57 protein-coding genes (1 of these 57 cut by a window edge) are annotated in these 55156 nt (G+C 75.6%); 26 read left to right on the forward strand and 31 right to left on the reverse strand.

What is annotated here, in order from left to right:
• Positions 1 to 699: 699 nt before the first annotated feature.
• Together EJA20_RS06085 and EJA20_RS06090 are read right to left on the reverse strand one after the other, a co-directional pair.
• Positions 700 to 900: a hypothetical protein gene (locus EJA20_RS06085; RefSeq protein ID WP_129337276.1), complete on the reverse strand. Its 201-nt coding sequence runs from the start codon at positions 898 to 900 to the stop codon at positions 700 to 702.
• A gap of 239 nt (positions 901 to 1139) precedes the next feature.
• Positions 1140 to 1502, reverse strand: a complete 363-nt coding sequence (locus tag EJA20_RS06090; protein WP_129337277.1) for a hypothetical protein — start codon at positions 1500 to 1502, stop codon at positions 1140 to 1142.
• Between the two features lie 247 nt (positions 1503 to 1749).
• On the opposite strand from EJA20_RS06090, the gene EJA20_RS06095 reads away from it, so the two are divergent.
• Positions 1750 to 1944, forward strand: coding sequence for a hypothetical protein (locus EJA20_RS06095; RefSeq protein ID WP_129337278.1), 195 nt, complete (start codon positions 1750 to 1752; stop codon positions 1942 to 1944).
• A 117-nt stretch (positions 1945 to 2061) separates the two neighbouring features.
• Here the strand turns inward: EJA20_RS06095 and EJA20_RS06100 are convergent, their stop codons facing one another.
• The 5 genes from EJA20_RS06100 to EJA20_RS06120 form a co-directional block, all read right to left on the reverse strand.
• On the reverse strand, positions 2062 to 3066 hold the full coding sequence (locus tag EJA20_RS06100) for a sugar phosphate isomerase/epimerase family protein (RefSeq protein ID WP_129337279.1): 1005 nt from the start codon (positions 3064 to 3066) through the stop codon (positions 2062 to 2064).
• Position 3067: 1 nt separating this feature from the next.
• The gene (locus EJA20_RS06105; protein WP_129337280.1) at positions 3068 to 4354 is read right to left on the reverse strand and encodes a Gfo/Idh/MocA family protein; all 1287 of its coding nucleotides are present in this window, start codon (positions 4352 to 4354) and stop codon (positions 3068 to 3070) included.
• A gap of 26 nt (positions 4355 to 4380) precedes the next feature.
• A complete protein-coding gene (locus EJA20_RS06110) occupies positions 4381 to 5478 on the reverse strand; it encodes a substrate-binding domain-containing protein (protein ID WP_129337281.1) in 1098 nt (365 codons plus the stop codon).
• A 143-nt stretch (positions 5479 to 5621) separates the two neighbouring features.
• Positions 5622 to 6710 carry an ABC transporter permease gene (locus EJA20_RS06115; protein WP_129337282.1) on the reverse strand — a complete coding sequence of 363 codons (1089 nt, stop codon included), beginning with the start codon at positions 6708 to 6710 and terminating at the stop codon, positions 5622 to 5624.
• Entirely contained in the window at positions 6707 to 8191 is a 1485-nt protein-coding gene (locus tag EJA20_RS06120) for a sugar ABC transporter ATP-binding protein (protein ID WP_240675118.1), read from the reverse strand. Before EJA20_RS06120 ends, EJA20_RS06115 begins: the two co-directional genes overlap by 4 nt.
• Positions 8192 to 8366: 175 nt before the next feature.
• Here EJA20_RS06120 and EJA20_RS06125 point away from each other — a divergent pair, with 175 nt between their 5' ends.
• The 6 genes from EJA20_RS06125 to EJA20_RS06150 all read left to right on the forward strand — a co-directional run bounded on the left by EJA20_RS06125 (position 8367) and on the right by EJA20_RS06150 (position 16092).
• The gene (locus EJA20_RS06125) at positions 8367 to 9548 is read left to right on the forward strand and encodes an ROK family transcriptional regulator (RefSeq protein ID WP_129337283.1); all 1182 of its coding nucleotides are present in this window, start codon (positions 8367 to 8369) and stop codon (positions 9546 to 9548) included.
• A 112-nt stretch (positions 9549 to 9660) separates the two neighbouring features.
• Positions 9661 to 10323, forward strand: a complete 663-nt coding sequence (locus tag EJA20_RS06130; protein WP_205687391.1) for a ThuA domain-containing protein — start codon at positions 9661 to 9663, stop codon at positions 10321 to 10323.
• A gap of 35 nt (positions 10324 to 10358) precedes the next feature.
• A complete protein-coding gene (locus EJA20_RS06135) occupies positions 10359 to 11795 on the forward strand; it encodes an outer membrane protein assembly factor BamB family protein (protein ID WP_164983851.1) in 1437 nt (478 codons plus the stop codon).
• An 80-nt stretch (positions 11796 to 11875) separates the two neighbouring features.
• A complete protein-coding gene (locus EJA20_RS06140) occupies positions 11876 to 13030 on the forward strand; it encodes an SDR family NAD(P)-dependent oxidoreductase (protein ID WP_205687392.1) in 1155 nt (384 codons plus the stop codon).
• A gap of 118 nt (positions 13031 to 13148) precedes the next feature.
• Complete coding sequence (locus EJA20_RS06145; RefSeq protein ID WP_129337286.1) at positions 13149 to 14636, forward strand: outer membrane protein assembly factor BamB family protein; 1488 nt, start codon at positions 13149 to 13151, stop codon at positions 14634 to 14636.
• On the forward strand, positions 14629 to 16092 hold the full coding sequence (locus EJA20_RS06150; protein ID WP_164983852.1) for an outer membrane protein assembly factor BamB family protein: 1464 nt from the start codon (positions 14629 to 14631) through the stop codon (positions 16090 to 16092). Before EJA20_RS06145 ends, EJA20_RS06150 begins: the two co-directional genes overlap by 8 nt.
• A gap of 75 nt (positions 16093 to 16167) precedes the next feature.
• Here EJA20_RS06150 and EJA20_RS06155 read toward each other — a convergent pair whose 3' ends face one another.
• Positions 16168 to 16866 (reverse strand): aspartate/glutamate racemase family protein, encoded by a 699-nt coding sequence (locus tag EJA20_RS06155; RefSeq protein ID WP_129337288.1) that lies wholly within the window; start codon positions 16864 to 16866, stop codon positions 16168 to 16170.
• Between the two features lie 291 nt (positions 16867 to 17157).
• On the opposite strand from EJA20_RS06155, the gene EJA20_RS06160 reads away from it, so the two are divergent.
• The 5 genes from EJA20_RS06160 to EJA20_RS06180 all read left to right on the forward strand — a co-directional run bounded on the left by EJA20_RS06160 (position 17158) and on the right by EJA20_RS06180 (position 19749).
• Entirely contained in the window at positions 17158 to 17763 is a 606-nt protein-coding gene (locus EJA20_RS06160) for a hypothetical protein (protein WP_129337289.1), read from the forward strand.
• Positions 17764 to 17808: 45 nt separating this feature from the next.
• Positions 17809 to 18204, forward strand: coding sequence for a VOC family protein (locus EJA20_RS06165; protein WP_129337290.1), 396 nt, complete (start codon positions 17809 to 17811; stop codon positions 18202 to 18204).
• A complete protein-coding gene (locus EJA20_RS06170; protein WP_129337291.1) occupies positions 18201 to 18605 on the forward strand; it encodes a PIN domain-containing protein in 405 nt (134 codons plus the stop codon). The genes EJA20_RS06165 and EJA20_RS06170 overlap by 4 nt, the downstream gene beginning before the upstream one ends.
• A gap of 69 nt (positions 18606 to 18674) precedes the next feature.
• Complete coding sequence (locus EJA20_RS06175; RefSeq protein WP_129337292.1) at positions 18675 to 19043, forward strand: DUF2200 domain-containing protein; 369 nt, start codon at positions 18675 to 18677, stop codon at positions 19041 to 19043.
• A 157-nt stretch (positions 19044 to 19200) separates the two neighbouring features.
• Positions 19201 to 19749 (forward strand): DUF4262 domain-containing protein, encoded by a 549-nt coding sequence (locus tag EJA20_RS06180; RefSeq protein WP_205687393.1) that lies wholly within the window; start codon positions 19201 to 19203, stop codon positions 19747 to 19749.
• A gap of 15 nt (positions 19750 to 19764) precedes the next feature.
• Here EJA20_RS06180 and EJA20_RS06185 read toward each other — a convergent pair whose 3' ends face one another.
• The gene (locus tag EJA20_RS06185) at positions 19765 to 20196 is read right to left on the reverse strand and encodes a hypothetical protein (RefSeq protein WP_129337293.1); all 432 of its coding nucleotides are present in this window, start codon (positions 20194 to 20196) and stop codon (positions 19765 to 19767) included.
• A 135-nt stretch (positions 20197 to 20331) separates the two neighbouring features.
• On the opposite strand from EJA20_RS06185, the gene EJA20_RS06190 reads away from it, so the two are divergent.
• The 3 genes from EJA20_RS06190 to EJA20_RS06200 are packed head-to-tail and all read left to right on the forward strand — an operon-like array spanning position 20332 to position 24517.
• Complete coding sequence (locus EJA20_RS06190) at positions 20332 to 22410, forward strand: APC family permease (RefSeq protein ID WP_129337294.1); 2079 nt, start codon at positions 20332 to 20334, stop codon at positions 22408 to 22410.
• On the forward strand, positions 22407 to 23801 hold the full coding sequence (locus EJA20_RS06195) for a sensor histidine kinase (protein WP_129337295.1): 1395 nt from the start codon (positions 22407 to 22409) through the stop codon (positions 23799 to 23801). The genes EJA20_RS06190 and EJA20_RS06195 overlap by 4 nt, the downstream gene beginning before the upstream one ends.
• On the forward strand, positions 23798 to 24517 hold the full coding sequence (locus tag EJA20_RS06200) for a response regulator (protein WP_129337296.1): 720 nt from the start codon (positions 23798 to 23800) through the stop codon (positions 24515 to 24517). The genes EJA20_RS06195 and EJA20_RS06200 overlap by 4 nt, the downstream gene beginning before the upstream one ends.
• On the opposite strand, the gene EJA20_RS06205 is transcribed toward EJA20_RS06200, so the two are convergent.
• The 5 genes from EJA20_RS06205 to EJA20_RS19725 form a co-directional block, all read right to left on the reverse strand.
• Positions 24454 to 25284: a MerR family transcriptional regulator gene (locus EJA20_RS06205; protein ID WP_129337297.1), complete on the reverse strand. Its 831-nt coding sequence runs from the start codon at positions 25282 to 25284 to the stop codon at positions 24454 to 24456. The genes EJA20_RS06200 and EJA20_RS06205 overlap by 64 nt on opposite strands.
• Before the next feature lie 55 nt (positions 25285 to 25339).
• Positions 25340 to 26113 carry an ABC transporter permease gene (locus EJA20_RS06210; protein ID WP_129337298.1) on the reverse strand — a complete coding sequence of 258 codons (774 nt, stop codon included), beginning with the start codon at positions 26111 to 26113 and terminating at the stop codon, positions 25340 to 25342.
• On the reverse strand, positions 26113 to 27015 hold the full coding sequence (locus EJA20_RS06215) for an ABC transporter ATP-binding protein (protein ID WP_129337299.1): 903 nt from the start codon (positions 27013 to 27015) through the stop codon (positions 26113 to 26115). The genes EJA20_RS06210 and EJA20_RS06215 overlap by 1 nt, the downstream gene beginning before the upstream one ends.
• 157 nt (positions 27016 to 27172) lie before the next feature.
• Positions 27173 to 28186, reverse strand: a complete 1014-nt coding sequence (locus tag EJA20_RS19720; protein ID WP_129337300.1) for a cold-shock protein — start codon at positions 28184 to 28186, stop codon at positions 27173 to 27175.
• 211 nt (positions 28187 to 28397) lie between these two features.
• A complete protein-coding gene (locus EJA20_RS19725) occupies positions 28398 to 28529 on the reverse strand; it encodes a hypothetical protein (protein ID WP_276319524.1) in 132 nt (43 codons plus the stop codon).
• A 146-nt stretch (positions 28530 to 28675) separates the two neighbouring features.
• Here EJA20_RS19725 and EJA20_RS06225 point away from each other — a divergent pair, with 146 nt between their 5' ends.
• Positions 28676 to 29080 (forward strand): hypothetical protein, encoded by a 405-nt coding sequence (locus EJA20_RS06225; protein ID WP_129337301.1) that lies wholly within the window; start codon positions 28676 to 28678, stop codon positions 29078 to 29080.
• Between the two features lie 224 nt (positions 29081 to 29304).
• Here the strand turns inward: EJA20_RS06225 and EJA20_RS06230 are convergent, their stop codons facing one another.
• From EJA20_RS06230 to EJA20_RS06245, 3 genes are all read right to left on the reverse strand, one after another.
• Entirely contained in the window at positions 29305 to 29529 is a 225-nt protein-coding gene (locus EJA20_RS06230) for a hypothetical protein (RefSeq protein ID WP_129337302.1), read from the reverse strand.
• A 128-nt stretch (positions 29530 to 29657) separates the two neighbouring features.
• Entirely contained in the window at positions 29658 to 30311 is a 654-nt protein-coding gene (locus tag EJA20_RS18620) for a TetR/AcrR family transcriptional regulator (protein WP_164983853.1), read from the reverse strand.
• A 1-nt stretch (position 30312) separates the two neighbouring features.
• Positions 30313 to 30636: a DMT family transporter gene (locus EJA20_RS06245; protein ID WP_129337303.1), complete on the reverse strand. Its 324-nt coding sequence runs from the start codon at positions 30634 to 30636 to the stop codon at positions 30313 to 30315.
• Positions 30637 to 30931: 295 nt separating this feature from the next.
• Here EJA20_RS06245 and EJA20_RS06250 point away from each other — a divergent pair, with 295 nt between their 5' ends.
• Positions 30932 to 31186 (forward strand): hypothetical protein, encoded by a 255-nt coding sequence (locus EJA20_RS06250; protein ID WP_129337304.1) that lies wholly within the window; start codon positions 30932 to 30934, stop codon positions 31184 to 31186.
• A gap of 313 nt (positions 31187 to 31499) precedes the next feature.
• Here EJA20_RS06250 and EJA20_RS06255 read toward each other — a convergent pair whose 3' ends face one another.
• The 7 genes from EJA20_RS06255 to EJA20_RS06285 all read right to left on the reverse strand — a co-directional run bounded on the left by EJA20_RS06255 (position 31500) and on the right by EJA20_RS06285 (position 36613).
• Positions 31500 to 31682, reverse strand: coding sequence for a hypothetical protein (locus EJA20_RS06255; RefSeq protein WP_164983854.1), 183 nt, complete (start codon positions 31680 to 31682; stop codon positions 31500 to 31502).
• Positions 31683 to 32333: 651 nt separating this feature from the next.
• Positions 32334 to 32810, reverse strand: a complete 477-nt coding sequence (locus EJA20_RS06260; protein WP_129337306.1) for a hypothetical protein — start codon at positions 32808 to 32810, stop codon at positions 32334 to 32336.
• Positions 32811 to 33083: 273 nt separating this feature from the next.
• On the reverse strand, positions 33084 to 33812 hold the full coding sequence (locus tag EJA20_RS06265; RefSeq protein ID WP_129337307.1) for an SDR family oxidoreductase: 729 nt from the start codon (positions 33810 to 33812) through the stop codon (positions 33084 to 33086).
• A 48-nt stretch (positions 33813 to 33860) separates the two neighbouring features.
• Positions 33861 to 34247 carry a DUF2255 family protein gene (locus EJA20_RS06270; RefSeq protein WP_129337308.1) on the reverse strand — a complete coding sequence of 129 codons (387 nt, stop codon included), beginning with the start codon at positions 34245 to 34247 and terminating at the stop codon, positions 33861 to 33863.
• Entirely contained in the window at positions 34240 to 34440 is a 201-nt protein-coding gene (locus tag EJA20_RS06275; RefSeq protein ID WP_129337342.1) for a carboxymuconolactone decarboxylase family protein, read from the reverse strand. Before EJA20_RS06275 ends, EJA20_RS06270 begins: the two co-directional genes overlap by 8 nt.
• Positions 34356 to 35621, reverse strand: a complete 1266-nt coding sequence (locus EJA20_RS06280; RefSeq protein WP_129337309.1) for an MFS transporter — start codon at positions 35619 to 35621, stop codon at positions 34356 to 34358. The genes EJA20_RS06275 and EJA20_RS06280 overlap by 85 nt, the downstream gene beginning before the upstream one ends.
• Before the next feature lie 113 nt (positions 35622 to 35734).
• Positions 35735 to 36613, reverse strand: a complete 879-nt coding sequence (locus EJA20_RS06285) for an aldo/keto reductase (protein WP_129337310.1) — start codon at positions 36611 to 36613, stop codon at positions 35735 to 35737.
• A gap of 143 nt (positions 36614 to 36756) precedes the next feature.
• Here EJA20_RS06285 and EJA20_RS06290 point away from each other — a divergent pair, with 143 nt between their 5' ends.
• From EJA20_RS06290 to EJA20_RS06300, 3 genes are read left to right on the forward strand one after another with little or no spacing between them, the layout of a single operon-like run.
• Entirely contained in the window at positions 36757 to 37656 is a 900-nt protein-coding gene (locus EJA20_RS06290; protein WP_129337311.1) for a helix-turn-helix domain-containing protein, read from the forward strand.
• The gene (locus EJA20_RS06295; RefSeq protein ID WP_205687395.1) at positions 37653 to 38390 is read left to right on the forward strand and encodes a flavodoxin; all 738 of its coding nucleotides are present in this window, start codon (positions 37653 to 37655) and stop codon (positions 38388 to 38390) included. Before EJA20_RS06290 ends, EJA20_RS06295 begins: the two co-directional genes overlap by 4 nt.
• Positions 38391 to 38431: 41 nt before the next feature.
• Entirely contained in the window at positions 38432 to 39427 is a 996-nt protein-coding gene (locus tag EJA20_RS06300) for an aldo/keto reductase (protein WP_129337312.1), read from the forward strand.
• Between the two features lie 448 nt (positions 39428 to 39875).
• Here EJA20_RS06300 and EJA20_RS06305 read toward each other — a convergent pair whose 3' ends face one another.
• Positions 39876 to 40721: an alpha/beta fold hydrolase gene (locus EJA20_RS06305; protein WP_129337313.1), complete on the reverse strand. Its 846-nt coding sequence runs from the start codon at positions 40719 to 40721 to the stop codon at positions 39876 to 39878.
• 257 nt (positions 40722 to 40978) lie between these two features.
• A complete protein-coding gene (locus EJA20_RS06310) occupies positions 40979 to 43417 on the reverse strand; it encodes a glycoside hydrolase family 2 TIM barrel-domain containing protein (protein ID WP_129337314.1) in 2439 nt (812 codons plus the stop codon).
• A gap of 238 nt (positions 43418 to 43655) precedes the next feature.
• Here EJA20_RS06310 and EJA20_RS06315 point away from each other — a divergent pair, with 238 nt between their 5' ends.
• Positions 43656 to 44612 (forward strand): LacI family DNA-binding transcriptional regulator, encoded by a 957-nt coding sequence (locus tag EJA20_RS06315; RefSeq protein ID WP_164983855.1) that lies wholly within the window; start codon positions 43656 to 43658, stop codon positions 44610 to 44612.
• 84 nt (positions 44613 to 44696) lie between these two features.
• On the opposite strand, the gene EJA20_RS06320 is transcribed toward EJA20_RS06315, so the two are convergent.
• Both EJA20_RS06320 and EJA20_RS06325 read right to left on the reverse strand, forming a co-directional pair.
• Positions 44697 to 45383: a 4a-hydroxytetrahydrobiopterin dehydratase gene (locus tag EJA20_RS06320; RefSeq protein ID WP_129337316.1), complete on the reverse strand. Its 687-nt coding sequence runs from the start codon at positions 45381 to 45383 to the stop codon at positions 44697 to 44699.
• Between the two features lie 154 nt (positions 45384 to 45537).
• Entirely contained in the window at positions 45538 to 45975 is a 438-nt protein-coding gene (locus tag EJA20_RS06325) for a hypothetical protein (protein ID WP_205687396.1), read from the reverse strand.
• Positions 45976 to 46180: 205 nt separating this feature from the next.
• Between EJA20_RS06325 and EJA20_RS06330 the strand changes: the two genes are divergently transcribed.
• From EJA20_RS06330 to EJA20_RS06340, 3 genes are read left to right on the forward strand one after another with little or no spacing between them, the layout of a single operon-like run.
• The gene (locus EJA20_RS06330) at positions 46181 to 46834 is read left to right on the forward strand and encodes a COG4315 family predicted lipoprotein (protein ID WP_129337317.1); all 654 of its coding nucleotides are present in this window, start codon (positions 46181 to 46183) and stop codon (positions 46832 to 46834) included.
• Between the two features lie 50 nt (positions 46835 to 46884).
• Positions 46885 to 47397 (forward strand): sigma-70 family RNA polymerase sigma factor, encoded by a 513-nt coding sequence (locus EJA20_RS06335; protein WP_129337318.1) that lies wholly within the window; start codon positions 46885 to 46887, stop codon positions 47395 to 47397.
• The gene (locus EJA20_RS06340) at positions 47394 to 48149 is read left to right on the forward strand and encodes a zf-HC2 domain-containing protein (RefSeq protein ID WP_129337319.1); all 756 of its coding nucleotides are present in this window, start codon (positions 47394 to 47396) and stop codon (positions 48147 to 48149) included. Before EJA20_RS06335 ends, EJA20_RS06340 begins: the two co-directional genes overlap by 4 nt.
• A 59-nt stretch (positions 48150 to 48208) precedes the next feature.
• On the opposite strand, the gene EJA20_RS06345 is transcribed toward EJA20_RS06340, so the two are convergent.
• Positions 48209 to 49882 (reverse strand): GNAT family N-acetyltransferase, encoded by a 1674-nt coding sequence (locus tag EJA20_RS06345; protein ID WP_164983856.1) that lies wholly within the window; start codon positions 49880 to 49882, stop codon positions 48209 to 48211.
• Between the two features lie 506 nt (positions 49883 to 50388).
• Here EJA20_RS06345 and EJA20_RS06350 point away from each other — a divergent pair.
• Both EJA20_RS06350 and EJA20_RS06355 read left to right on the forward strand, forming a co-directional pair.
• On the forward strand, positions 50389 to 50910 hold the full coding sequence (locus tag EJA20_RS06350; RefSeq protein ID WP_129337321.1) for an FBP domain-containing protein: 522 nt from the start codon (positions 50389 to 50391) through the stop codon (positions 50908 to 50910).
• A 197-nt stretch (positions 50911 to 51107) separates the two neighbouring features.
• On the forward strand, positions 51108 to 53345 hold the full coding sequence (locus tag EJA20_RS06355) for an alpha/beta hydrolase-fold protein (RefSeq protein WP_129337322.1): 2238 nt from the start codon (positions 51108 to 51110) through the stop codon (positions 53343 to 53345).
• A gap of 132 nt (positions 53346 to 53477) precedes the next feature.
• Here EJA20_RS06355 and EJA20_RS06360 read toward each other — a convergent pair whose 3' ends face one another.
• Positions 53478 to 54332, reverse strand: coding sequence for an HpcH/HpaI aldolase/citrate lyase family protein (locus tag EJA20_RS06360; RefSeq protein WP_129337323.1), 855 nt, complete (start codon positions 54330 to 54332; stop codon positions 53478 to 53480).
• Positions 54329 to 55156: the 3' portion of a CaiB/BaiF CoA transferase family protein gene (locus EJA20_RS06365; RefSeq protein ID WP_129337324.1), read on the reverse strand. It continues 381 nt past the right edge of the window; only the last 828 of its 1209 coding nucleotides appear in the window; the start codon falls outside the window, past its right edge; the stop codon is at positions 54329 to 54331. Before EJA20_RS06365 ends, EJA20_RS06360 begins: the two co-directional genes overlap by 4 nt.

Below are 55156 nucleotides of genomic sequence, written 5' to 3' on the forward strand. Positions count from 1 at the left end.
AGAACGCCGTCCTGCTCTGCCTCCGTCACCACCACCTCGTCCACGAGGACCACCTGACGATCCGCCGCCTGCCACCGGACCTTGCCGACCCTGCCGACCCTGCCGACCCTGCCGCCGGCCGGCCTCGACGGCGCACCGCCGGGACGACCGGGGACCTCCTGCCCCAGGCCCGGTACGAGTTCCGCGGGCCCGACGGAGCTGCCGTCGGGCGCGCTCCCGGCACCACACCCGGCTACGCACCGCCGCCCCAGGCGGCACCCTCGTGCGGCTCGAACTCGGCGACCCCTGCCGATCGCGGCCTCCGCGCGGGCTCGCGATGGAGCGCGACCTCGGGCGCGACCTCGGGCAGCGGAACGGGAGCCGGGGGCCTGCAGGACAGAGAGCTCCGACACGCCGGCGACGGGACCTACGCGCTCTTCGCATGAGCAGCGGAGGCGGGCAGCGGCGGTCGAGGCTGTTCGCCGCACCTCGACGGCGCGGTGGCGGACCGAGGGCGAGGGGCGACCTCGGCGTGGTCGCGGATCGAGGTCGACGGCGACGAGCGGCCATGGCGCGGTGGCGCGGTGGCGCGGTGGCGCGGTGGCGCGGTGGCGCGGTGGCGCGGTGGCGCGAGCGATCGTCGGCGGCCCGTGCCTCGGCGACCGGACGTGGGCGCCGAGCCTCGCGCCACGCCCTTCGGCCGGGACCTCCTCGAGTCGGCTAGAACCACCGGCTGCGGCGGAGGGCTCGTCGTTCGGGGCCGAACCCGACCACGACGGCCACCGCCCCCGCGGCGAGGCCCAGGAGACCCAGGGCCAGGAGCAGCGCGTCGAAGCCGTGGAGGGCGATGAGCACGAGGACCCCGACGAACATCGCCGCGAAGAAGGCGGCGAGCACGACGGCCGCGGTGCGGGAGGACATGAGCAGCACCCTGCCAGCGCCGGCCGGTGAGCGCCGGACGGTCCGTCGGCCCGCCGTGAGCAGCGGCGCCGCGGCACCCTCTCGCAGCAGGGCGACGACCCTCCTCGGTGCGGTGCCACTGCAGGCGCGCGGGACGCTCCGCGTCACCGGCACGGCTCCGGGCGTGGCCCGCCTCGAGGCGGGGGCCGGCACCCGGTGGGGTGGCCCGCGAGTGCGGGCCGGCCCGGGTGCGGGGGCCTTCAGGGGCGGGGGCTGGCCGTGGGCGAGGCGGCGTCGGCGAGGCCGAGCTCGATGGTGAGCATGATGCTCGAGCCCGCGCGTCGGGTGGTCACCTGCCGCACGACGTCGACGGCGTCACGGAGGGCCGGGACCACCTCGGCGCAGACGGGGTCGGAGGCCTCGAGCGCCATGACGGCCCGGCGGACGCCCTCGCGCCGCAGGGCGCGCAGCGCCTCGGGCAGCACCGTCCCCAGGTCGGGCGAGCGCAGGCCCGGCCGGACGCCGAGGTCGACGAACGCCTCGTGCGGGCTGTGGTGGATGGTCCTGACCTCGACGTCGGCCAGGACCTCGGCCCGGTCGAGCACGGTCCCGTCGTACGGCATGACGATCGCCTCCTCGCGTCGCACCCGGTCCGCCCTGACCGGCTCCACCAGGGTCCACCCCGTGCCGCGGGCGACCGGGGACCAAGGTCCTGCGGGGTCGCTGTGCCCGCGCTGAGCCGGCAGCAGCGGTCGGGTGCGCGGCGCCGGGCGCCGGGCCGCACCATCGAGACGGAGGACGACGAGGCCGTCGCCCGCCCCCGGCCGGGCCCACCCGGTCGCGCCGACACGATCGGTCGAGGAGCGCTCCATGAACGTCCGTCGCGTACCCGTCATGGCCACCGAAGTGCTCGTGCAGTACCTGGGCCCGGCCCAGGTCGGCGATCCCCTCAGCCCCCACCGGACGCCGAGCGAGGTCGAGGAGGGCCGCGTCGCCGACCTCCAGACCCGCTACGAGCGCGTCGTCGGGCCGGACGGGGTCGCGTACCTCGTCGAGCGCCCCTGATCCGCGGAGGCGACGCGACGGGCGCCGGCCCCGCTCGACGGGCCGACCGGGCCCGGCACGGCGCCGCACGAGGACGGCGGCCGTCCCCACCCAGGGGGACGGCCGCCGTGCGCGGGCTCAGCGGGTGCTGAAGGCGGCGTCGAAGGCGGCCGTCGGCGGGTCGAAGGCCAGGCGGCGCACGAACTCCAGCGCCTCCGGTGCCCCGACGAGCCGGTCCATGCCGGCGTCCTCCCACTCCACGGAGATCGGGCCGTCGTAGCCGATCGTGTTGAGCATGCGGAAGCAGTCCTCCCACGGCACGTCCCCGTGGCCGGTGGAGACGAAGTCCCACCCGCGCCGCGGGTCGGCCCAGGGCAGGTGCGAGCCCATGCGGCCGTTGCGGCCGTTGCCCACCCGGCGCTTCGCGTCCTTGCAGTCCACGTGGTAGATCCGGTCCTTGAAGTCCCAGAGGAACCCGACCGGGTCCAGGTCCTGCCACACGAAGTGGCTGGGGTCCCAGTTGAGACCGAAGGCCTCCCGGTGCCCGATGGCCTCCATCGCCGCGACGGTCGTCCAGTAGTCGTAGGCGATCTCGCTCGGGTGGACCTCGTGCGCGAACCGCACGCCGACCTCGTCGAAGACGTCGAGGATCGGGTTCCAGCGGTCGGCGAAGTCGCGGTACCCCGCCGCGACGAGCTCCTCCGACGCAGGCGGGAACATCGCCACGTACTTCCAGATCGACGAGCCCGTGAAGCCCACGACGGTCTTCACCCCGAGGCGGGCCGCGGTGCGGGCGGTCAGCTTCATCTCCTCGGCGGCCCGCTGCCGGACGCCCTCGGGGTCCCCGTCACCCCAGACGACGTCCGGGAGCATGTCCCGGTGACGCTGGTCGATGGGGTCGTCGCAGACCGCCTGCCCCTTGAGGTGGTTGGAGATCGCGAACAGCTGCAGGCCGTGCTTCTCCAGCACGTCGAGCCGGTCCTGGATGTAGGCGTCGTCCTCGGCACCGCGCCAGACGTCGAGGTGGTCCCCCCAGCAGGCCACCTCGAGCCCGTCGTAGCCCCACTCGGACGCCAGCCGTGCGACCTCCTCGAACGGCAGGTCGGCCCACTGGCCCGTGAACAGCGTCACCGGTCGTGCCACGTCATGCGCTCCTCTCGTCGATGGTCCCGGCGGCGTCCCCGTCGGTCGTCGGGCCGCTCGGTCCGCTCGTCGTCCCGGGAGCCGGTGCCCGGTGGGCCGCTCCCCCGTCGACCGGCGTCCACGTGCTGCCCGCCGCGGCGCTGCGCTCGACGGCGTCGAGCACCCGCTGCACCTGCAGGCCGTCGTCGAACGAGGGCTCGGGCTGCGTGCCGTCGGCCAGCGCCCGGACGAGGTCGACGGCCTGGTGCACGAACCCGTGCTCGTAGCCCAGCCCGTGGCCGGCCGGCCACCAGGCGCCCACGTACGGGTGGTCGGGCTCCGTGACGACGATCCGCCGGAAGCCCGCGGTGCGGCCGGGCTCCGTCGCGTCGAACAGGTGCAGGACGTTCATGTCCTCGAAGTCGAACGCGATCGACCCCGCGGTGCCGTTGACCTCGAGCCGGATGGCGTTCTTGCGTCCCCACGCCATGCGGGTGGCCTCGAAGGTGGCGATCCCGCCGCCCGTCAGGCGGGCGAGGAAGGCGGTGGCGTCGTCGACGGTCACCGGGCCCGTGCCCGCCCCGCCCACGCCGTGCAGCGCCGACCCGCCCTCGGCCGGGTGCGGCCGCTCGTGCACGAACGTCTCCAGCAGGCCGCTGACGCCGGTCAGCCGCTGCCCGGTGACGAACTGCGCGAGGTCCACGGCGTGCGCGCCGATGTCCCCCAGCGCGCCCGACCCGGCCTTCTCCTTGTCCAGCCGCCAGCTCAGCGGGGCGGAGGGGTCGGCCAGCCAGTCCTGCAGGTACTGCGCGCGCACCTGCCGGACCTCGCCGATCCGCCCCTCCGCGACGAGCTGCCGCGCGAGGGCCACGGCCGGCACGCGCCGGTAGGTGAAGCCGACCATCGCCAGCACCCCGTGGGCGGCTGCGCGCCGCGCGGCGGCGGCCATCTCCTCCGCCTCCGCGACCGTGTTCGCCAGCGGCTTCTCGCACAGGACGTGCTTGCCGGCCTCCAGCGCCGCGACGGCGATCTCGGCGTGGGTGTCCCCCGGCGTGCACACGTCGACGAGATGCACGTCGTCACGGTCGAGGAGCCGGCGCCAGTCCGTCTCCCACCCCTCCCAGCCGAGCCGCTCGGCGGCGGCCCGGGCCGCCTCGGCGCGGCGCCCGGCGAGGACGACCATCCGCGGGGTGCGCGGCAGGTCGAAGAACCGCGGCGCCACGCGCCAGGCCTGGGAGTGCGCGGCGCCCATGAAGGCGTGGCCCACCATCCCGATCCCGAGGTCCGCCCCCGGTCCGGTCTCGCTCATCGCTGCCCCTCTCGTGCGGCCGCGGCTCAGGACTCGAAGGCCGACGGCAGGTACTTGTCCACGTTGTCCGCCGTCACGACGGGCGCGAACAGCTGGATCTCGCGGGGCACCTCGACCTCGACGAGGTCGCCGAGCGCCTTCTCCTGGACGAGCAGGCGCGCGAGGCGGATGCCGTCGGCGGCCTGCGTGGACGGGTAGACGACGGTCGCCTGGAGGACGGAGTCGCCGGCCTGGATCTGCTCCATGACCTGCTGCGAGCCGGCGCCGCCGACCATGATGAACTCGTCGCGCCCGGCCTCCTCGATGGCGGCGAGGACGCCGACGCCCTGGTCGTCGTCGTGGTTCCACAGGGCGTCGATCTGCGGCGCGGCCTGCAGGAGGTTCGCGGCGGCGGCCTGCCCGCCCTGGACGGTGAAGTCCGCGGCGACGCGGTTGGCGACCTCGAGGCCGCAGTCGCCCAGGGCGTCGGCGAAGCCCTGGCTGCGGTCCTGGGTCAGCGGCAGCGAGTCGATGCCGGCGATCTCCGCGACGACGGCGTCGGGCTGGTCGCCGAGCTGCTCGCAGACGTAGGTGCCGGCCGAGACGCCCATGCCGTAGTTGTCGCCGAGGATCGTCGTGCGGGCGGCGAAGGGGCTGGAGAACTCGCGGTCGACGTTGACGACCGTGATGCCGGCCTCCATCGCCTCCGTGGCGACCTCGGTGAGCGCGGCGCCGTCGAAGGGCAGCAGCACGATGGCGTCGACGCCGTCGTTGATGAACTGCTCGATCTGCGAGATCTGGACGTTGACGTCGTTCGTGCCCTCCGCGACGCGGAGCTCGACGTCCTCGTACTTGTCGGCCTCCGCGATGGCGCCGGTGGTGATGGCACCCATCCAGCCGTGGTCGGCGGCGGGGGCCGAGAAGCCGATGACGACGGTGTCGCCGGGCTCGTCGTTGGCGACGGCGGGCTGCGCCGGCGCCTGCTGGCCGGTGCCCGTCTCCTCCTCGGCGACGGGGGTGTTCGACGTGCAGGCGGCCAGGAGGCCGACGGCGACGAGCGCGGTGCCGGCGACGACGACCGGACGGCGGCGGGCGGGGCGGGCGGCGGTGCGGGCGGCGGTGCGGGCGGTGGTGCGAGCGGACATGGGAATCCTCCTTGACTCCGGGCGGTGCGGGACGGGTGGTGCGGACGTGGGTGGGACGGACGGGCGACGAGGGGTGGGGCGCTGCGTGGGCCGCTGTGCGGGCCGCTGTGTGTGCCGCCGCGTGGGCCGCAGGGGGCGCGCGGCTACGTGCGGGCCCTCGGGGTGCGGGTCGCCAGCCGCTGCTGGAGCAGGACGGCGACGACGATGATGAGCCCCTTGGCCACGGACTGGGCCGAGGTCGACAGGTTGTTCTGGATGAAGATGTTCGTGAGCGTCGTGAAGATGAGGACGCCGAGCACCGTGCCGACGATGGTGCCGCGGCCGCCGGCCAGCAGCGTGCCGCCGACGACGACCATCGCGATCGCGTCGAGCTCGTAGAGGGAGCCGTTGGTGGAGGACCCGGACGTGGTCCGCGCCAGCATCATCACTCCGGCGATCCCCGCGGTGAGGCCGGAGAGCGCGTACAGGTAGAGGGTGTGGCGCCGGACGCGGATGCCCGCCAGGCGGGCCGCCTCCGGGTTGCCGCCGACCGCCACCGTGCGCCGGCCGAAGGTGGTCCGGTTGAGCAGGAACCAGCCGGCGACGGCCACGGCGGCGAACAGCCAGATGGACACGGAGACCCCGAGCAGCTCGGCACGGAAGGTGTCGAGGAAGGAGTCGACCTCCACGATCTGGGTCCGGCGGTTCGCGATGATCTCCGCGATGCCCCGGGCGGCGACGAGCATCGCGAGGGTGGCGATGAACGCGACGACCTTCCCGTAGGCGATGAGCGCGCCGTTGATGACGCCGCACACCACCCCCACCGCCAGCGCGGTGAACACCATGACGATCCAGTGGAAGCTCTCGGTCATCGCCTGCGTGGCCAGGGTCGAGGCCCACACGGACGCCAGACCCAGGACGGATCCCACGGACAGGTCGATGCCGCCGCCGGTGATGACGAAGGTCATGCCCACGGCGAGCACGCCGTAGATGGCGGCCAGGCGCAGGATCGTCATGACGTTGTCGAGGGACGCGAACCGGTCCCCCGCGGTCACGACGCCGACGACGCCGAGCGCCACGAGGGCGATGACGAGGCCGAGGTTGCGGCCGAGGCCGCCGCCGGGCAGCCCCCGGCGCCCGGGGGCGGCGACGTGCCCGGCGCCCCCGGCGCCCCGCTCGAGCGGGGCGGGCCGATCCGGGTCGGGCGGCACGCCGCCGGCCGTCGCCAGCGACGGCGGGAGGGACTCGCTCACGCGGCACTTCCTTCCATGACGAGGTCGAGGACCCGGTGCTCGTCGATCTCGTCCGACGGACCGGTGTGCAGGACGCGCCCCTCGGCGACGACGAGCACGCGGTGGGAGAGACCGAGGACCTCCTCGATCTCGCTGGACACGACGACCACCGCGTTGCCGGCCTCGGCGAGCGCGTGGACGAGCGCGTAGATCTCGGCGCGGGCCCCGACGTCGACGCCGCGGGTGGGCTCGTCGAGCAGGAGGACGCGGCAGCCGTGCACGAGCCAGCGGGCGAGCATCGCCTTCTGCTGGTTGCCGCCGGACAGGGTCCGGATGGGCCGGTCGGGGTCGGAGGGGCGCAGCTCGAGCGCCGCGATCTGCTCGGCGGCGGCCCGGCGCTCGCCCCTCTCGTCGAGCACGGGGCCCGCCGCGAAGCGGGAGAAGGTCGACAGGGTGACGTTGCGGTAGACGGGCTCGTCGAGCAGCAGCCCCTGGCTCTTGCGCTCCTCCGGCGCCAGGCCGATCCCCGCCGAGACCGCCGCGGGCACGGAGCCCGGCCGCAGGGTCCGCCCGCCCACGCGCACCGACCCGGAGGTCGCGCGCCGGGCGCCGAAGACCGTCTCGAGGATCTCGGAGCGGCCGGACCCGACGAGGCCCGCGAGCCCGACGACCTCGCCGGCGCGCACCGTGAAGGACACGTCGGAGAAGGAGCCGCGCAGGCCGAGGCCCTCGACCTGGAGGACCTCCTCCGCGCCGGCCGCCACGGGCGTGCGCGCCGGGAAGACCTGGTCGACGGCCCGGCCCGTCATGAGCCGGATGAGCTCGCGCGTCGGGGTGTCGGCGACGGCGAGGTTCTCCGCGACCGTCCGCCCGTCCTTGAGGACGGTGATCCGGTCCCCGATCTGGCGGATCTCCTCGAGGCGGTGCGAGATGTAGAGGACGGCCACGCCCGCGGCGGTGAGGCCGCGGACCACGCGGAAGAGGTTGGCGACCTCCTCCGAGTCCAGGACCGCGGACGGCTCGTCCATGATGATGAGGCGGGCGTCGTGCGAGAGGGCGCGGGCCATGCTGACCACCTGCTTGCCGGCCGCGGAGAGCTCGCCGACCTCCTTCTGCGGGGAGATGTCGGCGTGGCCGAGCCGCGCGAGCACCTCCGCCACGCGTCGCCGCACCGTGCGGCGCTGGGTGACCCCCGCCGTCGCGAGCTCGTGCCCGAGGTAGACGTTCTCGGCGACGGTGAGGCCGTCGACGACGTCGAGCTCCTGGTACATCGTGGCGATGCCGGCGCGCAGCGCCGCGACCGGCGAGGTGAGGGTGAGCGGCTCGCCCGCCCACGTGATCTCCCCCGAGTCGGGGCGGTGGGCACCCGCGAGGACCTTGATGAGCGTGGACTTGCCCGCGCCGTTCTGGCCGAGCAGGCAGTGGACCTCGCCGGGGCGGACCTCGAGGTCCACGCCGTCGAGCGCCTTCGCGCCGGGGAAGTGCTTCACGATGCCCCGCATGACCAGCAGGGGTGCTCCGTCGCGGCCCCCCGGAGGGCGGGCGCCGTCGCCGTTCTGGACGTCTTCGACCATGCGAGGAACGTACCGGGCTTCTGCCCGCTGTCAAGCAAAAGTCGCGACCTCGAGGTCACGGTTAGCACCGCGCTCACCCGAAGGGCTGTGCTTCACTGCTGCCATGCAGGAGCTGACCCGGGTCGTCGTGCGTGCCCAGGGCACCGGCGAGCTCTTCCAGCTGCTGCGCGACGGCCGCCCCCGGACCCGTGCGGAGCTCGCGCAGCTCACGGGCCAGGCGCGCAGCACGATCGCCGCGCGCGTGGACGCCCTGCTCGCCTCCGGGCTCGTGCAGCCGGCCGGGGAGGCCTCCTCGACCGGCGGCCGCCCGCCCGCCACCTTCGCCTTCCGGCCCTCCGCCCGCGTCGTGCTCGCGGTCGACCTCGGCGCGAGCCACGCCCGGCTGGCCGTGACCGACCTCGCCGCCACCGTGCTGGCCGACCACCACGAGACGATCGCGATCGCGGCGGGGCCCGAGGTCGTCCTCGACCGGGTCGCGGCGCTGGGCGCGAAGCTCGTCGAGCAGGCCGGACGCTCGCCCGCGGACCTCGTGAGCGTCGGCGTCGGCCTGCCCGGGCCGGTCGACCACGCGCGGGGGCGCCCGACGAGCCCGCCGATCATGCCGGGCTGGGACGACTTCGACGTGCCGGGGCACCTGCACCGCCTCCTCGGCGTGCCCGTGCTCGTCGACAACGACGTCAACCTCATGGCGCTGGGCGAGCACGGCACGGAGTTCCCCGACGTCGACCACCTGCTCTTCGTCAAGGTCGCCACGGGCATCGGCGCGGGCGTCATCAGCGACGGCGGCATCCGCCGGGGGGCGCAGGGGGCCGCCGGCGACCTCGGGCACATCGCCGTGCCGGGCGCCGCGGACGTCCTGTGCCGCTGCGGCAACACCGGGTGCGTCGAGGCCGTCGCGAGCGGCCGGGCGGTGGCGGAGCGCCTGTCCGCCGCCGGCGTCCCGGCGACCTCGGCCACGGACGTCGTCGCGCGGGTCCGCGCCGGCGACGCCGCGGCGTCCGCCGCCGTCCGCGAGGCCGGCCGGACGCTCGGCGAGGTGCTCGCCACCTGCGTGAGCATGCTCAACCCCTCCGTCATCGTCGTCGGCGGCCCCTTCGCCGACGCGGGCGAGTACCTGCTCGCCGGCATCCGGGAGGTCGTCTACCGGCGGTCGCTGCCGCTGGCCACGCAGCACCTGCGGATCGTGGCGAGCCGGACCGGCGGCCGGGCGGGCGCCCTCGGCGCCAGCGTCATGGCGACGCAGCACGTCCTGTCCGCCGAGGCGATCGACGCGCTCCTCGCGTGAGCGGACGACGGGTACCGTCGGCCGGGGCCGGCGGGGACGCCGCCGCGCCCACCGGTGGAGCACGAGAGGTCGTCCCGGGACGACGGGCCCGTCGAGGACGAAGGGGACCGCTGTGAGACAGGCGCTGGTGGTGCGGGGCGGCTGGGAGGGCCACGCCCCGGTCGAGACCACCGACCTCTTCCTGCCCTTCCTGCGCGACCAGGGCTTCGACGTGCTCGTCGAGGACACCCTCGAGGTCTACGCCGACGCCGACACCATGGACCGCACGGACCTCGTGCTGCACAGCTGGACCCTCGGGGAGATCCTGCTCGACGAGCTGCGCGGTCTGCGCGACGCGGTCGCCGCCGGCACGGGCCTGGGCGGCTGGCACGGCGGGATCGTCGACGCCTTCCGGCAGTCCCCGGAGTACGCCCAGCTCGTCGGAGGCACGTTCGTCGCCCACCCCGGCGGGGTCGTCCCCCACACCGTGGACGTCGTGCCCGGGCGGGCCGACCACCCCGTCGTCGCCGGCCTCGCGAGCATCCCGCTGCGGTCCGAGCAGTACTGGGTCGCCACGGACCCCCTCGTCGACGTGCTCGCGACGACGACCCTGCACCCGGGCGCCGGCGACCCGTGGCACGAGCCCGTCGTCTGCCCGGCGGTCTGGACCCGGCGATGGGGCGCCGGACGGGTCTTCGTCAGCACGCCCGGTCACCACACCGCCGACCTCGAGGTCCCCGCGATCCGCACCATCGTGGAGCGCGGGCTGCTCTGGGCCGCCCGGCCGCGGCCCTGACGGCCCGTCCGACGACGAGAGGACGGGGGGCGACGGTGCCGCGGGACGACCACTTCTCCGAGGTGGTGTGGGACGACGAGGCGCCGGCCGCGCCCGCACCGCCCCCGTGGGCCCGTCCGGGACGCCGGCTGCCGCGCCCGCCGCGGTGGGCCCTCCTCGCGCTCGCCGGCGCGCTCGTCGCCACCGCGGGCGGCGCCCTCGGGCTCGACCGGCTCCAGGTGCTGCGCACGGACGCCCGCCTCGCCCGCACCGAGGGGCTCACGGTCGGGCTGGCCCGGCCCCTCGTCGCCGCGTGGGAGGCGGACGGCTGGGGGACCTACGGCGCCGAGGGCGACCTGCTCCTCGTGCAGGGCTTCGAGGGCCTCGTGGCGCTCGACGCGGCGACGGGCGAGACGCGCTGGTCGCTCGAGGGCTTCTGCCAGGGCGGCGGGTGGCCGTCGCCGCGGCTCCGGGGGGACGTCGCGCCGCTCGGCGACCACGTCCTGTGCCAGACGGAGCAGGTGTACGGCGACGAGGTGGCGCGCGCCCCCGCCCTCACGGTGCACGACGCGCGCACCGGTGCGCTGGTGCGCACGCTGCCCGTGCCGGCCGACGGCGGCTGGGACGCCGTGGGCGACCTCGTCGTCACCTTCGCCGCGGACGCCGAGCGCCACCTCCTGGTGACCGCGACCGAGCCGGCCACCGGCACGGTCGCGTGGACCTACCGGTCGGACGCGCCCACGGAGGCACCGGGCGGCTGGGCGTGGCCGGCGGGCCCGGACCGGGTCGTGCTCGACCTGTCCTCGCAGCAGGTGGTGCTCGACGCCGCCACGGGCGAGCCCGTCGACCCGGCCGAGGAGGACGCGGGCGTCGCGCCGTGGATCGACGCCGACCAGCCCCTGCCCGACGGCCGCCTGGCGCGCCTGCGCGTCGTCGAGGACGAGCCGCTCGTGCAGCTCGTCGACGCCGACGGGACCGTCCGGCGGAGCCTGCCCGGCCTCCTGCTCGCGCCCGGGGTCGACGACGGCACCGCCCCCGGGCTCGTCGTGGTCCGGGAGGGCCTGTCGGGCGGGGCGCCGCCGGGCGTCTCCGGCCTCGACGGCACCACGGGGGACGCCCGGTGGGCGGCGCCCGTGGCGGCGGCCCGCGCGGACGTCGTGCAGGGGGTGGTGCTGCTGGGGGGCGAGGAGGGCGGGGTCGTCGCCCTGGACGCGGCCGACGGGCGCCGGCTGTGGCCGGGCGACGACCCCGTCGCCGAGGACGGGGCCCCGGCGGCCGCCGTGCTGGGCGCCGCCACGGACGGGCGGTCCGTGCTGCTGCCCGAGCCCGGGACGGACGGCTCGCGCCTCGTCGCCCGGGACCTGCGCACCGGGCGCGAGCTGTGGGCGCTCCCCACCGCCGACCGCGACGCGGTGCTGCACCGGCTGCCCGACGGGTCGGTCCTGGTCTCCTCCGGCGGGCGCCTCACGCGCTACGTCCCGCCGGAGGGATGAGGACCCCCGGCCTGAGAGCCGCGCCGTCGCGGGCCCGACCCGACGTGCGGGCCCCGACGCGGCACCGCAGGCTGGGCGCCGTGCCGCCGACCCCTCCGCGCCGCCCGCCGTCCCGCACGCCCGTGACGCCCGTGACGCCCGTGACGCCCGCCACGGGCCCGACGGCCCGCGCGGCCGCCCCGCCGGCACGGCGCCGGTCGTCCGACGCCCCCCGCCGGCGCGTCGTCGTCGTCATCGGTGCGTCCAGCGGCATCGGGCGGGCCACGGCCCACCTCCTCGCCGCCCGCGGGGACGCCCTCGTCCTGGCGTCCCGCAGCGCCGAGGCCCTCGAGCAGGTCGCCCAGGAGTGCCGCGAGCGCGCCCCGCGCCGGCGCCCGGGCCGCCCGCCCGCCGACGCCGGCGGCGGTCCCGACGTCCTCGTCGTCCCGACGGACGTGTCCCGGCGGGACGCGGTCGAGCGGCTCGTCGAGCGGGCGTGGCTCGCGCACGGCCGGGTCGACGCGGTCGTGCACGCCCCGGCCGTCGTGGCCTACGGCCGGTTCCAAGAGGTGCCGGCCGAGGTCTTCGACCAGGTCATCAGCACGAACCTGCTCGGGACGGCGAACGTCGCCCGGGCCGCGCTCGCACGCTTCGGGCCGGCGCGGCACGGGCACCTCGTGCTCGTCGGGTCGCTGCTCGGGCAGATCGCCACGCCGTGGATGAGCTCCTACGTCACGTCCAAGTGGGGCGTCCACGGCCTCGCCCGGGTCCTGCAGGCGGAGGCGCGCTCGCTGCCGGGGGTCGACGTCTCCCTGCTGGTGCCCGGCGCGGTGGACACGCCCGTCTACGCGCAGGCCGCCTCCTACGCCGGCCGCATCGGCCGCCCGCCGCCCCCGGTGGACCCCCCGGAGAAGCACGCCCGCGCCGTCCTGCGGCTCCTCGACCGGCCGCGCCGGACGCTCTCCGTCGGACCGGCGAACGGCCCGGGCACGGCCGCGTTCCGCCTGCTGCCGGGCCTGTACGACCGGCTCGTCGGACCCGGCATGTCCGTCCTCGGGCTCTCGCGCCGGCGCGTCGGGCCGCACGCGGGCAACGTCTTCGGCCCCGTGCCGGCCGGCGAGGCGGTGCACGGGCGGTGGGGACGGCACTGGCTGCGCGGGGTGGGCGTGCTCGCCGCCGGGGCCGGCGTCGCCGCGGGTGCCGGGCCGGCCGTGCGGGCCTGGCGCGCGCTCACGGCCGCCGTCGACGGGGCCTGACGCCCGGGGCGCACCGGCGGCTCGGGACGACCCTCCTGAGAGCACCCCCACGGCGGCGCCGCGCGCGTGGCCACGGGCACGCCCCCGTGGGACGCTCGCGGCAGCGAGCGGAGAGGCGGTGACGGTGCGCGAGGACCACTTCTCGGAGGTCCTGTGGGACGACGAGGTCGTCGACGCCCCACCGGTCGCACCGCGCCGCCCGCTGCCCCGCCCGCCCCGGTGGCTGGTGCTCGCGCTGGCGGGCGTCGTCGCCTCGGGCGGCGTGGTCGCGCTCGCCGTCGACCGCGCGCACGAGCACGCGCTGGACCTGCGGCTGGCCGCCACACCCGGGCTCGTGCCCGACCTCGGGGACCCGCTGGTGACCGGGTGGTCCACCGACGGCTGGGGCGTGCTCGGCGCGGCCGGCGACGTGCTCGTCGTCCAGCGCAGCGGGGGCGTCTCGGGGATCGACGCCGCCACCGGCCGCGAGGTCTACCGGCGCGACGGCGGCTGCTCCACGACCCAGGGCACCACCTGGTGGGACTGGAGCGGGACGGAGGTGCCGGGCACGGGGCTGCTCGTGTGCCAGCGGGACGAGTTCGGCAGCGCGGAGGTCGCCCCCGTCGTCGAGCTGACGGTCGTCGACGCTGCCACCGGGCGCGAGCGGTCGCGGCTGGAGGCCCCCGCGCGCGAGGGGTGGTGGACGCTCGGCGACCAGCTGTTCGCCCTCGGCCGCGACGCCACGGGGCACCTGACGGCCCAGACGAACGACCTGCCGACGGGCCGGACCACGTGGTCCTGGCGCAGCCCCGTGCCGTACGCGCCGGGCACGGGCATCGCGACCTGGCCCGTCGGGCGCACCACCGTCGTGCTCGAGGTCGCCGGCCGCTCCACCGCCGTCGACGTGTCCACGGGCCGCGAGGTGGACGTCGACCCGGACGACGAGCACGACATCGGCGAGCCGCTCGTCCTGCGGGACGGCGGGACCGCGCAGGCCGTCCTGGGCGCCCGCGGCCTGCTGTCGGCCGTCGTCGTCGAGGACGCGGACGGCGGGGACCGCTTCCGCACGGACGGGGCGCTGCTCGTGCCCGAGGCCGACGACGGGTCGGCGCCGGGCCTGCTCCTCGTCGCGCACCACGACCCGGGCCGCTCCGACGGGCGGGACCTGGCCGCCCTCGACGCCGCCACGGGCGACGTGCGCTGGACCGCGGACCCCGAGGGCGGCCAGGTGGCGATCGTCCAGGGGGTCGTGCTCATCGCGACGAGCCGTGGCGTCGTCGGGCTCGACGCGACGGACGGGACCGAGCGCTGGTCCGTGGAGGACGCCGAGGCCGGCCGCGCCTGGGGCTTCGTCACGGACGGGCGGCGGGTCCTGCGCGTCGATGACGAGCCCCGCGGCGAGCGGCGCCTCGTGGCGCGCGACGTCCGCTCGGGCCACGAGGTCTGGTCCTCCCCCGTCGACGCCGCCGCGGGGTCCGCGCTCCAGCGCCGCGCGGACGGCAGCGTGGTGCTGTCGGGCGACCGGACCGTCACGCTGCTCGTGCCGCCCGGGGGTGCGCGGGAGGGCGGCGAGGACGGGCCGGCGAGCGTCCTCGAGGACGTGGCCGGGGGCGTGCCCGGTGCGTGAGGACCGCCTGGCCGCGGTCCTCTGGGACGACGAGCCGGTCGCCGAGCCCGCAGCCGCCGTACCCGAGGCCCGGTCCCCGGACCGGGGGGCGCACCGGGGTGCGGGCCGGACGTCCCGGGGGTCGTGGCGCCGCCGGGTCGCCGTCGTCGTCGCGCTCGTGCTGCTCGTCGGCGGCGGCGGGCTGCTCGTCGACCACCGGCGGGAGGCGACGCTCGCGGCGCGGCTGGCGGCGACCGACGGCCTGTCGGTCGACCTCGCCCGTCCGCTCGTGACGGCGTGGCGCACGACGGGCCGGTCGGTCGTCGCCGCCGGACCCGGCGGCTCCCTCGTCGTCCGCTCCGGCGAGGGGCTGGCGGGCGTGGACGCCGCGACCGGCGCCCGCACGTTCGCGCTGCCCGGCTCGTGCGTGGCCGCCACGGGCACCGGCGTCGCCCGCACCACCGTGCGCGAGGGCACCGGGCCCCTCGTGTGCCGCCGCGAGGACGAGGACCCCTTCCCCGGCGGGGCCCCCGAGGACCGGTCGCAGGACGCGCTCGGCGACGTGCCGCTCACGGTCCACGACCCCGCCACGGGCACGCTCCTGCGTACCGTGCGCCTGCCCGCCCGCGAGGGCTGGTGGGCGAGCGGGGACCGTCTCGTGGGGGTGGGCCGGGGGGCGGACGGGCACCGGGTCGTCACCGCGGCCGACCTCACCACCGGCGCGACCGTCTGGCGCTGGCGCACCCCGTCGGCCGCGTCCCCCAGCTCCTGGCTCTCCGCCCGCCGGCTGGACACGCGCACCCTGGTCCTGGAGGTCGGGGGCGAGACGACGGTCGTCGACCTCGAGGACGGCCGGGAGGTCGACGAGGACCTCGACGCCGAGCGTCCCCGGGGCACGCCCCTCGCCCTGCCCGACGGGACGACGGCCACGACGGTCGTGACCGCGCGCGGGCTGCGCCCCTCCGTCGTGGTGCACGACGCCGACGGCCGCGAGCGCCTGCGCCTCGCGGGCGACCTCCTCGTCCCCGAGGTCGACGACGGGTCCGCCCCGGGCCTGCTGCTCGTGCAGGGCGGCCGGGCCGACGAGGGCGTGCGCGCCGTCGACGCGACGACGGGTGAGGTCCGGTGGCGGGCCTCCGCGCGCGCCGGGCAGGCCGTCCTCGTGCAGGGCACCGTGCTGGCCGGCACGCGCGACGGGCTGGTCGCCCTCGACGCCGCCGACGGCCGCACCCTGTGGTCGGCGCGGGACGAGCGCGGCGTCGAGTCGTGGGGCTTCGTCACCGACGGCCGCCGGGTGCTGCGCGTGGACGCCCGGCTCGAGGGGCGGCGCCTCGTCGCGCGCGACGTCCGCTCCGGTCGCGAGGCCTGGGCCACGGCGCTGGAGGCCGCCCCGGAGGCGCTCCTGCAGCGCCGTGCCGACGGCACCGTCCTGCTGTCCGTCGACGACGAGGTGCGCCGCCTGGTCCCGCCGGCGTGACGCCGACGCAGCTCACGGGGACGGGGCCCCCGGGGACGGGGCCTCCGGGGACGTCGTCGGCGACGGCGCGGCCGACTACCCCACCGGGTCCAGGGCCGCGGTGACCGCCGCCTCGACGTGCAGGCGCGTCGTCGGGAAGACCGGCACGGGGCTGTCGCCCTCGCCGACGAGGAGCTCGATCTCCGTGCAGCCGAGCACCACGCCCTGGGCACCGGCCGCGACGAGCCGCTCGATCACGCCACGGTAGGCCTCACGGGACTCCGGGCGCACCACGCCGAGGCAGAGCTCGTCGTAGACGACCCGGTGCACCTCCGCGCGGTCGGCGGCGTCGGGCACGAGCACCCGCAGGCCGTGCGACGCCAGCCGGTCACGGTAGAAGTCCTGCTCCATCGTGAACGCCGTGCCGAGCAGCCCCACCGTGCCGAGGCCGGCGGCGCGGACGGCGGCCGCGGTGGTGTCCGCCAGGTGCAGCAGCGGGATCCCGACGGCCGCCTGCACCTGGTCCGCGACCTTGTGCATCGTGTTCGTGCACAGCAGGAGCAGGTCCGCGCCGCCGGCCTCGACGCCCCGCGCCACCTCCGCCAGCAGCTCCCCCGCCCGCTCCCACTCCCCCGCCACCTGGAGGCGCTCGACCTCCGCGAAGTCGACCGACGCCAGCAGGAGCCGGGCGGAGTGCAGCCCGCCCAGCCGCTCGCGCACGAGCTCGTTGGCCAGCCGGTAGTACACCGCGCTGGACTCCCAGCTCATCCCGCCCACCATCCCGATCGTCCGCATGCCTGTTTCCTACCCGGCGGGAGGCCGGGCCGCACCGCCTCTCGTCGGGCCGTCTCGCGCACTCCGCCTCGCTGCCGTCCGACCGACGCGCCTGTGGTCCTCCGGACGGCGCTCGGGGAGCGCACCCGCAGCGCGCCGGGTCTCCGCCGACCGTCCCGGCCCGACGACCGTCACCCCTTTCGTGATCGTCGTACCGCAACCGTGACCGCGTTCCCGCCCGCCGATCCCGACGGCTCCCTACTCTCCTGCCCAGGGGCCGCTCCGGTCCCCACCCGCAGATCAGGAGCCCGAGTGCCGCTCGTCCGCCGTCCGTCCACCCCCTCCCGGCCGACCCGCCGCCACCGGTCCCGCACGGGCGCGACCGCGCCGGGCCGGGCACTCCTGGCCGGCCTGGCCCTCCTCCTGGTGCCGGGCTGCGGCGCGACCCCCGGGACGACCTCCGAGGGGACCTCGGCCCCCGCGGCGACGGACGTCAGCGCCGCACCCTCCGCCGCGGAGAGCCCGGCGGCGACGACGACCGCGGTCCCGGCGTCCGCCGACGGCACAGGAGACGGCACGGGAGACGGCACGGCGGGTGCCACCGGCACCGCGGCGGGCTGGCCGGCGGGCGCCGGGGACGCGGTCGCGGTCTTCCTCGACGCGTGGCGGTCCGGCGACGGCGCGGTCCTCGCGACCTTCGACGGCGGGGACGGCGGCGTCGCGCTCGAGGGGGCCACCGCCCGGGCGACGACGGGCGCGGGCGAGTGCTCCCCCGAGCCCGGGACCGCCGGCAGCCCCGACGTGGTCGTGTGCGCGTTCGACGTCGAGGAGGGCGACCACTACGGGCTCGTCGTGCGGTTCAGCCCGCGCGCGGACGGCACCTGGTCCGCGTCGGGCGGGCCCAGCGGCTGGGGCTGACGGGCGGGCCTTCCGCGGACGCGCGCCGTGCCGCAGGATCGACCCATGCGCGTCCAGCGGATGGTCCACGTGCTCGACGCCCCCGACCTCCATGCCGAGAGCGCGTTCTGGGCGGCCCTCCTCGACGGCACGGTCGACGCCGAGGACGACTGGCACTCGGTGGTGGTCGACGGCGAGTGGCGGATGGGCTTCCAGCTCGCGCCGGACCACGTGCGCCCGGTCTGGCCGGACGGGCCCCAGCAGCAGCAGGTCCACCTCGACCTGTGGGTCGACGACTTCGCCGAGGCGCACCGCCGGGCCCTCGCGCTCGGCGCGACGCTGCTGAGGGCCGCGGAGGACCCGGAGACCACCGACGAGGTGTTCCAGGTGTACGCCGACCCCGCCGGCCACCCCTTCTGCCTGTGCCGCGGCCCTCTGCCGGCCGCGGGGGCGACCCCGTGACCCGCATCGCCATCGACGCCGCCACCGCGCTCCGCATCGTCGCGGACGGGGTCGTCGTCGCCGAGGGGCATGCTCTCGTCGCGCCGAAGGTCCTGCAGTCCCACGCGCTGTCGGCCCTGTACCGCGAGGTCCGGCGCGGTGAGCGGACGGCGCAGGAGGCGAAGGACCTGCTCGAGGGCCTGGCGGCGCTGAAGGTACGCCTCCTCGGCGACCGGGTCTCCCGCGCGGTCGCCTGGCAGGTGGCCGAGAGCCTGGGGTGGGAGGACACCTCCGCCGCGGAGTACGTCGCGGTCGCCCGGCTCCAGGCGGACGTCCTCGTGACCGTCGACGAGGCGCTGGCGCGCGCGGTCGAGGGCGTGGTGCCCACCGCCGCGTTCACGACGCTCACCACCCCGGCGTGAGCGCCCCGCCGGAGCCGACCCCGGCCGGACCCTGGCCCCGGCGCGGACCCGTCTCCTAGGCTCGTGGCCGTGCCCGGACACCGGATCTTCGCCACCCCGCTCGCCGCGATCCACCCGCACTACGTCGCGAAGGCGGAGCGCAGGGGCCGCACCCGGGACGAGGTCGACCAGGTCATCTGCTGGCTGACGGGCTACGACGCGGCCGGCCTCCAGGGGGCGTTGGACGCGCAGGTCGACCTCGAGACCTTCTTCGCGCAGGCCCCGGCGATGAACCCGAACGCCGCGCTCATCACCGGCCTCATCTGCGGGTACCGCGTCGAGGACATCGAGGACCCGCTGATGCAGCGGATCCGCTGGATGGACAAGCTCGTCGACGAGGTCGGCCGCGGCAAGAAGATGACGTCCATCCTCCGCGGCTCGACCCCCGTCAGCGCCTGAGCACCCTCGTCTCCGACACGATCACGGGACCGGTCCCTCGGCCCTGCCCCACGAGACGCCGCACCTGCGGTCGGACCCGCCTTTCCGGGTCTTGTCGCCGGTCCGGCACGGGCCTGCCGGACGGTCAGCGGGACCGCGTCGTGCGACGATCGCCGGCGTGAGGTTCTCCTTCCGCGGCCCCCGCCCCGAGCCGGAGGCACCGGTGCCTCCGGAGCACGGGCACGAGCACGACCACCCCGCGTGGTGCACGTGCAGCAGCGCGGAGGAGGATCGGCGCCGCATCGAGGAGCACGGCTGGCTCGTGGTCACGGTGCCGGCCGAGGACGAGGAGCCCTGGGACTTCCACTACACGGCCGGTCTGACGGCGAAGGACCTGCCGGAGCTGGTCGTGTACGGCCTTCCGGCGGAGGTGGCAGGGGCCGTGCTGAATGACCTCGCATCCGCCCTCGTCGGCGGCGCGACGATCGTGGACGGACAGCCTCTCGTCGAGCTCCTCGAGGGCCCCTTCCACCCGCAGCTGCGGACCGCCGTGCGTCGAAGGGCTCCCCTCGGCGTGGCGGAGGAGCAGTACGGCGACCAGGTGCGCGTGCGCCAGCTCGTGCTGCCCGACCGCGAGAACCGGATGCCGTGGGATCCCGACTTCGACGAATCGTTCTCGCAGCCCGTCCTCTACGCCTGGGCCCCCGTCCCGCCTCCTGGCCGCTGACGACCACGAAGCGCCTCACGGGCCGTCCGCAGTGCGCCGGGGCCGCCGCAGCGAGGGCGCTTCTCGTCGCCGCGCACGACCGTCGGCGATGTGTCGGTCCAGCTCGTCGCGGCCGATGACACTCCTCCCCGTGATGACCGCGTGGGCGAGCGACGGCAGCGCGAGCAACGGCCGGAGGTCGAGGGCGGGGTCGTCCTCGCGCGGGGACGACTCGAGCGAGAGCGAGTGGAGACGTCGCGAGGTGGGCGACCAGCCGCGGGTGTTCACCGTGCTGAGGGAGACCGGGAGTGACGCCCAGTCGACCTCGACGCGCCGCGACCCCCGGCCGTCGATCGCGTAACCCCTCAGCGACGCGGCGTCGAACGAGAAGCCGTCCACGCCGACCTCGAAGGCGCGCCGGAACCGTTCCCGGTCCCATGGCTGACGGACGTAGGCGATCCCTCCCATCGGGCCAGTGTCCTGCCCGTGCGGGGAGGCAGCGGGGAGGCTCCGTGACAAGGGGGCGTCAACGTCGGCGGGCGCCGCGTCAAGGACGCGTGAAGACCGGCTCCCCCGCGGCACGCGTGGGGTGGGGTCGGGGACGTGCTCACCACCTCCATCAAGCGGCTGTACGTCGGCCGCCCCCTGCGCAGCGACCGCCTCGGCGAGACGCTGCTGCCCAAGCGGATCGCGCTGCCGGTCTTCGCCAGCGACCCGCTGTCGTCGGTCGCCTACGCCACGCAGGAGATCCTGCTGGTCCTCGCCCTCGGCGGGTTGGCGTACCTCTACCTCGCGCCCTGGGTGGCGCTCGCGGTCGTCGTGCTGCTGGCGCTCGTCGTGGCGTCCTACCGGCAGGTCGTCCGGGCCTACCCCAGCGGCGGCGGCTCCTACGAGGTCGCCTCGCGCAACCTCGGGCCGACGGCGGGGCTCGTCGTCGCGGCGGCGCTCCTCGTCGACTACGTCATGACGGTGGCCGTGTCGGTGGCGGCGGGGGTCGACAACATCGTCTCGGCCGTGCCCGCGCTGCACCCGTACCGGGTGGTGGTCTGCGTCGGGCTCGTCGCGCTGCTCATGACGATGAACCTGCGCGGGGTGCGGGAGTCGGGCCGGGCGTTCGCCTGGCCGACGTACCTGTTCATCGCGGCCGTGCTCGTCATGGTCGCCGTCGGGCTGGGCCGGGCCGTCGCCGGGGACCCGCCCGTCGCGGAGTCGGCCGGGTGGACGGTGCGGCCCGAGCAGGTCGGGCTCACGGGGCTGGCGCTCGTGCTGCTGGCCCTGCGGGCCTTCGCGTCCGGGTGCACGGCGCTGACCGGCGTCGAGGCGATCTCCAACGGCGTGCCCTCCTTCCGCCCGCCGAAGCGCGAGAACGCCGCCCGCACCATGCTCGCGATGGGGCTCGTCGCCATCACGCTGTTCGCCGGGATCACCGCGCTGGCGCTCGTCGCGCACGTGCGGGTCGCCGAAGACACGTGCGCGCTCGTCGGGTTCCCGGGCGACTGCACGACGGACCCGCAGCGCACGGCCGTCGCGCAGCTCGCCGCGGCGGTGTTCGGCGCCGGGGGCGTGGGGTTCTACCTCGTCCAGGCCACGACCGCGCTGGTGCTGGTGCTCGCCGCCAACACGGCGTTCAACGGCTTCCCGATGCTCGGCGCTATCCTCGCCGACGACCGCTACCTGCCCCGCCAGCTCCACACGCGCGGCGACCGGCTCGCGTTCTCCAACGGCATCGTCGTGCTCGCCGCGGTCGCCGGCGGGCTCCTGTGGATGTTCGACGCCTCCGTCACCCGGCTCGTCCAGCTCTACATCCTCGGGGTGTTCACGTCCTTCACGGTCAGCCAGGTCGGGATGGTGCGGCACTGGGGCCGCGCGCTCGCCGCCCCGGGTCTGGTCGACGAGGACCGGCGCCGCCTGCGCCGCTCGCGCCGGGTGAACGCCGCCGGCGCGGTGGCGACCGGGCTCGTGCTCCTCGTCGTGCTCGTCACGAAGTTCACGCACGGCGCGTACCTCGTCGTCCTCGCCGTCCCGCTGCTCGTCCTGCTCATGCGGGCGATCCGCCGCCACTACGCCCGGGTCGCCGCCGAGCTCGAGCCCGCCCCCGGCGGGATCCCGCTGCCGCCGCGGGTGCACGCCGTCGTGCTCGTGTCGCAGCTGCACAGCCCGACGCTCCAGGCCCTGGCCTACGCGCGCGCCACGCGCCCGGACACGCTCACCGCCCTCACCGTGGCCATCACCCCCGACGAGGCCGACGCGCTGCGCCGCGCGTGGGCCGAGCGGGACGTCCCCGTGCCGCTGACGGTGCTCGACTCGCCCTTCCGCGACGTCACCGGTCCCGTCCTGGCGCACGTGGCCCGGCTGCGGGAGCAGCGGCCGGAGGACCTCGTCGTGGTCGTCGTGCCCGAGTACGTCGTGGGGCGCTGGTGGGAGGGGCTGCTGCACAACCAGAGCGCCCTGCGGCTCAAGGCCCGCCTGCTCTTCCAGCGGCGCGTCATGGTCGTCAGCGTCCCGTGGCAGCTCGCGTCGAGCCACGGGCAGGGGCACGGGCACGGGGACGGGCACGGGGGCGACGAGGGGCGCGGCCGGGCGGGACGTCGGCCCGAGCGCACGCCCGTCGCGGCGTCGACAGGGGCCGGGGGGACGAGCGGACCGGGCGGGACGGGCGGGCAGGGGACACTGCTGCCATGACGAGCCCCCGCGCGACGGCCGACGGACGGCTGGCGCGCACCGGCCGCCGCCGGGCCCTCGTCGCGTCCGTGGCCGCGGTGGTCGGCCTGGCCGTCCTCACCGCGGTGCTCGTCGCGGCCCGGCCGGCACCGTCGCTGCCCGTCGTCGTGCTGCTCTACCTCGTGCCGGTCGTGCTCGCGGCGGCGGCCGGGGGCACCGTCCCGGCGGCGGCGTCGGGGGTCGCGGCGGCGGTGCTCGTCAACTACTTCTTCGTCGAGCCGCTGCACACGCTGGAGATCGGCAGCCGGCAGGACGTGGTGACCCTCGCGGTCTACGTCGGCGTCGCGGTGGTGGTGGGCCTGGCCGTTGACGCGGCCGCCCGGTCCCGCACCACCGCCGCCCGGCGCGCGGTCGAGGCCGCGCTGCTGGCGCGGGCGAGCACGGGGCCGGTCGAGGAGGGGTCGCTCCCCCGGCTGCTGGGCCAGGTCGCGGAGGCCTACCGAATGAGCACGGTGGCGCTCCTCGAGGACGGGGCGGAGCGCGAGCGCGTGGGACCGCCACCCGCCGGCACCCCGACGCACGTCGTCGCCGCGGGCGGGGGCGTCGAGCTGCACGGCTGGGGGCCGCGCCTGTTCGCGGAGGACCGCGGGGCCCTGGAGCGGCTCGCCGCCGCCGCCGCCCGGGCGCTGGAGACGCAGCGGCTGGCGGCGGGTGCCGCACGGGCGGAGCGGCTCGCTCGGGTCGACGAGCTGCGGGCCGCGCTGCTCGGGGCCGTCGGGCACGACCTGCGCACCCCGCTGGCGGGCATCAAGGCCGCGGTCTCCGGGCTGCGGCAGCGGGACGTGGTGCTGTCCGAGCAGGACCGCGACGAGCTGCTCGCCACCGTCGAGGAGTCCGCCGACCGGCTCACCGGCGTCGTCGACAACCTGCTGTCCCTCAGCCGGCTGCGCGCCGGGGCGCTGGCCGTGGACCTCGCCCCGACGCCGCTCGACGCCGTCGTGGCGGCCGCCGTGCTCGGCACCGACACCGGCGGCGTCGCCGTCCTCGTCGACGTCCCCGACGACCTGCCGCCGGCCCGCGCGGACGCCGGCCTCCTCGAGCGCGTCGTCGCCAACCTCGTCTCGAACGCGTGCCGGGCGAGCCCGCCGACGTCCCCGGTGCGGGTCGAGGGCGCGAGCGCCGACGGCCGGGTGCTGCTGCGGGTCGTCGACCACGGCCCCGGCGTGCCCCCCGAGCGCCGGGAGGCGATGTTCGTGGCGTTCCAGCGGCTCGACGACACCACGGGCGACGGGCTCGGCCTCGGGCTGGCGGTCGCCCGGGGCTTCACGGAGGCGCAGGGCGGCACGCTCGTCGTCGGGGACACCCCCGGCGGCGGCCTCACCCTGACCGTCGAGCTGCCGGTGGCGGCATGACGCGCATCCTCGTCGTCGACGACGAGCGGCAGCTCGTGCGCGCGCTGCGGATCATGCTCGTCGCCCGCGGCTACGAGGTCGAGACCGCCGGCGACGCCCGGACGGCGCTGGCGCTGGCGGCCCGCACGCCGCCGGACCTCGCGGTCGTCGACCTCGGGCTGCCCGACGCCGACGGCCTCGAGGTGGTCCACGGCCTGCGCGGCTGGACGACGCTGCCGGTGCTCGTGCTGTCCGCCCGGGACGCGCAGGCGGCGAAGGTCGCCGCGCTCGACGCCGGCGCGGACGACTACGTGACGAAGCCGTTCGGGATGGACGAGCTGCTGGCCCGCGTCCGGGCGGCGCTGCGGCGCGCCGGGTCCTCCCCCGACGTGCCGGCGGTCCGCACGCCGGACTTCACCGTGGACCTGGCCGCCCGGCGCGTCACGACGGACGCCGGCGACGTCCGCCTCACCCCGACGGAGTGGCACCTGCTCGAGCTCCTCGTGCGCAGCCCCGGGCGTCTGGTCACCCAGCGCGAGCTCCTGCGGACCATCTGGGGGCCGGCGTACGAGACGGAGACGAACTACCTGCGCGTCCACCTGGCAAACCTGCGCCGCAAGCTCGAGCCGGAGCCGTCGCGGCCGCGCTACCTCGTCACGGAGGTCGGCATGGGCTACCGGTTCGAGGGTGCCGCGACGTCGGGCCCGACCGGGAGCGGCGGGGCGCCGCCCGGCTGACCCGGCACGCGCTCGAGCCGGGTCCACGTCGCCCAGCCGCGCTCGCGCATGAGGTCGAACATCCGCACCATCCGCGGGTCGGTCTCCAGCGCCAGCGCGTCGAGCAGGTCGAAGGCGGCAGGGTCCTGCGCCCCGCCGAGCGGGTCGTCCCCGCCGGCGGCCACGGCCTCCTCCGCCAGGCCGGCCATGAGGTCGGCCGCCTCCACCAGCAGCGCGTCGTCGATCTCCTCCCCGTCGGCGAGCTGGGAGAGCACCCGGTAGAGCCGGACGACCTGCGGGTCCTCCAGGGAGGCGAGCTTGCCCGGCATCCACGTGAGCACCTGCTCGGGGAAGCGGGCGGCGACGAGGATCCAGCCGTCGCGCTCCCCCTCGAGCACGCGGCCCGAGACGCCCAGGGCGCGCAGGGCGTCGAGGTACGCGACGACCTCGGGCGGCAGGACGAGCGCGTCGCCGGCGGCGAGCCGGGCGATCTGGGCCCGGCTGCGCTCGAGGCGGCGCACCTCCTCGCGCAGCCGGGCGTCGATGCGGCGGACCGCGGCGGCGAACGTCTCCTCGTCGGCCTCCAGCAGCGGGGCGATCTCCGACAGCGGGACGCCGGCCTCCGTCAGGGTGCGGATCCGCACGAGCGCGACGACCGCCTTCGCGCCGTACCGCCGGTACCCCGACGGGTCCCGGTCGGGCTCGGGCAGCAGCCCGATCTGGTGGTAGTGGCGCACGGCGCGGACGGTCACCCCCGCGTAGGCCGCCAGCTGTCCGATGGTCAGCACGGTCCCGATCCTGCCCCTCCCGCCCGCCGGGGCGGGAGGGGTCGCCGGCCGGCGGTCACGAGAGCTTCCGACGGTAGGTGCGGGCCGCGACGAGGACCGCGAGGACGAGCAGGCCGACGCACCAGGCCAGCGCGGTCCAGATGCCCGTGCCGACGGGCTGCTGCGTCAGCAGCGCGCGCAGGGCGTCGACGATCGCGGTGACCGGCTGGTGCTCGGCGAACCATCGCACCGGGCCGGGCATGGCGTCGGTGGGCGCGAAGGCCGAGCTGAGGAACGGCAGGAAGACGAGCGGGTAGGAGAACGCGCTCGCCCCCTCCACCGAGGTCGCCGTGAGGCCGGGGATCACCGCGAGCCACGTGAGCGCCAGCGTGAAGAGCAGCATGATCCCGACGACCCCGAGCCAGGCGGGGACGGCCGCACCGGAGCGGAACCCGATCGCCACGGCGACGCCCACGACGAGCACGAGCGAGACCACGTTGGCGACGAGCGACGTCAGCACGTGCGCCCACAGCACCGACGTGCGCGCCACGGGCATGGAGCGGAACCGCTCGAGCAGGCCGCCCTGCAGGTCGAGGAACAGGCGGTACGCCGTGTAGGAGACGCCGGTGGCCACCGTGATGAGCAGGATGCCGGGGAGCAGGTAGTCCACGTAGGACCCCGCTCCCGCGCCCGCCCCGGTGTCGATGGAGCCGCCGAGGACGAAGACGAAGAGCAGCATGATGGCCACCGGCATGACGGCCGTGGTGACGATGGTGTCGGGGCTGCGCAGCACGTGCGTCAGCGACCGTCGGGTGAGCACCGCGGTATCGCCCCAGAAGTGCCGGTCCATCACAGGTCCCCCTCGCGCTCGGTGGTGCGGGTCGTGGTGCTCGTGGTGCTCGCGGCGCTCGTGGCGGTGGAGGGCTCGGCGGGGACGCCGCGTCCCGACGCCGTCAGCGCGAGGAACACGTCCTCGAGGCTGGGCCGCTTCTCCACGTACTCCACGCGCGCGGGCGGCAGCAGGGCGGTGAGCTCGGCGAGCGTCCCGTCGACGAGGATCCGTCCCCCGTGCAGGATCGCGATGCGGTCCGCGAGGCGCTCGGCCTCCTCCAGGTGCTGCGTCGTGAGCAGGACGCTGGTGCCGCCGGCGGCGAGCTCGGCCACCGCCGCCCACACGCCCAGCCGGGCCTCCGGGTCCAGGCCCGTGGTCGGCTCGTCGAGCACGACCACCGCCGGGTGCCCGACGAGGCTCATCGCCAGGTCGAGGCGGCGCTGCATGCCGCCGGAGAAGGTCGCGGCCCGACGGCCCCCGGCCTCGGTGAGGGAGAAGCGGGCCAGCAGCTCGTCGGCGATCGCGCCCGGGCGGGGCAGGTGACGCAGCCGGGCGACGAGCTCGAGGTTCTCGCGGCCGGTGAGCAGCCCGTCGACCGCCGCGAACTGGCCGGTGAGGCTGAGCGAGGCGCGCACGTCGCGCGCCTGTGTGGCGACGTCGAAACCGTTCACCGACGCCGTGCCGGAGTCGGCGCGGAGCAGGGTCGACAGGATCTTCACGAGGGTCGTCTTGCCGGCGCCGTTGGAGCCGAGCAGGGCGAGGACGCTGCCGCGGGCGACGTCGAGGTCGACCCCGCGGAGCACGGCGAGGTCGCCGTAGGACTTCGTGAGGCCACGGACGCGGACGGCGGGGCCGGAGGAGGCCGCGGCGGGTGCGGCGGCTCGGGTCGGGGTGGGTGCGGGGGCGGGTTCTGCGCTCATGAGACGAGCGTCGGGGGTTGACGCTGCGTCAGGGTCAAGCCCCTGTCGACGACGGGATCCGCACCCTCACGTCGGCCGCCCCGGCGGACCACCCGCCCCGGAGCCGCGGGGCCTGCCGAGCGGGACCGGTCGGGCGCCGGACCGGTCCCGCCGTCGGTCAGAGGGGCTCGACCCGGTCGGCCTGCGGCCCGCGGTCGCTCTGGCGCACCATGAAACGGACGCGGTCGCCCTCCTGCAGGCCCTCGCCGCCGCGCACGACCGACACGTGCACGAAGAGGTCCGCGCCACCCGAGTCCGGGGTGATGAAGCCGAAGCCCCGGTCCGCGTCGTAGCGCGCGACGACGCCCTCGCCGCCCCGGGCGGGGGCACCGGGGTTCGCCGGGCGCTCGGAGCGGCCGCGCGGGCCCGCCGGACCCCGGTCGCGGGAGCCGCCGGCGCCCCGGTCCCGGGAGCCGGCCGGGGCCCGGTCGCGGGGGGCCGCGGCCGCGCGGCCGCGGGGGGCCGGGCCGCCCACCAGACGGACGTCCCGGGCCTGGGGCCCCTTCTCGCCGTCGACGACGCCGAAGGTCACCCGGTCCCCCTCGGCCAGCTCGGCGAGCCCGCCCGCCAGCGACCGGGCGTGCGCGAACACGTCCCCGCCGCCGGAGTCCGGCGCGATGAAGCCGAAGCCCTTCTCCGCGTCGTACCAGGTGACGGTGCCGTCGGCGCCGTCGGCGACCGCCGCGGACCGGGCCGGCTCGGGGCCGAGCGGCAGCAGGTGGTCCGCCTGCGGACCCTTCTCCCCGTCGACGACGAGGAACGCCACGCGCTGGCCCTCGACGACCACGCCGCCGCCCACGATGGCCGAGCTGTGCACGAAGATCTCCGGCCCCCCGTCCTCGGGCGTGAGGAAGCCGTACCCCTTGCTCGGCTCGTACCAGGTGACGGCGCCGAGCAGGCCGAGCGGCGCGTCCGGCGGCACGTCGCCCGTCACGTGGACCCGGCGCGCCTGGGGGCCGCGGTCGCCCGCGCCCACCTCGAACTCGACGACCTGGCCCTCGCGCAGGAGCCGCGCCCCGTCGTCGTCGACGACCTCGGACGCGTGCACGAACAGGTCCTCGCCCCCGTCGTCGAGCGCGATGAAGCCGAACCCCCGCTCGGCGTCGAACCAGCGGACTGTTCCCTGCGGCACGGTGGACTCCTCGTCGGAAAGCTGCGGTCGGTGCCCCCTAGTGTCCCCCGCCCGCGGGGGCCCGCGGTCGTCGGGCACCGGCCGGTGCCGTGGGCCCCGCCGCTCTCCGACGAGGCGGCACCCCCGGGCGTCGGCGGCGGCGACCACCGGGGCGGCGCAGCGCGGGCCGCCCGACCCCTCGCGGCACCGGCCGGCCCGGCGGGCGGTCTCCTCAGTCGCTGAGGGCGCCGGAGGCGGCGGCGAGGCCCGACACGAACGCGAGGACCAGCGCCCAGACCACCGGCTCCGACACCATCGCGGCGGCGACGCGACGGCGGAGGGCCCGAGGAGCGTCGTGGCTCATGCTCGGACGGTAGACCTCGCCCTCCGGTCGCGGAAGCACGCGTCGACCACGGGTCCCTGCCGTCCGGTGACCGAGGTCCCCGCGGTGGCCGCAGCCGGACACGCCGCCCACCCCTGCACGGTGCGCCGACCGGCGATCATGGGCGGGTGGAAGCGTCGTCGCCCGTGCCGCCCGGTCCCCTCCGACCGGTCGACGACGAGGTCCCGACCGGGCCGGGCGAGCGGGTCCTGCTCCTCGAACGACTGGCCGTCGTGGTGGTCGCCGTCGCCGTGGTGGTGATCACCGGTGCCGACCCGCGGGCGATCGCCGCGGTGGCCCTCCTGGTCGGGGTCGTCGCGGAGGTCCGGGAGGACGAGCTCCGACCCGGCCCGACGCGACGACGGCGTGTGCTCGTCCACACGGGCACCACCGCGGTGATCGTCCTCGTCGCCGTGGTGGTCGTCCCGCGATGGGGGGATGCTCTCGCCGTCGCGCTCGCCGGCGGTGGGATGCTCGCGGGCCGGGCCCTCGTCGCCCTGGTGCGCGACACGCGGGACCGCGCGAGCGCCTAAGGAGGCCGCGGGCGGCGGCGGAGCGCGGCCCTGTCCCCCTGAGACACGACCGTGACGGCGTGGCGGGACCGGACCGCCGCTGCGCGGACCGGGAGCGCTCGTGCTGCGGACCCGGCACCAGCGCCCGGGCCTCCTCCGACCGACGACGAGCGGGTCGTCCGCCACGGCCGGCGTCAGCGCCCGTCCGTGCTCCCCCGGACGGAGCGGACCGGCGTCGCGTCCGCTCAGTCCGGCGGCGGCACCGCCGACGGGTCGTCGTCGAGCTCGCCGGGTTCCGGCACGCCACCGCCGTCCTCGGCCGGCTCGACCTCGGGCGTCGAGTCGTCCGAACCGTCGGACTCCGCTCCCGCCTCGAGCACCTCGGGGGTGACCTCCTGCTCGAGGCTCGGGTAGCCGTAGCCGCCCTCGCCCGTCGTCCCGGGTCCCGCGTCCTGCGCCGCGTCGCTCATGGTCGCCCTTCCTGCCGTGCCCGGGCCGTCGCGGACCAGGTCGCCCTCATGGTCGGCGCCCCCGCTGCGCCGCGCCATCGGGACGTCGCGCTGATCGCGCCGTGCGCACCGGGTCTCCGCCCCGCGGATCACAGGTCGGGGTGGGTCGAGGAGTCCCGCCACGGGTCCAGACCGCCTGGACCCGTCGAGCCGCCCTGGGTCTCGCGGAGCAGCGAGAGCAGCCGGTGCACGGACCCGGTCACCGCCTCCTGGACAGAGGAGCCTTCCGCGAGAGCGGTCACCGCGGTTCCGTCGGCGACCGCCAGCACGAGGCGTGGCGCGCCCGGATCGGGTGCCAGCCCTGCACGCGTCAGCACGCGGTGCACGAGGTGCTCCAGGCGTGCGTTCCAGGCGACCACGACCGGACGCAGGCGTGGGTGCCGACCCGCGTCGAGGTACCGCTCGTACATCAGCAGCATCCGGGCGCTGGACTCGTCCGCGCCGATGATCTGGGCGACGGCCTGGGCAGCCAGGTCGACGCCGAGGTCGTCCGGGAGGCGATCGACCACCTCCTGCGCCCGGACGACCCATGTGTCCGCGAGGTGCTGCAGGGCTTCGTCGCGCAGGTCCTCGGCAGAGGCGAAGTAGTACGTGGTCGAGGCCAGGGGAAGCCCGGCACGGGTGGCGACGGCGCGGTGGCTGAGCGCGCCGAGTCCGTGCTCGAGCAGCAGGTCGGCGGCGGCGGCGATCAGCGCGTCCCGCCGCTGCTGACCGCGCGCGTACCTCGTCGCCGGAGCTGCCACGTCAGTGCGCGCTGCTGGTGAGCTGCAGACCGACCACGCCGGCCACGATCAGCACGATCGAGACGAGCTTGAGGACCTCGATCGACTCCCCCAGGAAGACCATCCCGACCACGGCGGTCCCGACGGCCCCGATGCCCGTCCACACGGCGTAGGCGGACCCCACGGGCAGGGTGCGCAGACCGATCGCCAGCAGCGTGAAGCTGGAAGCGGCGAACACGACGAACATCACGCTCGGGACGAGCCGTGAGAACCCCTCGCTGGCCTTCAGGGACAGGGCGAACCCCGTCTCGAGCAGGCCGGCGATGACGACGAGCGCCCAGGCCATGGCAGGGCTCCTCTCTCAAGTTGGTACGGATGTGCCATAACAGTGGCACGCCCGTACCAGTTTGGCAACCACCGCGCCGTCGTCGACCCTCGCCGCCGCTGGCGGCCCGTGTTGCCGAGCACCGCCGCCCCCTCCGCGTCACGACGGTCGCCCGCCGGGCACTCGCGCCGTCGGGGGCCCGGCCCCGGCGCCGTGATGACGCGGTCTCGACATCCGTCGGCCGAGGTCCGCCTCTCCGGCGGCACGCCGCGCCCGAGGTGGTAGAGAGGCCGCGGGCGGGTGGGATCGTCGGCGCATGACCGATCGCGACGCCGTTCCCCCGCACGACAGCAGCTCGCCCGATCCGGGTTCCGGCGGCACGGCGCTGCGCGACCGATGGTGGTGGTCGCCGACGCTGTGGCTCGTCCTCGGGCTCGCTGTCGCCGGCTACCAGGTCGAGCCGCTGCGCGGGACGTCCGCGCTCTGGGCCAACTGGCTGATCGCAGGGCTGGGCCTGCTCGTCGCCGTCTACGGCGCCGTCCGGCTCGTGCGCGCCGCCCGGTCACGCTGATCGTCGACGCTACCGGTCGGTCCAGTTCTGCCAACGGATCCGCGGCCCGAGAAGCTAGACCTCCGTGAGGACCGGCCACGCCAGCGAGCTCCTCTTCGACCCGGTTCTTCGACCTCATCGCCGGAACCGTGCTCGTCGTCTCATCCCGGGAGCGAACGGGGCTCGTCCGGCGCCAGCGCGGACCACCATCGGTATTCGATCGCGCGTGGTGCTCAGCGGTAGATCCGGGCAAGCGAAGGCGCCCGGATCGCGGCAGATCCGGACGTTCAGTCGCGACGTCAGGTATGACCGCGTGGCGGATGCGGCTGCTTGGCTAAGGCGCCAGTTTGGTGATCACGGCCTCCTCCATGCCCGGGCGTACAGCGATCTCGATGGTCCCGATCGCGCTCGGCGCGTTGAGGATGGACAAGCCGCCGAGAACGCTGAGACCCAACCGTGTGGTCTGGCCCGTCTGGTGCACTGCCTCGACCGCGATGTCTAACGGGGTTCCCTTCATGAAGCGCACCCCACCCGTGAGCGGCACCAGGTGTATGCGGCCGGGAGACAGGTGCATCTGCCCGTGTCGCCACCGCCCGGCGCGACCCAGCGGCGAGTCATCGGCGGTGCGTAACGCCCCCTCAACGACTTGGCGCGTCAGCTGGCGACGCGCTATCCGGTCCTGCATGCGGTGCTGGATCAGCGCGTTGAGCGGCGCCAGTGCCGCGACGAGCGCTAGGGCAGGTAGAGCGGCGGTTCAGGGGTTGTCGAGCAGCCAGACCGACGTCGCGATGAGTACGACGGCAGCGACAGCCACGAGCGCCAGCCATCGCGCGAACCCTCGTGCCAGTTGCATCGCATTCGTCCCCTTCGTGCGCGCCCGCTCGAGATTCGCTGGTCTCGGTAAGACCTCAGCCGCACCCTGCCAGGAACCACCGGTGGGAACGGCGCCAACAGCACATATTCACCCGCGGATCGGGAGCAGCTACCCGGGCACCGGAACGGACGCTTGCCGCATGGGGCAGCGGTCCTCCTCCGCGGGACCGTCGGACGAACAGCCCACGCTCCGCCGTCTCGAGGATTGCCAGCTTCGACGCCGATAGACCTCTGGGTGGGAGTGGAGCCGAGCGAAGCTCCCGTCCGAACGACCGCTTCGCGGCAGATCCGGGCGTCAGGAGGACCCCATCGCTTCGGGCGGTGGCCAAGCACCCTTGAGGAGCTCCTCGGCTTCCCTCACGATCTGCCGTTCGAAGTCCTTGCGCTCGACATCCCAGTCCGGGGTCCAGTCGTCCCACTCGCTCGTCGCGCCCACGATGGGTTGCAGGCTCGCGGGGAACCCGAGCTCGTTCCATCCTTCCGACCAGATGAGCCGTCCTCCCACCTCGGGTGGTAGGACACCTTCGACGATCGAGCGACACCACCAGCGCACGAGCTCCCAACGCCCCTCAGCGGGACCCGGCACCTGCAGGTCGAGCTCGCGCACGATCGCGCGGAAGAGCTCTTGCGCCTCCGGTTCCTCTCGGCGCGTCAGTCCCGCCAGCTCGAGCAGTGATGGTGCATCAACCTTCTCGGCGACGGCGCGAAGAGCGGCATCGATCAGGAGGTCAGCCCTGACGAGACCGTCGAGGTGCTGCCTGATCGCCAACATGCGGAGCTCTTCGAGAGCGTCAGAGGGCACCTATGAAGACTCTCACCAGGCCGCCGTGGCCCCGACGACCGTGAACCGGGGGTGCGCACGATCAGCGGCAGATCCGGGCGAGCGTAGCCGCCCTCAACGCGGCAGATCCGCGCGAGCGCAGCCGCCTTCAACGCGGCTACTTGTTGACTTCCCTGACGGCGACGGCATGAGCGGTAGTCGTAGCGGGGCAGACGCGACGACATGGCGGAGGGTCGGGGCAGCGACCCAGGGTGGTAGTAGCGCTTACCCGAGCTGGTCGGCCGGGCGGAGCAGGACCTCGTGGATGGCTAGGTGGCGCGGGCGGGCCAGGACGAAGGCGATGATCTCGGCGACCTCCTCGGGCTTGACCTTGGCCGTGTCGTAGCCCTTCTGGACGGCAGCGCGGGTTTCTTCGTGGGTGATGTGGGTGGGCAGCTCGGTGTCGACGACGCCGGGCTCGATGAGCGTGACGCGGACGTCGGGCAGCAGCTCCTGGCGCAGGGACTCCGACCAGCCGTTCATGGCCCACTTCGTGGCCGCGTAGACGCCGTTGCCGGCGCGAGCGGTGCGGCCGGCGACGGAGGAGATGTTGATGAGGTCGCCGCCGCCGTCCTTGAGCTGGTCGAGGAAGACCTCGGTGGCGGTGATCGCGCCGAGGAGGTTGACCTCGACCATGGCGCGGTAGTCCGCGCGCTGCTGGGAGGAGAACGGGCCGAGCAGCATCGTGCCCGCGTTGTTGACGAGCACGTCGACGCCTCCCAGCTCGCTCTGGACCCGGGTGGCGGCGGCCACGACGGAGTCCCGGTCGGTGACGTCGGCCTCGATGGCGATGGCACCATCGCCCAGCTCGTCGGCCAGGGCCTGGATGCGGTCGGCTCGACGCGCCAGCAGGGCGACGCGGTAGCCCTCGGCGGCGAGTGCCCGAGCGGTGGCGGCGCCGATCCCGGAGGAGGCGCCGGTGATGACCGCGACGCGGCCGGTGGTGTCCGTCATGGTGTGGATTCCTCTGCTCGTAAGGGGGGAGTGGGGTGGGCGTCGTGCTCAGTCGACGGGCGTGACCCGCAGGGTGGCCTGGGCGGCGAGGGGTCCGGTGACGCTGCCGACGATGCGTGGCCCGTAGCGGTCGTACTTGGCGTGGTAGGCCGCGTCCAGCCGGTTCTGCAGCGCGCCGTCCTGAGGGTCTACGGACTCGAAGGTGACGGCAGCCTCGAGGGACCCGACGCTGAAGCGGCCGGTGCCGGAGGTCCTGGCTCGGACGAACCAGCCGTTGCGGGGACCGCGTGCGGAGCGGACGTAGACCGCGTCGGCGACCCGCACCGCCCAGATCGTGACCGCCGGAGTCTGGGCCCCGTCGGGTCCGGTCGGGGTGACCTGCACCTCGTCGGTGACGTCGACCGCCCGGAGTTGCTCGCTGGTCCAGTCAGTCATCGTGGTCCTCGCCGAAGACCCGCTGAGCGACGGCGATGGCCGACATGGCCTTGGGCCAGCCCGCGTAGAACGCCAGGTGCACGATCGCCTCGACGAGCTCGCTTTCGCTCAGACCGTTCTCCCGCGCGAGGCGCAGGTGGCCCACGAGTTGTTCGGTGCTGCCGCCGGTGACGAGCGAGGCGATGGTGACCAGCGAACGGCGCCGCTGTAGGAGATCAGGTAGACGGTCGAGATGATGCCCGCGCGCTGGTGAGCCTCGGCGCCGGCGAGCATGAGGCGCATCCCCGCCCCGCCGATGGCACCCAGAGCGATGCCGCCGACGAGGCAGGCCACCAGGAGCGCGACGGTGGCCGAGGCGTGGACGGCGACGACGATGACGACCGCCGCCACGGCGAAGACGACCATCCCCACGGCAAGGGTGCGGGGAGCTGCGAGGCGTCCACCCAGGGCGCCGCCGAGCGGGGAGAGCACCACGATGCAGGCGAAAACGACGGCGGCGAGCAGGGCGGAGGTGCTGCCGAGCTGGTCCACGGTCAGCGTGGGGGAGAACGCCTGGAAGAACCCTGACAGCGACCAGGTCGCCACCAGGCCTCCGGAGACGGCGAGCACAGCCCACCCCTGCCCGGCCGGGAGTTGGACGCGGGGCCGCAACGCCGCCCTCACGCCCGTCGTGCGCTGCACGGTGTCGCGGCAGAAGCCCAGGGCGATCGCGCAGAGCCCGAGCGCGACGGCGACCAGGAGGTAGACCAGCTGACGCGGCTGCGGGGCGTACTGGACCAGCGTCCCGGAGACCAGGGCGCCGAACGGGATGGCGAAGGCCGGGGCGTTGGCGGTCACGACAGGACCTGCCCAGGCCGGGCGGGCCGGAGCCAGCTCGAGTGCGTAGGTGCCCAGTGCACTGGTGGCGGTCCCGCAGGCCAGTCCCTGCAGGAGGCGGCCGACCACCAGCGGGGCCAGGCCGTCCACCCGGGTGAGCACGAGCAGGCCGATCGCCGCGCACACCACCGCAGCGATCGCGACGGGGCGTCGGCCCAGCACGTCGGACAGCCGCCCCAGGACCAGCAGGGCCGCGGCCGTCACGGCCAAATAGACCACGGTCGTCAGGGCCAGGTCACCGCTGCTGACCGCGAACTCGCGGCGGTAGGTGGCGTACAGCGGGACGGGCGCGCCCGAACCGACGAACACCAGGACCAGGGCGGCGACCACCGTTGCGTAGGACGCGCGGTCGGCGAGCCGACGCCGCGTAGGGCGGTGGCCGCCGGCGGTGGCGAGGTGCGAATGCGTCCGCTCGATCCCTGCCTGCGAGGTGCCGGCCTCGTCCGAGGTGATCACGGGGGCGTCGTCGAGGGTCGAGGAGGGGTCACGGCTGCTCATCACGGAGCGGACTTTCCTTGTCTTGGTGCGTGTGACCTGTGCCCAGCGGTGGGCGACCGTCCCCGGCAGGGGCTGCACGTGCTGCCGCTGCCGGGGACGGCGCCGGAGTCGGCTCAGGCCTCGGGGATGGGCATGCCAAAGGTTCCCAGGGTGATGGCCTCGGGCTCGGGCCCCCCGCGCCTGCCGGTGTCCAGGGCGTCGATCGCGGCGAGCTCCTCGCCGGTCAGCTCGAAGTCGAAGACGTCGATGTTCTCGGCGATGCGGTTCGCCTTGGTCGACTTGGGGATGACCGAGCGGCCCTGCTGCAGGCCCCAGCGCAGCATGACCTGCGCCGGGCTCTTCGCGTGGGCCTGGGCGATGGCGACGATCACCGGGTCCTGCAGAGTGCTGGTGTGCTCGCCCTCGCGGTAGAACGTGATGCCTCCGATGGGCGACCACGCCTGGGTGAGGATGCCGTGCTGGCGGCCGAAGTCCTGCACCTCGCGCTGGGCGAAGTAGGGGTGCACCTCGATCTGGTTGACGGCCGGGACGACGTCGGTGGCCGCCAGCAGACGCTCCAGGTGCTCGACCATGAAGTTGCTGACCCCGATGGCCCGCACCTTGCCGTCGCTGAGCAGCTTCTCCAGCGCCCGGTAGGCGGCGAGGGTCTTCTCGAAGTCCGAGGGCAGTGCCTGGTGCAGGATCAGCAGGTCGATCTGCTCCAGGCCCAGCTTGGTGGCGCTCTTGTCGAACCCGTGCAGGGTCTGCTCGTAGCCGTAGTCGCTGATCCAGACCTTCGTCTCGACGAAGACCTCGGAGCGGTCCAGGCCGGAGGCGGCGATGGCCTGCCCGACCTCGCGCTCGTTGCCGTAGGCGGCAGCGGTGTCGATGTGGCGGTACCCGGCCTGCAGGGCCGCGGCCACCGCGGTGCGGGTGTCCTCGGGGGAGGACTGGAAGACGCCCAGGCCCAGGGCCGGCAGCGTCACGCCGTTGTTCAGAGTCAGCTCGTTCATGGCAACGACGGTAGGCACGTCCGGGATCCGCAGGGAGAGGCTGACAGCACCCCCCTGACCACCGTCGCCGCGGTTGCCGCCCTCGGCCATGGGGGTGCTGTCAGCCTCTCCCAGTACCGGAGCAGGGCTCTTAGCGTGAGTGCATGCACAATCGCAGCGAGGTCCGAGACTTCCTGGTCTCCCGCCGCGCGAAGGTGACCCCCGCCCAGGTCGGGCTGGCCACCGATGGCCGCACGCGTCGGGTGCCGGGCCTTCGCCGCGACGAGGTCGCCGAGCGGGCCGGGGTGTCGGTGGAGTACTACACCCAGCTCGAGCGGGGCAACATCCGCGGTGCCTCCGAGAGCGTCCTGGACGCCCTGGCCCGGGCCCTGCTCCTGGACGACGCCGAACGCACGCACCTGTTCGACCTGGCGCGGGCCGCGAACACCACGACGGCCGTGCGGCAGCGTCCCGCCGGCCGGCGGGTCCGCCCCGCGATCCAGGCCATCCTGGACTCCCAGCTGTCCCCGGCGTGGGTAAGCAACACCCTGGGCGACGTGGTCGCCACCAACACCCTGGGCCGCGCCTATCTGTCCCCCCTGTTCGACGACCCCGCCCGCCCGGTCAACACCGCCCGCTTCCGGTTCCTCAACCCCCGCGCCGTCGACTACTACCTGGACTGGGACCAGACCGCCGCCGACACCGTGGCCAGCCTGCGCAGCAGGGCCGGGAAGAACCCCTACGACAAGGCCCTGACCGACCTCATCGGGGAGCTGTGCACCCGCAGCACCGAGTTCGCCGCCCGCTGGGCCGAGCACGACGTGCGCCACCACCGCACCGGCCGCAAGCGCGTGCACCACCCCGTGGTCGGCGAGCTGACCCTGTCCTACGAGGCCCTCGAGCTGCCCTCCGACGAAGGGCTCGTGCTCTACATCTTCACCGCCGAGCCCGAATCGCTCGACGAACGCGCCCTGAACCTCCTGGCCAGCTGGGCCAGCACGCCCGAGGCGGTCCCCGACAGCGCCCAGCTTGAGCCCGAGCACGCGCAAGAAAGCACGTCGTGACACTTCCCGAGCCCCGCTCCAGCGACCGGCGTGCCGTCCTGCGCGCCGCTCTCCTGCTCGGCGCCGGCGCCCTGGGAGCAGCCCTCACCGCCTGTTCCACGCCGCAGGCAAGCACCTCCGCTCGCCGCACGTCGCCGGCGCCCGACCCCTCCACCGCACCGGGAGCAACCACGACCGCGCCTAGCACCGCAGGCGGCTCACGCACCCTGCTCGTCTACTTCTCGCGCGCCGGGGAGAACTACTTCCACGGCGGCCGGACCCACCTCACGGTCGGCAACACCGAGGTCCTCGCCGACATGATCGCCGAGGCCATCCGCTGCGACGTGCACCGCATCGAACCCGTCGAGGCCTACCCCGACAGCTACGACGCCACCGTGGCCCGCAACGTCCAGGAGCAGGACGACGACGCCCGACCGGCGGTCGCCAACCCGCTCACCTCCCTGCAGGGCTACGACACGATCCTACTCGGCAGCCCGATCTGGAACGTGCGGCCCCCGATGATCATGGCCACCGTCGCCGAAGCGCTCGACTTCACCGGCACGAGCGTGCACCCCTTCGTCACCTACGCCGTCAGCGGCCTGGGCCGGACCGAACGCGACTACACCGCCTGGTGCGCCGGCGCACGCCTCGGTGAAGGCTTCGCCGCCCGCGGCGAGGACGTTCCCGACCCCCGTAGCTCCGTCCGCGCCGACGCGCAGGAATGGCTGCGCGCCATCGGCCTGCTCACCGCGTGACCACCGCACCGCACCACTCCACCGAACCGGGAGAACCTCTGATGATCACCCGCACCCTCGGCCGCGACGGCCTGCAGGTCTCCGCCCTCGGACTGGGCTGCATGGGCCTGAGCCACGGCTACGGCGCCGCCGTCGACGACGCGGCCGGCATCGCCCTCATCCGCGACGCCGTCGACCGCGGCATCACCTTCTTCGACACCGCGCAGGTCTACGGGCCCTTCACCAACGAGAGGCTCGTCGGCAAGGCCCTTGCCCCGTTCCGCGACGACGTCGTCATCGCCACCAAGTTCGGCTTCTCCCTGCCCGGCGACCCGGCCCCGACCGGCACAGGGCTCGACAGCCGGCCCGAGCACATCCGCGCCACCGTCGAGGACTCCCTGCGCCGCCTGGGTACCGAGAGCATCGACCTGCTGTACCAGCACCGCGTGGACCCCGACGTGCCCGCCGAAGACGTCGCAGGCACGGTCAAGGACCTCATCACGGAGGGCAAGGTCCAGGCCTTCGGCCTGTCCGAGGCCGGCGTCGACGTCGTCCGCCGCTCGCACGCCGTGCAGCCGGTCACCGCGCTGCAGAGCGAGTACTCGCTGTTCTGGCGCGAGCCCGAGCAGGAGATTCTGCCCGCCCTGATCGAGCTGGGCATCGGGTTCGTGCCGTTCAGCCCTCTCGGCAAGGGCTTCCTCACCGGCACCATCGGGACCAGCACGACCTTCGCCGAGGGCGATCTGCGGGGGAACCTGCCTCGCTTCACCGAGGAGGCGCGCGCCGCCAACCAGGCCATGGTCGACCTGCTCACGGCCATCGCCGCGCGCACCGGAGCCACCAACGCCCAGGTCGCCCTCGCGTGGCTGCTGGCCCAGCACCCCTGGATCGTGCCGATCCCCGGCACTACGAAGCAGCACCGACTGGCCGAGAACGTCGCCGCCGTCGACCTCGAGCTCACCGCGCAGGACCTGGCCGACCTGACCGCCGCCGCCGACGAACTCCCCGCCCAGCCCGACCGCTACCCCGAGCCCATGCAGCGCATGATCAACCGCTAAGCGGTTCCCGGTGACGACGCGTGTCCGGGCCTCCGACTCGGAGGGGCTCGGCCGTAGCGTTTGGGCGGCACTGATCTGAGGGCCTTCGACGCGCGGATGAGCGGCTTCGTCAAGCCTGTCACAGGCTTGTTCATGGCGAGTCCTGACGCCCGCTCATCGGCAGATCCGGATGTCGGGCGGCGGCTGTGCACTCCTCCGCTCGACCGCGGCGTGCGACGGCGGCCGCGCTGCCCGCGACGCACGTTCGGCCCCTGGAGCGGCGACCGTGCCCCGCCGGGTGGCGACCGCGTCACCGGCGGCTGCAGGGCCGGCGAGGCCTCTCGCTCGCCCCTCCCGGCCAGCGGGCGGCGCCGGCGCTCGGTCAAGCACCGCTCGACGGCCGCCCCGCCCGCCGCGGGCAGAGCCTTCGATGACCGCCCGCGGGAGCACCACGGCCCGGGACGCACGTCTAGTCCTGGGCGGTCGCCCCCGCGGGGTCGGTGTCGAGGAACGTGGTCACGGCGTCGAGCACCATCGGGGCGCGGCTCAGGCCGAAGAAGTGGGTGGTGCCCGGGAAGACGGCGAGCTGGGAGGACGGGACGCCCTCGAAGTCGCCGTTGACGTCGCCGCCCCGCAGCTGCAGGAATCGCACGGCGTGCTCCAGCCGCACCATGTCGCAGTCGCCGACCGTGATGAGCGTCGGTGCGGCGATGCCGCGGATGGCGTCGTCGGACCATCCGGCGAAGCCCTCGTCGTAGTGGCTGAGCTTGGTGAGCAGGTCCTGCAGCTTCTCCGGGTGGGGGGACTTCTCGCGGTACGCCTGCTCCATGGGCGTCCCGGCGATCATGTCGACGGTCATCTCCGCGACGGCCTCGCTGTTGCCCCCTCGGTCGCCGTCGGGGTGGAAGGAGACGGAGGAGGCCACCAGCCGGCGCACGAGGTCGGGGTGCTCGACGGCCAGGTGCAGGGCGACCGCCCCGCCGATGCTGAAGCCGAACACGTCGACCTGGGCCAGCCCGAGGTGGGCGAGCAGCCCGACGACGTCGGAGGCGAGGCCCGCCGTGGTGAGGGGCCGGTCGGCGTCGTTGGTCCGCCCGTGCCCCTGGAAGTCGGCTGCGATCACCTGGCGGTCCTGCGCGAGGTGCGGCAGCAGGTCGGCGAACTGCTGGTCGATGTCGAACAGGCCGCCGTGGAGCAGGAGGAGCGGCGTGCCGCCCGACCCGTGCACCTCGTAGTACATCTGCAGGCCGTTGACGGGCGCGTAGCCCGTCGTCGCGGAGCGCTCCGCGGTGCTGGTGCTCGTCGTCTGGGTCATGTCGTCCTCCTCGATGCGCCGGTCGATCCGTGCAGACCGCCGGACGCCGTTGAACTCGTCGGCGCTCCGGCGGGCACTGGGCGGCGGGGACGCCTTCGCGGGTGGTCGGCAGTTCCTCCGAGGGGTCGGGCGACAGGTCGGGACGTCGTCCGTCGCGCCCGAGGGTCGACCCTCGGCCCTGACGAGCCCGCAGCGGGAGCGAGGACGAGGGCCGACCCGGTGGTGCCCGGGCCGGCCCTCGTCCTGGTCGCGCGGTCCTAGCCGGCGCTCACCTGGAACACGGTGCTGCTGTCGGTGAAGAGCACGCCCTGGCCCGGCTTCGCCACCGTGACCTCGAGGTGCAGCAGGCCCTGCCCGGCGGGCGCGTCGAACGTGATCGGCAGCGCCGTCCGGGTCCCCGGTGCGATCCGGGGTGTGGCCGCACCCTGCTGCAGGACCCGCCCGTCGGCGGTGCCGGCGTGGAGCTCCCACGTCACCTCGAGCTGGTCCCCGGCGAGGGTGTCGTTGAAGACGGTCAGGGTGCGGGTGGTGGCCCCGGCCGGGATCGTCGTGGGGGCCAGCGGCCACCGCCCCAGCGCGTCGGACAGCCTGTTGTCGGCCCAGAAGGCGGTGTCGACGGCCGCGACGGGGTTGAACGCCTTCTGCAGGAGCTGGATCTGCGGGTTGCTCCACGGGTCGGCCAGGTTGTCCTCGCCGTACAGCGGCAGCGGCCCGTTCGGGTACTCCCGCTCGATGGACGTGAAGTCGGTGCGCTCGACACCGGGGATCACCGAGGTCCAGGCGTTGAGCAGGGTGTAGGGCCGCGTGTCCTCGGCGCCCTTCTCCCGCATCCGCAGCCCGGCGGTGGCGAACCAGGTGAAGCCCTGGGGGGTGTGGTCCACGTTCCAGAGGAACTCGCCCTGGCCGTTCGGCTTGCCCGGGACGTCGCAGACGTTCTCGGTGTAGGCGCCCACGGCGAACTGGCCCTGGTCGCCCTGGTAGTGGCAGAAGACGGTGTAGTCGTCGTGCTGGGGCAGGTCCGCCGAGTCGCCGTCGGTGCTGATCGGCCGGGTGGGGTCGAGAGCCTTGACGGTCCGGTAGAGCAGCTCGTCGAACTCGGGCCCGGCCCCGGGGTTGGCGCCGACGACGCCGATGAGGTCGAATATGTCCATCTCGGGCTCGTTGGCCTGGCTCCAGCGCAGCACCGAGGCGTGGTTGCGGTCCCGCAGCACGAGGTCGGCCAGGTGGTCGACCATGTTCGGCCGGCCGCCGTCGACCTCGAAGTTCTGGCGGTCGTTGGAGCCGCGGATGGCGGTCTCGTCCTGGATGATCAGGCCGAGCTCGTCGGCGACGTCGAGCATGTAGGGCGTCGCGGGGATCTGGTGGATGCGGACGCTGTTGTAGTTCAGGCGCTGGTAGTTGCGCACCGCCTGGGGCCAACCGGGGTTGTCGCGGGTGGGCGCGCGGAAGCCGGGCAGCGTGTCGAAGGCGTCGCTGACGCCGTGGTGGTCGATGTTGTCGTAGTTGGCGCCCTGCAGGGAGTCGCCGCGGAAGTTGATCCGCACCCCGTTGAGCTCGTAGAAGGCCCCGACCTGCCTCAGCTCGCGGAACCCGAACCGCACGCGGAAGTCGGAGGTGCTGACGGGCGCACCGGTGCCGACGCCCGCGCCCTGGGGGCGGGCGGTCAGGCGGACGTCCAGCTCGTGCAGCTGCGCGGTGTAGCCCTCCTGGTAGGGCAAATTCGGCAGCCAGTAGGAGTCGGCGCCGGCACGCCAGCGCAGCGGTCCCACGGTGATCGTGGTCGTCGTGCCCGCCGGCACGACGGCGTGCCGGGTGGGCACGGCCGGGTACTTCCAGTCCCGCTGGTTCCAGGAGGAGAAGCTGCCCGTGAGGTCGACCTTCTGCGCCTGCCCGGTGCTGTTGGTGAGGGTCACGTCGTAGGTGACGGTGCCGTCGGCGACCGAGGTGCGCACGAAGGTGTCGGCCACGTGGACCGCGGGGTAGATCTCCAGGTCGGCGGAGCGGAAGATCCCCTGCGCCACGTCGTCGGACCACGAGGCGCCCTCGGGCACGGTGTAGCGCCCGTCGTCGCCGACGAAGAGCTTGCGGCCCTCGACCAGGACCTCGATCCGGTGCGTCCTGCCGGGCTCGACGAAGCCGGTCAGGTCGAAGACCGAGTCGGTGTAGGCGCTCATCTGCGTGCTGACCACCTCGCCGTCGACGCTGACCGTCGCGCGGTGGTTGACCGCGCCGAAGTGGAGCTTCGTGACCTGGTCGCCGGCCACCATCGGGATGGCGATGGTGCGCTGGTAGACGGCCCTGGACAGGTCCTCCCACCCCTGCTTGAGCCAGCCGCCGCCCGGGACGCGGATCCGGGTGCGCTCCCCGCTAGCAGGCGTGTCCTCGCAGGACAGGAACGGTCCGGTCGTGAGGCCGAACCGCCCGCCGCCGGTGCAGACGGTGTTCGTGATCGGCGTGAAGTTCCAGGTGCCGGCCAGGTTCACGGTCCTCAGCGGCTCGGGACCGGAGACCCCGCGCAGGTAGTCCGCGTCGAAGGTGGGGGCACTGCCGGCGGACGTGGCCGCCGGTGCCGGACCGGCGACCGCGGGGGCGACCGCGGTGACGCCGAGCGCGGCCACGAGGGCGCCCACGGCCAGGGCGCGCCAGCGCACGGGTCGTGACCGGTCGGTGGGGCGCGGCGTGGTGGACAGGTGCATGGTGCTCCGATCCCGAGGACCAGCGTCCTCGCTGGGTGAGCTCTGCCGACCCCGTCCGGGCGCGCGGCAGCCGCGACGGGCGTGAGGGGGCCGGTCGACGACAGGTGCCCCGCCGCATCCGTGCGGTCGGGCCGTCTGGTCGGCCAGGTGCAGAGACGAGCGCGTGAGCGCTCACACGAGCATCACACCAGGCTTGTTAAATCGTGTCAACACCTCCCGAGGGGGCGATGATGGACGGGTGACGGTCAGCGGCGCGGACGTGGCTCGGGCGGCCGGGGTCTCCCGGGCGGCGGTCAGCCAGATCCTCAACGGCAAGGGCGAGCGCTTCGCCGCCGAGACGCGGGCCCGCGTCCTGGAGGTGGCCCAGGCGATGGCCTACCGGCCGGCCGCCGCGGGACGGGCGCTGCGGCGGGGCACCAGCGACGTCGTCGTGGCCCTCGTGGGGCACACGACCTTCGGCGGCCACCACCAGGACCTCATCGACGCGCTCTCCGCCGAGCTCGCGCAGCAGGGTCTGCTCCTGGTGGTCCGCTACGCCGGCGGCGGCCCGACCACGCTGGAGCCGTTCCTCGCCGCCCTGCAGCCGGCGGCGCTGCTGTCGCTGTCCGGGCTGACACCGGACGACGCCGAGACCGCCGACCGCGTCGGCGTCGTCCTCGTCGGGCGCCCCCCCGCGGGGAAGGTCGCCGGTCCCGGCGCGCAGGACGAGGTCGGGTCGCTCCAGGCGCAGCACCTGTACGAGCGGGGGCACCGCACGCTCGCGTACGCGCGGGTGCGCGACAGCCGTCAGGACCTGTACGGCTCCCTGCGGGAGGAGGGCTTCCGGCACCGGGCCGACGAGCTCGGCCTGCCGACCCCGCGGCAGGTCCTCGTGACCTTCGACGTCGACGGCGCCGTGGCGGACACCGACCTGCCGACGCCGGTCGCCCTCGGGTGCTACAACGACGACGTCGCGCTCGCCCTGCTGCACGCGGCGCACCGCACCGGCCGCCGCGTCCCGGCCGAGGTCGCGCTGGTCGGCGTGGACGACACCGTGCTGGGCCGGAGCTCCTGGCCGCGCCTGACGAGCATCGGCTACGACATCACGGTGATCGCCCGGACGCTGGCCGCCCGCACGTTCGCCGCCCTGGGCATCGAGAGCCCCCTCGCGCCGCCGCCCATCCGGTACGTCGTCCGTCAGGGCGAGACCACCTGAGCCCCTCCGCGACCCTGGAGCCGGCGCCCCTGGTCCCTGGCTCCGGGCCCGGTTCGGCGCCGTCGTGCGCGCCGGGCCCGTGGTCTAGGCGACGCAGACCACTCCCCGGTTGCCGTCGGGGTCGGCGATGACGGTGAGGGACGGGGCGTCGCTGTCGTCGACGACCGTCCCGCCGGCCGCGACGGCCGCGGCGACCCGCTGCGCGGCGACCTCCGCCGGGACGTAGACCTCGACGTGGAACCGCTGGTGCGGCCCCTCCCCCTCGGCGGCGTCCCCGAACCACAGGTTCGGGACACGCCCGGTGGCGTCCCGGACCTCGTCGCTGGGCGACCCGCGGCCCTGGGCCTGGGCGTCGCCGGTGAGCAGCGCGGCCCAGACGGGGGCGATGCTCGCGGAGCGGGCCGTGTCGAGGCCCAGCTCGACCACGCTGACCGCGGCGGGGTGGGCGACGAGCCCGTGGTCCGCGGCGATCGCGCTGATCCGCCGGGCGAGGTCGAGGTCCTGCTGCGTCACCCACTCGACGACGTGCTCCGTGCCGCCGCCGTCGCGGTACACGGCGTCGGCGCTCACCAGCTTCAGGTCCACGCACGACGGGCCGAGCTGCACGAGCGGGTGGTGCCCCAGGGCGTCGCCGGCCTCGCCCACCGCCGCGACGAACCGCGCCCCCGCGCCGAAGCCGTCGACCCGGTACCGGGCGTGCAGCCCCTGCGCGAGCTTGCGCCAGTCGGCCAGCGCCGCGTCGGCAATCTCCCGGCCCGTCAGCATGTCCATGGGGACCTCGTCCGTGAGCGGTGCGCCGTCGTGCTCGTCGCCCGACCGTAGGACCGCCCCCGCCGACGCGTCCAGACGCCGGCCGTGACGGCTACCTGGTCGGGCCGAGGGCGTCGGCCGGGGCGCCCGGCGCCACGCCGCCGTGGGTGCGCCGTCAGCGCCGAACCACCGCCGGACGGACCCGGGCCGCGGGGTCGGCGCCGCCGGGCCCCGCGCGGTGCGTGCCGCGACGGCGGAGCACGAGCCCGGCGCCGACCAGGCCCAGGACCAGCGCCGCGACCTCCGAGACCGCCGAGAGCCACACGGCCGCCCCCTGCCAGCGCTCCTGGACGCCGAAGAAGCCGACGGTCGTCGACAGCACGAACGCGCCGAGGGTGGCGGCGCCGAAGCCGGCGGCGGCCAGGAGCGGCAGCCAGTGCTCCCAGAGCTGGAGCACCACGCCGAGGACGAGTCCGGCGACGGCGTTGAGGAGGAACGCGGGGCCGACGACGTCGAGCGCCGACATCCCCTGCGCCCACAGCTCGAGGTGGACGACCCCGGACAGCATCACCGCGGCCGACGTCAGCGACCGGGTCAGGACGAGCGCGCGCACGACCCACCTCCTCCGTGAGGGGCGCCGGCGGTCGGCGCCCCTCAGGGAGTACGGACGCCCGCCCCGAACGGTTCACCCCGGTCGGCGGTGCGCGGCGCCCGGTGCCCGGTGTGCGGTGTGGGGTGTGCGGTGAACCATCCCGATCCCGGCCCCGTATCCCCCTCAACGGGCTCGGACGGCGAGCCGGCGGCGGGAGGGGCTCGACATGGTCACGGCACGAGCGGTGCGGGTGGGGCGGGGCACGGAGGGCGGGGGCGTGCGGGCCGGGCGACGAGGCGCCGTGCCGCGCGGGGAGCGGCGGACGCGGTGGGCGGCGGCGCTCGTCGCGCTGGTGGTGCTGGCGGGCTGCTCCTCCTCCCCCGGGGCCTCGGGGGACGACGCGGGCGGCGCGTCGCAGGAGCCCGCGGCGAGCGCGCCGGCGTCGAGCGCGCCCGCCGACGAGCCGACCACCGAGCCGACCGGGAGCGCGAGCCCCGACACCACCGCGTCCGAGGACGCAGCAGGCGCCACCGGCGTGGGCGTCGCGACGACCTCGCTGGGCGACGTCCTCGTCGACACGGCCGGGATGACGCTCTACATGTTCGACAAGGACGAGCGGGGCGGCGCCAGCACCTGCTACGACCAGTGCGCCTCGGCGTGGCCGCCGCTGCTCGTCGAGGGCACGCCCGCGGCCGGCGAGGGGGCCGACGACGCGATGCTCGGCACCGTGGAGCGCACGGACGGCACGGTGCAGGTGACCTACGGCGGCTGGCCGCTGTACTACTGGGCGCAGGACGCCGCCGCCGGGGACGTCACGGGCCAGGGCGTCAACGACGTGTGGTGGGTGCTCACCGCCGACGGCGAGCCCGTGCGCGGCTGACGGCGCCGGTGCGGGCGGGCGCGGACGTGGGGCCACGGGGAGGGGGCGGCATGGCGGCGAGCACGGCGGACGTGGTCGTCGCCCTGCACGCCGAGCACGGGCGGGGCCTGTGGGCGTACACGCTGCGCCTGACGGGCGGCGACCGGGGGCGCGCGGAGGACGTGGTGCAGGAGACGCTGCTGCGCGCCTGGCGGCACCCCGACGTGCTCGAGCGGCCCCCCGGCGCTGTGCGCGGCTGGCTGTTCACCGTCGCGCGCCGGCTCGTCATCGACCAGTGGCGGGCGGGCCAGGACCGCGAGGTGCCGACGGAGGAGCCGCCCGAGCCCCCGGCCCGCGAGGACACCTGGACCGACGAGGTGCTGGACGGGTGGATCGTCGCCGACGCCCTCGCCCGCCTCACCCCCGAGCACCGCCAGGTCGTCGTGCTCTGCTACTTCCGCCGCCTCACGGTGGCGCAGGCGGCCCGCGTGCTCGGGGTGCCGCCGGGCACCGTGAAGTCCCGCACGCACTACGCGCTGCGCGCCCTGCGCCTCGCGCTCGAGGAGAAGGGGGTGACGGCATGAGCGACCCGTTCGCCGTCGACGCCGAGGCCTACGTCCTGGGCGCCCTCGACGAGCCCGAGCGCACCGCGTTCGAGGAGCACCTGCGCGGGTGCGACGCCTGCCGCGCGGCCGTCGACGCCGTGGGGCCGCTGCCCGCGCTGCTCGACCTGGTGCCGCCGGACCTCGTCGCGCGGATCGCGGACGCGGACCCCGTCACCGCCGCGCTCCCCGGCCCGCCGTCGGAGCACGTCCCCGGCTCCGTGCTCGCCGGGCTCCTGTGGTCCGTGCGCCGCGGCGAGCGGCGGCGTAGACGGCGGCGGGCGCTCGTCGGGGGGCTCGCGGCGGCCGCGGTCGCCGCCCTCCTGCTCCTCGTGCCCGCCTCCCCGCTCGCGCTCGTCGGCGACGAGGGGCCCGCGGGGACGGTCGTGGCGCTCGCCCCGACGACGCCCTCGCCCGTGACCGCGTCCGTGCGCCTCGAGAGCGTGGCCTGGGGCACCCGGATCGAGCTGCGCTGCCGCTACGCCACCGGGACGGGCGCGACCGTGCCCGGCCCGGCGGGCGGCACCGGCGGCCGGTACGAGGACCCACCCGCGTACGCGCTCGTGGTGGTGGGGGCCGACGGCGCCGACGAGCAGGTGGCGACGTGGGCCGCGGTCCCCGGGCGCGAGATCACCGTGCCCGCCGCGACGGGGACGGTGATCGCCGACATCGCGGCCGTCGAGCTGCGGTCCGCCGACGGACGAACCCTGCTGGCCGCCGAGCTGACGGGCTGAGGCAGCCCGCGCCCGACGGGGCCCGGCCCGAGCTCGGCCCGTCGGGGCCGCCCCGGGCGTCAGCCGTGGACCGCGGCGACGAGCGCCCGCCGGCGCCTCGGGTGCGTCAGCACGTGGACGTTCGTCGTGAGCTGCTCGACGCCACCCAGACCCGGCGCGAGCCGCCGCACCTGCGGGTCCTGCACGGCGGAAAGCAGCGACGGCACGACGTCCGGCCCGACCTGCAGGTGCGGCCGGTCCCAGAACGGCACCACGACGTCGTCCGGGGTGGGCAGGCCCGCGGCCCGCTGGACGTCGGCCAGCCCGACGAGCGCCGCGCCGAGCGCCGCCTGCCGGTCGCGCCAGCCGGTCGCCTCGAGCACGGCGGTGAGGTCGGCGACGACCCCGGGGCCGGCCGGGGTGCCCGCGAGCGCCGTGCCGCGCCACTTCGGGTAGGGCGCCCAGGTGCGCTGGAGGAGGAACGCCAGGTCCACCGCGACGTCGACGAGCCGCGCCGCGACGCACCGGGAGCCCAGCTCGTCGCCGCGCTCGCCGGCGCGCCCGAGCAGCGGCAGCTCCTGGTCCAGCCGCTGCCACGTGCTCGCGACGAGGTACCGCCCCACGTCCTCGGGGTACCAGGCGAGGGCCTGCCGCAAGGCGGTGAGACCGCCGGGCCCGTCGACGAGGACCTCCCCGCCGACGACCTCGAGCGCCGCCTGGCCCGTGACGGAGAGCCGGTCGACGACGGTGGTGCCGGCCGCGCGCGGGTCGAACCCGAGCCGCCCCTGCGCGAAGGCCTCGACCGTCGTGACGTCGACCCGCGGCCGCCGGTGCGGGTCCCCGGTGAGGGCGAACCGGACGGGCCGGCCGGCGAACCGGTCGGGCAGGTGCCGGTCGAGGGCCGTCCGCACGGGCCCGCGCGCGTCCTCCGGCACGAAGAGCTGGAGCCGCAGCCCCCAGTCGTGGTCGCGCGACGTCGCGTCGTCCAGCCCGAGCACCTCCGAGCCCGGTCCCACCCGCGCGGCGGCGTAGGGCACGCCCGGCGCGTGCGCCGCCAGCAGCGGTGCGACGACGCGCGCGTGGAAGGCGCGGGCCAGGGCGAGGCCGCCGCCGTCCCCGGCGCCGTCCCCCGCGCCGCCCACCGCACCCTCGCCCCCGCCGTCCCCGGCGCCGTGCTCGACGCCGTGGAGCGGGGGGTCGGGCGCGAGGTCGGCGCGCATGAGGTACCGGTCGAGCGGCACGTCGCCGCGGTGGACCGTCTCGGCGCGCACGACCCCGAAGCCCGCGCGCTCGAAGACGGGACGGGCGACGAGGCTGGCGTGGGTCGTGAGCTCCGTCAGCCCCGCCGCGCGGGCGGTGGCGCGCACGTGCGCGAGCAGCGCGGCGCCGACCCCCTGCCGGCCGTGGTCCGGGTCCACGAAGAGCCGGGCGACGTACCCGCGCCCGTCCACGTCGACGAAGCCGGCGACCCGGCCCCCGCGCTCGGCGACCCAGGTCGTCCAGCGGCCGCGCTCGGCCCCCCACTCCTCGGGAGCGGGCTGGGCGTCGAGCCACGCGCGCACCTGCGCCTCGTCGTAGCGGGCGCGGGCGGTCCGGGCGATCGCGCGTCGGAGGACGTCGCGGGTGGGACCGGCGTCCTGCGGCGTGGCGGCGCGCACGGTCAGGTCAGCGGTCAGGTCCGCGGTCAGGTCGGCGGGCACGTCCACGGGGACGCCGGCGGGCACGTCGGCCGGCACGTCCGCGGGCACGGGCACGAGCGGGGACGCTAGCAGCGGCGACGACGGGTGACGAGGCCGGCCGCCGGCACCTCGGCCACCTCGGCCCGCACGGCCGCGGGGGTGACGGGGTGGACCACGGCGGACCCGGCTCGTACGATCCTGCGTCGGCCGTGCGGCGCCCTCCGGGTGCCCGGCCGCCGACGACCGGGAGCGCGAGCATGACGGGTGGACCCGTGGGGGGCGAGGTGGCCGTGCCGGCCTGCTCGGCGCACCGCGGCCACCGCGCCGCCCCCCGCCCCGCCGCCCGCGCCTGACGCCGTCCTGCCCGACCACGGGCGTCGGGCGCGGGACGGCCGTCGTCCTGCCCGACCGTCGCCGCCCCGCCGGCGGCCGTCGTCGTGCGCGGCGCGCCCGGGGCCCGGGTGGTGCGGTCCGTCCCGCCTCCCCACCGGCCCGACCGTCGCGCCCTGCCGCCGCGCCCCCGTGCGCGCGCCGGGCGGGACGTGGGGCCCGTGGCCCCCACCACCCCCGAGGACACCACGATGGATCCCCTGACCGAGGCGCAGCTGCGCGCCTGCTTCGTCAACGCCAGCCGCCGCGAGGCCGCCCAGGCGACCCTGCCCGACCTCGCCGCCCTGCCCTGGGAGCGCCTGGACGTGCTGGGCTGGCGCGACCGCCGCGCCCCCCTCGTCGCCTACGCCGTCGTCCCGCTGGCCGACGGGCCCGCCGGCGTCGTGCTGCGCGCCGCCGACCCCGGGACCGGCCGTGCCCGGCGCCGCGGCGTCTGCGCGTGGTGCACCGACCTCGTCGCGACGGACGACGTGTCCCTCTACGTCGCCCGCCGGGCCGGCGCCCCCGGCCGTCGCGGGGACACGGTCGGCACGTTGGTCTGCACGGACTTCGCGTGCTCCGCGCACGTCCGCCGCACGCCCACCCGCACGGAGGTGGGCACGGCCGCCGGTCCCGACCTCGTCGCCGCGCGCGCCGCGGTCGTCGAGCGGCGGGTCGGAGAGCTGCGCGAGCGCTCCGCGCGCTTCGTGCAGGAGGTCCGCCGCACCGCCTGACCGCGGACCGCCCGAGGGGGAGGACGCGGCGCGCGGTCCTCCCCCTCGGCACCCGGGGGGTTGACAGGTCTTGCCACGTCGTAAATCCTCGGTGCAGGGAGTTTACGACGTCGTAAGCCCGTCGCCGTGGACCCCGCAGAGGGCGCGAGAGCGTGCCCGATGGCAACGGAGTGCGGATGAGAGGCGAGTCAATGGTGATGAGATCTCGACAGGGGGCCACCCCCGGGGCGACCGGGCGCGGACGCAGGGCGCTGGCCGCGGCCGCGGCGACGGCGGTCGGGGCGGCAGCCCTGCTGGTGGCGCAGCCCGCCGCGGCGGCCGCGGTGAGCGCCGACCCGTGGGTGGGCGAGGTGCCGAACAACCCGGTCTCCGACGTCTACCGCTTCACGACGACGTCGGCGGCCGTCACGGCGGCGTCCGGCGTCGCGAGCCCGCTCGTCGCGGTGCAGGGCAACTTCGGCCCCGGCAAGGCGTGGACGACGTACAACATGGGCGCCAGCGGGCCGAACGTCAGCGCCACCTTCGGCCCCCTCGAGCCCGGCTTCTACTACTACCAGTACCTCGCGCGTCCGGCGCTCGACCAGGACGCGGTCGCCTTCCGCAACCCCGCGGCCCCGCAGGAGGTGACGTCGAAGCCCACGTACAGCACGCTCTTCGTCCCCGGGCCCGGGGCGGAGTGGCTCGAGGACGCGGAGGGCGGTGGCGCACTCGAGGCCTTCACCTACGGCCAGGCGCCGAAGAGCGGGGGCGAGGCGCTCGTCTGGACGCCCCCGGGCTACGACGAGGACCGGGCGGAGCCGTACCCCGTCCTCTACCTGCTCCAGGACGCCGACCAGGGTCCGCGCGAGTGGGCCGAGCTGGGCCGGCTCGAGCAGGTCCTGGACAACCTCGCGCTCGACGGCGACATCGAGCCCATGGTGGTCGTCGCGGCGGACGCCAACGTGTTCGACCGCGTCTCGCGGGTGACGAAGGACCTCCTGCGCGACACCGCGCGCGAGTACAACATCGCGACGGACGGCGAGGAGCGCGCGATCGCGGGCATCGGCCGCGGCGGGACGCTGGCGGTCGAGAGCCTCGTCGAGAACCCGCGCGACTTCTCCCACGTCGGCATCTTCTCCGGCGGCTTCGACGGCGCGATCCGGGACAGCAAGGTCCGCAAGATCAACGAGTCGACGGAGGTCCTGCGCCTGTACACGGGCAACGTCACCGACCCGGGCTACGACGACACCGTCGCGCTGGCCGAGAAGCTGACGGCCGCGGGCGTCGAGTTCCAGTCCGACGGGTCCGACCCGGAGACCGGCGGCACCTGGGACACCTGGCAGAAGAACCTGCACGACTTCGCCCAGCGCGTCTTCCAGGACGTCGACGACGAGGGCCCGAGCGAGGGTCACCTGCCGCTCGTGCGGCACGCCCTCCCCGACGCCGGCTCCACGCCGACGCCGTGGATCGACGAGAACGGCGTCGTCACCTTCGAGGTCGGCCCCGAGTACGCCGACGCCAACAACGTCATGGTGTGGGGCAACTTCGGCCCGGCCGGCAGCTGGCCGCGCACCCCGATGGTGCGCCAGGCCGACGGCTCCTGGCGGCTCTCCCTCGCCTTCGAGGGCGGCTCCTACTACTACAAGATCGTCGCCGACGGCGTCGACTCCAAGGACGCCGGCAACCCCACCCGCGTCACCTCCGAGCCGACGTGGAGCACCTTCGTCGTCGAGGGCGACACCCTCCGCGGCCGGTACACCGCCGAGGTCCCGGCCGAGGCGCAGGGCGAGCTCAGCGTCATGAGCTACACGAGCACCGCCGCCGGCCAGCAGCGCTCCGCCTACGTGTGGACGCCCCCGGGCTACGACGCGGCCCGCGCCGAGGCCTACCCGGTCCTCTACCTGCAGCACGGCGGCGGGCAGACCTGGACCGACTGGGTCGAGGTCGGCCACATCGACCGCATCCTCGACAACCACCTGCAGGACGGCACCATCGTCCCGATGGTGGTCGTCATGGCCAACGGCAACGGGGTGGACTTCCCGACGGAGATCACCACCCGCATCGCCCCGACGGCCGAGGCGGCCTTCAACATCAGCACCGAGAGCGACGGCAAGGCGCTCGCGGGCCTGTCGATGGGGTCCGGCCAGACGCTCAGCACGCTGTGGGCGTACCCCGGTGAGTTCGGCTGGATCGGCGCCATGTCGGCGTTCGGCGCCCCGCCGGCCTCCGCGGACGTCCAGGCCATCAACGAGGGCACGAACCTGCTCCGCGTGTACTCCGGCGACATCCAGGACTTCACCTACGGCGCGACGCTCTCGCTGGTCGCCGCCATGGAGAGCCGCGGCGTGGAGCACGAGTTCGCGCCGATCATCCCCGGCCCCCACAGCTGGGACGTCTGGCAGAAGGCCGCCATCGACTTCCTGCCCCGGCTGTTCGTGGAGGCGCCCCCCGCCTGACCGGGCTCCCCCGCGGCACCCACGGCGGTGCGGTCGACGGCTCCTCCCGTCGGCCGCACCGCCGTCCGTCGTCCGGGCGACCGGGCCGGGCGGCGTCGGCCGGTCGACCGGGCCGGGCGACCGTCGCCCGGCTCAGGCGGGGTCGACCGGCCCCTCGGCGCCGGGGTCCCCGACCAGCGCGAGCACGTCCCGGGCACCGGCCACCATGGCCACGTCGAGGAAGGTCCCGTCCTCGAGCACGAGCACCCCGGCGCCCGCCTCCCGCGCGTCCCCGACCCGGCGCAGCACCTCGCGGGCGCGGGCGACCTCGTCGGGCGCCGGGAGGAACTCCTCGCGGATGGGCGCGAGCTGGGCGGGGTGGATCGCCGCCCGGCCGCGCAGCCCCAGCGCCCGGCCGGCGCGGCAGGAGGCCCGCAGGCCCGCCTCGTCGCGCACGTGCGGGTGGACGGACATGACGGGGGCCGGCAGCCCCGCGGCCCGCGCCGCGACGACGAGCCGGCCGCGCGCCCACGTCAGCCCCGCCTCCTCGCGGATCCCGAGCGCGGAGCGCAGGTCCGCCTCCCCCAGGCCGACCGAGGCCACCGCCGGGTCCGCCGACGCGAGGTCGAACGCGCGCTCGACACCGAGCGCGGACTCCAGGAGCAGGTGCAGGCGCCGCCCGGGCAGGGCCCCGACGAGGGCCGCCACCTCCTCGACGCGCTCGACCTTGGGGACCCGGACCTCCACGTGCAGGGGCAGCGCGGCGACCGCGGCCCGGTCGGCGTCCGCCCAGGAGGTGCCGGCGGCGTTCAGCCGGACCTGCACGGGCCGGCCCGGGTGGGCCGCGACGAGCGCCGCGAGGCCCGCGCGGGCGGCGCTCTTCGCCACGGGGGCGACGGCGTCCTCCAGGTCGAGCACCACCACGTCGGCGTCGCCCGCGAGCGCCTTCGCCGCCCGGTCGGGCCGGTCCGCGGGCGCGTAGAGCAGCGTGAGGACGGGCCGGCTCACACGGCCCCCTGCTCCCGCAGGGCCGTGACCTCGTCGGGCGTGAAGCCGAGCTCGGACAGGACGGCGTCGGTGTCCGCGCCGGGCGGACGGCCGGTGAAGGAGAGCACCGCGTCCGCATCCGACAGCCGGAACAGCGGCCCCTGGACGAGCACCTCGCCGAGCTCGGGGTCGTCCATGGCGTGCACCGTCCCCAGCGCCCGGAACTGCGGGTCCTCGACGATGTCGTGCGCGTCGTAGACCGGCGCCACCGCCGCCTGCGCCCGCTCGAACGCCGCGAGCACCTCCGCCCGGTCGCGCTGCGCGATCCAGCCGCCCACCGCCTCGTCGAGGACGTCCGCGTGCCGCGCCCGCTGGGCGCCGTCCGCGAACCACGGCTCGGCCGCGAGGTCGGGACGGCCGACGAGGTCCATGACGCGCTCGGCGATGGAGTGCGCGGAGGTGGACACCGCCACCCAGTGCCCGTCGCGCGTGCGGTAGGTGTTGCGGGGGGCGTTGTTCGACGAGCGGTTGCCCGTGCGCGCCTGCACCGTGCGCAGCTGGTCCCACCGCGTGATCTGCGGCCCGAGCATCGCGAGGATGGGCTCGATGATCGCGACGTCGACGACCTGCCCGCGCCCGGTCACCCTCCGCGCGTGCAGCGCCGTCATGATGGCGAAGGCCGTGGCCAGCGAGGCGACGCCGTCCGCCAGGCCGAAGGGCGGCAGGGTCGGCGGGCCGTCGGGCTCGCCCGTCATCGCCGCGAAGCCGCTCATCGCCTCGGCGAGGGTCCCGAAGCCCGGGCGCGACCGGTAGGGGCCGACCTGCCCGAACCCGCTGACGCGTGC

This window comes from Cellulomonas endophytica (assembly GCF_004123805.1).
Taxonomy (GTDB): domain Bacteria; phylum Actinomycetota; class Actinomycetes; order Actinomycetales; family Cellulomonadaceae; genus Cellulomonas; species Cellulomonas endophytica.

What these genes read in the sequence shown, in the direction of transcription:
- EJA20_RS06085 (WP_129337276.1), bottom strand. Translation starts at nt 900, where the DNA reads ATGTCCTCCCGCACCGCGGCCGTCGTGCTCGCCGCCTTCTTCGCGGCG.
- EJA20_RS06090 (WP_129337277.1), bottom strand. Translation starts at nt 1,502, where the DNA reads ATGCCGTACGACGGGACCGTGCTCGACCGGGCCGAGGTCCTGGCCGAC.
- EJA20_RS06095 (WP_129337278.1), top strand. Translation starts at nt 1,750, where the DNA reads ATGAACGTCCGTCGCGTACCCGTCATGGCCACCGAAGTGCTCGTGCAG.
- EJA20_RS06105 (WP_129337280.1), bottom strand. Translation starts at nt 4,354, where the DNA reads ATGAGCGAGACCGGACCGGGGGCGGACCTCGGGATCGGGATGGTGGGC.
- EJA20_RS06110 (WP_129337281.1), bottom strand. Translation starts at nt 5,478, where the DNA reads ATGTCCGCTCGCACCACCGCCCGCACCGCCGCCCGCACCGCCGCCCGC.
- EJA20_RS06120 (WP_240675118.1), bottom strand. Translation starts at nt 8,191, where the DNA reads ATGCGGGGCATCGTGAAGCACTTCCCCGGCGCGAAGGCGCTCGACGGC.
- EJA20_RS06125 (WP_129337283.1), top strand. Translation starts at nt 8,367, where the DNA reads ATGCAGGAGCTGACCCGGGTCGTCGTGCGTGCCCAGGGCACCGGCGAG.
- EJA20_RS06155 (WP_129337288.1), bottom strand. Translation starts at nt 16,866, where the DNA reads ATGCGGACGATCGGGATGGTGGGCGGGATGAGCTGGGAGTCCAGCGCG.
- EJA20_RS06165 (WP_129337290.1), top strand. Translation starts at nt 17,809, where the DNA reads ATGCGCGTCCAGCGGATGGTCCACGTGCTCGACGCCCCCGACCTCCAT.
- EJA20_RS06185 (WP_129337293.1), bottom strand. Translation starts at nt 20,196, where the DNA reads ATGGGAGGGATCGCCTACGTCCGTCAGCCATGGGACCGGGAACGGTTC.
- EJA20_RS06195 (WP_129337295.1), top strand. Translation starts at nt 22,407, where the DNA reads ATGACGAGCCCCCGCGCGACGGCCGACGGACGGCTGGCGCGCACCGGC.
- EJA20_RS06200 (WP_129337296.1), top strand. Translation starts at nt 23,798, where the DNA reads ATGACGCGCATCCTCGTCGTCGACGACGAGCGGCAGCTCGTGCGCGCG.
- EJA20_RS06210 (WP_129337298.1), bottom strand. Translation starts at nt 26,113, where the DNA reads ATGGACCGGCACTTCTGGGGCGATACCGCGGTGCTCACCCGACGGTCG.
- EJA20_RS06215 (WP_129337299.1), bottom strand. Translation starts at nt 27,015, where the DNA reads ATGAGCGCAGAACCCGCCCCCGCACCCACCCCGACCCGAGCCGCCGCA.
- EJA20_RS19725 (WP_276319524.1), bottom strand. Translation starts at nt 28,529, where the DNA reads ATGAGCCACGACGCTCCTCGGGCCCTCCGCCGTCGCGTCGCCGCCGCG.
- EJA20_RS06230 (WP_129337302.1), bottom strand. Translation starts at nt 29,529, where the DNA reads ATGAGCGACGCGGCGCAGGACGCGGGACCCGGGACGACGGGCGAGGGC.
- EJA20_RS06245 (WP_129337303.1), bottom strand. Translation starts at nt 30,636, where the DNA reads ATGGCCTGGGCGCTCGTCGTCATCGCCGGCCTGCTCGAGACGGGGTTC.
- EJA20_RS06250 (WP_129337304.1), top strand. Translation starts at nt 30,932, where the DNA reads ATGACCGATCGCGACGCCGTTCCCCCGCACGACAGCAGCTCGCCCGAT.
- EJA20_RS06255 (WP_164983854.1), bottom strand. Translation starts at nt 31,682, where the DNA reads ATGAAGGGAACCCCGTTAGACATCGCGGTCGAGGCAGTGCACCAGACG.
- EJA20_RS06260 (WP_129337306.1), bottom strand. Translation starts at nt 32,810, where the DNA reads ATGTTGGCGATCAGGCAGCACCTCGACGGTCTCGTCAGGGCTGACCTC.
- EJA20_RS06265 (WP_129337307.1), bottom strand. Translation starts at nt 33,812, where the DNA reads ATGACGGACACCACCGGCCGCGTCGCGGTCATCACCGGCGCCTCCTCC.
- EJA20_RS06270 (WP_129337308.1), bottom strand. Translation starts at nt 34,247, where the DNA reads ATGACTGACTGGACCAGCGAGCAACTCCGGGCGGTCGACGTCACCGAC.
- EJA20_RS06280 (WP_129337309.1), bottom strand. Translation starts at nt 35,621, where the DNA reads ATGAGCAGCCGTGACCCCTCCTCGACCCTCGACGACGCCCCCGTGATC.
- EJA20_RS06285 (WP_129337310.1), bottom strand. Translation starts at nt 36,613, where the DNA reads ATGAACGAGCTGACTCTGAACAACGGCGTGACGCTGCCGGCCCTGGGC.
- EJA20_RS06290 (WP_129337311.1), top strand. Translation starts at nt 36,757, where the DNA reads ATGCACAATCGCAGCGAGGTCCGAGACTTCCTGGTCTCCCGCCGCGCG.
- EJA20_RS06300 (WP_129337312.1), top strand. Translation starts at nt 38,432, where the DNA reads ATGATCACCCGCACCCTCGGCCGCGACGGCCTGCAGGTCTCCGCCCTC.
- EJA20_RS06305 (WP_129337313.1), bottom strand. Translation starts at nt 40,721, where the DNA reads ATGACCCAGACGACGAGCACCAGCACCGCGGAGCGCTCCGCGACGACG.
- EJA20_RS06310 (WP_129337314.1), bottom strand. Translation starts at nt 43,417, where the DNA reads ATGCACCTGTCCACCACGCCGCGCCCCACCGACCGGTCACGACCCGTG.
- EJA20_RS06320 (WP_129337316.1), bottom strand. Translation starts at nt 45,383, where the DNA reads ATGGACATGCTGACGGGCCGGGAGATTGCCGACGCGGCGCTGGCCGAC.
- EJA20_RS06330 (WP_129337317.1), top strand. Translation starts at nt 46,181, where the DNA reads ATGGTCACGGCACGAGCGGTGCGGGTGGGGCGGGGCACGGAGGGCGGG.
- EJA20_RS06335 (WP_129337318.1), top strand. Translation starts at nt 46,885, where the DNA reads ATGGCGGCGAGCACGGCGGACGTGGTCGTCGCCCTGCACGCCGAGCAC.
- EJA20_RS06340 (WP_129337319.1), top strand. Translation starts at nt 47,394, where the DNA reads ATGAGCGACCCGTTCGCCGTCGACGCCGAGGCCTACGTCCTGGGCGCC.
- EJA20_RS06350 (WP_129337321.1), top strand. Translation starts at nt 50,389, where the DNA reads ATGGATCCCCTGACCGAGGCGCAGCTGCGCGCCTGCTTCGTCAACGCC.
- EJA20_RS06355 (WP_129337322.1), top strand. Translation starts at nt 51,108, where the DNA reads ATGAGATCTCGACAGGGGGCCACCCCCGGGGCGACCGGGCGCGGACGC.